The sequence below is a fragment of the Streptococcus sp. 9.1 genome (assembly GCF_016648815.1).
Lineage (GTDB): Bacteria > Bacillota > Bacilli > Lactobacillales > Streptococcaceae > Streptococcus > Streptococcus salivarius_E.
Window position 1 is genome coordinate 1 of sequence record NZ_JACLQS010000013.1, and the last position, 46,564, is coordinate 46,564.

At 39.0% G+C, this 46,564-nt stretch carries 42 protein-coding genes; 10 read left to right on the forward strand and 32 right to left on the reverse strand.

The features are described from left to right. Window positions 1-141 precede the first annotated feature (141 nt). Both H7T93_RS08030 and H7T93_RS08035 read right to left on the reverse strand, forming a co-directional pair. On the reverse strand, window positions 142-540 hold the full coding sequence (locus H7T93_RS08030) for a hypothetical protein (RefSeq protein ID WP_004182418.1): 399 nt from the start codon (window positions 538-540) through the stop codon (window positions 142-144). A gap of 218 nt (window positions 541-758) precedes the next feature. Then, the gene (locus H7T93_RS08035) at window positions 759-2,303 is read right to left on the reverse strand and encodes a zinc ABC transporter substrate-binding protein AdcA (protein WP_048790516.1); all 1,545 of its coding nucleotides are present in this window, start codon (window positions 2,301-2,303) and stop codon (window positions 759-761) included. A gap of 157 nt (window positions 2,304-2,460) precedes the next feature. On the opposite strand from H7T93_RS08035, the gene H7T93_RS08040 reads away from it, so the two are divergent. After that, window positions 2,461-3,282 carry a PrsW family intramembrane metalloprotease gene (locus H7T93_RS08040; protein ID WP_145516817.1) on the forward strand — a complete coding sequence of 274 codons (822 nt, stop codon included), beginning with the start codon at window positions 2,461-2,463 and terminating at the stop codon, window positions 3,280-3,282. Between the two features lie 55 nt (window positions 3,283-3,337). Here H7T93_RS08040 and H7T93_RS08045 read toward each other — a convergent pair whose 3' ends face one another. The 16 genes from H7T93_RS08045 to H7T93_RS08120 form a co-directional block, all read right to left on the reverse strand. Then, the gene (locus tag H7T93_RS08045) at window positions 3,338-4,735 is read right to left on the reverse strand and encodes a C69 family dipeptidase (RefSeq protein WP_175057613.1); all 1,398 of its coding nucleotides are present in this window, start codon (window positions 4,733-4,735) and stop codon (window positions 3,338-3,340) included. Between the two features lie 17 nt (window positions 4,736-4,752). Continuing rightward, window positions 4,753-5,664: a DNA-binding protein WhiA gene (gene whiA, locus H7T93_RS08050; protein WP_175057614.1), complete on the reverse strand. Its 912-nt coding sequence runs from the start codon at window positions 5,662-5,664 to the stop codon at window positions 4,753-4,755. Next, window positions 5,661-6,635, reverse strand: coding sequence for a YvcK family protein (locus H7T93_RS08055; protein ID WP_175057615.1), 975 nt, complete (start codon window positions 6,633-6,635; stop codon window positions 5,661-5,663). The genes whiA and H7T93_RS08055 overlap by 4 nt, the downstream gene beginning before the upstream one ends. Beyond that, a complete protein-coding gene (gene rapZ / locus H7T93_RS08060; protein ID WP_002891103.1) occupies window positions 6,632-7,522 on the reverse strand; it encodes an RNase adapter RapZ in 891 nt (296 codons plus the stop codon). The genes H7T93_RS08055 and rapZ overlap by 4 nt, the downstream gene beginning before the upstream one ends. Next, on the reverse strand, window positions 7,503-8,273 hold the full coding sequence (locus H7T93_RS08065; RefSeq protein WP_070476105.1) for a DUF1003 domain-containing protein: 771 nt from the start codon (window positions 8,271-8,273) through the stop codon (window positions 7,503-7,505). The genes rapZ and H7T93_RS08065 overlap by 20 nt, the downstream gene beginning before the upstream one ends. A 126-nt stretch (window positions 8,274-8,399) precedes the next feature. Next, the gene (locus tag H7T93_RS08070; RefSeq protein ID WP_201041764.1) at window positions 8,400-10,361 is read right to left on the reverse strand and encodes a CAP domain-containing protein; all 1,962 of its coding nucleotides are present in this window, start codon (window positions 10,359-10,361) and stop codon (window positions 8,400-8,402) included. Window positions 10,362-10,626: 265 nt separating this feature from the next. Beyond that, window positions 10,627-11,118 (reverse strand): preQ(1) synthase, encoded by a 492-nt coding sequence (gene queF, locus H7T93_RS08075; protein ID WP_003097375.1) that lies wholly within the window; start codon window positions 11,116-11,118, stop codon window positions 10,627-10,629. A 122-nt stretch (window positions 11,119-11,240) separates the two neighbouring features. Beyond that, window positions 11,241-11,957, reverse strand: a complete 717-nt coding sequence (queE, locus tag H7T93_RS08080) for a 7-carboxy-7-deazaguanine synthase QueE (RefSeq protein WP_049546068.1) — start codon at window positions 11,955-11,957, stop codon at window positions 11,241-11,243. Beyond that, a complete protein-coding gene (gene queD / locus H7T93_RS08085; RefSeq protein WP_048790219.1) occupies window positions 11,950-12,393 on the reverse strand; it encodes a 6-carboxytetrahydropterin synthase QueD in 444 nt (147 codons plus the stop codon). Before queD ends, queE begins: the two co-directional genes overlap by 8 nt. Beyond that, entirely contained in the window at window positions 12,393-13,046 is a 654-nt protein-coding gene (gene queC / locus H7T93_RS08090; RefSeq protein WP_037600856.1) for a 7-cyano-7-deazaguanine synthase QueC, read from the reverse strand. Before queC ends, queD begins: the two co-directional genes overlap by 1 nt. Window positions 13,047-13,219: 173 nt before the next feature. Continuing rightward, a complete protein-coding gene (locus H7T93_RS08095) occupies window positions 13,220-13,600 on the reverse strand; it encodes a RidA family protein (RefSeq protein WP_002891112.1) in 381 nt (126 codons plus the stop codon). Between the two features lie 108 nt (window positions 13,601-13,708). Then, window positions 13,709-14,116 carry a hypothetical protein gene (locus H7T93_RS08100; protein WP_049546067.1) on the reverse strand — a complete coding sequence of 136 codons (408 nt, stop codon included), beginning with the start codon at window positions 14,114-14,116 and terminating at the stop codon, window positions 13,709-13,711. A gap of 26 nt (window positions 14,117-14,142) precedes the next feature. Next, a complete protein-coding gene (asnS, locus tag H7T93_RS08105) occupies window positions 14,143-15,489 on the reverse strand; it encodes an asparagine--tRNA ligase (protein WP_049546066.1) in 1,347 nt (448 codons plus the stop codon). Between the two features lie 36 nt (window positions 15,490-15,525). Then, window positions 15,526-16,707: a pyridoxal phosphate-dependent aminotransferase gene (locus tag H7T93_RS08110; RefSeq protein ID WP_049546065.1), complete on the reverse strand. Its 1,182-nt coding sequence runs from the start codon at window positions 16,705-16,707 to the stop codon at window positions 15,526-15,528. A 4-nt stretch (window positions 16,708-16,711) separates the two neighbouring features. Beyond that, window positions 16,712-17,194: a DUF5590 domain-containing protein gene (locus tag H7T93_RS08115; RefSeq protein ID WP_004182029.1), complete on the reverse strand. Its 483-nt coding sequence runs from the start codon at window positions 17,192-17,194 to the stop codon at window positions 16,712-16,714. A gap of 157 nt (window positions 17,195-17,351) precedes the next feature. Beyond that, the gene (locus H7T93_RS08120) at window positions 17,352-19,838 is read right to left on the reverse strand and encodes a bifunctional DnaQ family exonuclease/ATP-dependent helicase (protein WP_201041766.1); all 2,487 of its coding nucleotides are present in this window, start codon (window positions 19,836-19,838) and stop codon (window positions 17,352-17,354) included. Between the two features lie 95 nt (window positions 19,839-19,933). On the opposite strand from H7T93_RS08120, the gene H7T93_RS08125 reads away from it, so the two are divergent. Then, entirely contained in the window at window positions 19,934-20,569 is a 636-nt protein-coding gene (locus H7T93_RS08125) for an MBL fold metallo-hydrolase (RefSeq protein ID WP_084869342.1), read from the forward strand. Window positions 20,570-20,675: 106 nt separating this feature from the next. Here the strand turns inward: H7T93_RS08125 and H7T93_RS08130 are convergent, their stop codons facing one another. The 8 genes from H7T93_RS08130 to H7T93_RS08165 all read right to left on the reverse strand — a co-directional run bounded on the left by H7T93_RS08130 (window position 20,676) and on the right by H7T93_RS08165 (window position 28,408). Further along, window positions 20,676-21,632: an ABC transporter permease gene (locus tag H7T93_RS08130; protein ID WP_004182146.1), complete on the reverse strand. Its 957-nt coding sequence runs from the start codon at window positions 21,630-21,632 to the stop codon at window positions 20,676-20,678. 1 nt (window position 21,633) lies between these two features. Next, the gene (locus tag H7T93_RS08135; protein WP_004182077.1) at window positions 21,634-22,701 is read right to left on the reverse strand and encodes an ABC transporter permease; all 1,068 of its coding nucleotides are present in this window, start codon (window positions 22,699-22,701) and stop codon (window positions 21,634-21,636) included. Continuing rightward, the gene (locus H7T93_RS08140; RefSeq protein WP_195918099.1) at window positions 22,694-24,232 is read right to left on the reverse strand and encodes an ABC transporter ATP-binding protein; all 1,539 of its coding nucleotides are present in this window, start codon (window positions 24,230-24,232) and stop codon (window positions 22,694-22,696) included. The genes H7T93_RS08135 and H7T93_RS08140 overlap by 8 nt, the downstream gene beginning before the upstream one ends. Before the next feature lie 98 nt (window positions 24,233-24,330). Then, window positions 24,331-25,395 (reverse strand): BMP family protein, encoded by a 1,065-nt coding sequence (locus H7T93_RS08145; RefSeq protein WP_311635455.1) that lies wholly within the window; start codon window positions 25,393-25,395, stop codon window positions 24,331-24,333. A 67-nt stretch (window positions 25,396-25,462) separates the two neighbouring features. After that, a complete protein-coding gene (locus H7T93_RS08150) occupies window positions 25,463-25,861 on the reverse strand; it encodes a cytidine deaminase (RefSeq protein ID WP_195918101.1) in 399 nt (132 codons plus the stop codon). Beyond that, complete coding sequence (gene deoC / locus H7T93_RS08155; RefSeq protein ID WP_201041769.1) at window positions 25,848-26,510, reverse strand: deoxyribose-phosphate aldolase; 663 nt, start codon at window positions 26,508-26,510, stop codon at window positions 25,848-25,850. The genes H7T93_RS08150 and deoC overlap by 14 nt, the downstream gene beginning before the upstream one ends. A gap of 33 nt (window positions 26,511-26,543) precedes the next feature. Next, complete coding sequence (locus H7T93_RS08160; protein WP_110981456.1) at window positions 26,544-27,821, reverse strand: pyrimidine-nucleoside phosphorylase; 1,278 nt, start codon at window positions 27,819-27,821, stop codon at window positions 26,544-26,546. Next, window positions 27,818-28,408: a class I SAM-dependent methyltransferase gene (locus H7T93_RS08165; protein ID WP_110981457.1), complete on the reverse strand. Its 591-nt coding sequence runs from the start codon at window positions 28,406-28,408 to the stop codon at window positions 27,818-27,820. The genes H7T93_RS08160 and H7T93_RS08165 overlap by 4 nt, the downstream gene beginning before the upstream one ends. 112 nt (window positions 28,409-28,520) lie before the next feature. Here H7T93_RS08165 and coaA point away from each other — a divergent pair, with 112 nt between their 5' ends. Together coaA and rpsT are read left to right on the forward strand one after the other, a co-directional pair. Continuing rightward, the gene (gene coaA / locus H7T93_RS08170; RefSeq protein WP_037597889.1) at window positions 28,521-29,441 is read left to right on the forward strand and encodes a type I pantothenate kinase; all 921 of its coding nucleotides are present in this window, start codon (window positions 28,521-28,523) and stop codon (window positions 29,439-29,441) included. A 69-nt stretch (window positions 29,442-29,510) separates the two neighbouring features. Beyond that, entirely contained in the window at window positions 29,511-29,747 is a 237-nt protein-coding gene (rpsT, locus tag H7T93_RS08175; protein ID WP_037597891.1) for a 30S ribosomal protein S20, read from the forward strand. Between the two features lie 84 nt (window positions 29,748-29,831). Here the strand turns inward: rpsT and H7T93_RS08180 are convergent, their stop codons facing one another. The 3 genes from H7T93_RS08180 to H7T93_RS08190 all read right to left on the reverse strand — a co-directional run bounded on the left by H7T93_RS08180 (window position 29,832) and on the right by H7T93_RS08190 (window position 33,781). Next, window positions 29,832-31,247, reverse strand: coding sequence for a sensor histidine kinase (locus H7T93_RS08180; protein ID WP_110981458.1), 1,416 nt, complete (start codon window positions 31,245-31,247; stop codon window positions 29,832-29,834). Next, window positions 31,237-31,911 carry a response regulator transcription factor gene (locus H7T93_RS08185; protein ID WP_049546057.1) on the reverse strand — a complete coding sequence of 225 codons (675 nt, stop codon included), beginning with the start codon at window positions 31,909-31,911 and terminating at the stop codon, window positions 31,237-31,239. Before H7T93_RS08185 ends, H7T93_RS08180 begins: the two co-directional genes overlap by 11 nt. 199 nt (window positions 31,912-32,110) lie before the next feature. Next, complete coding sequence (locus H7T93_RS08190) at window positions 32,111-33,781, reverse strand: formate--tetrahydrofolate ligase (protein WP_110981459.1); 1,671 nt, start codon at window positions 33,779-33,781, stop codon at window positions 32,111-32,113. Window positions 33,782-33,974: 193 nt separating this feature from the next. Here H7T93_RS08190 and H7T93_RS08195 point away from each other — a divergent pair, with 193 nt between their 5' ends. The 4 genes from H7T93_RS08195 to H7T93_RS08210 all read left to right on the forward strand — a co-directional run bounded on the left by H7T93_RS08195 (window position 33,975) and on the right by H7T93_RS08210 (window position 37,597). After that, window positions 33,975-34,658 carry a phosphopantothenate--cysteine ligase gene (locus H7T93_RS08195; protein ID WP_110981460.1) on the forward strand — a complete coding sequence of 228 codons (684 nt, stop codon included), beginning with the start codon at window positions 33,975-33,977 and terminating at the stop codon, window positions 34,656-34,658. Then, window positions 34,651-35,196, forward strand: coding sequence for a phosphopantothenoylcysteine decarboxylase (gene coaC / locus H7T93_RS08200; RefSeq protein ID WP_073686340.1), 546 nt, complete (start codon window positions 34,651-34,653; stop codon window positions 35,194-35,196). The genes H7T93_RS08195 and coaC overlap by 8 nt, the downstream gene beginning before the upstream one ends. Window positions 35,197-35,224: 28 nt before the next feature. Next, complete coding sequence (locus H7T93_RS08205) at window positions 35,225-35,797, forward strand: ECF transporter S component (RefSeq protein ID WP_070438309.1); 573 nt, start codon at window positions 35,225-35,227, stop codon at window positions 35,795-35,797. Between the two features lie 81 nt (window positions 35,798-35,878). After that, a complete protein-coding gene (locus tag H7T93_RS08210; protein WP_037600760.1) occupies window positions 35,879-37,597 on the forward strand; it encodes a phospho-sugar mutase in 1,719 nt (572 codons plus the stop codon). Window positions 37,598-37,734: 137 nt separating this feature from the next. Here the strand turns inward: H7T93_RS08210 and metF are convergent, their stop codons facing one another. From metF to H7T93_RS08225, 3 genes are all read right to left on the reverse strand, one after another. Then, the gene (gene metF / locus H7T93_RS08215) at window positions 37,735-38,610 is read right to left on the reverse strand and encodes a methylenetetrahydrofolate reductase [NAD(P)H] (protein WP_013990458.1); all 876 of its coding nucleotides are present in this window, start codon (window positions 38,608-38,610) and stop codon (window positions 37,735-37,737) included. 183 nt (window positions 38,611-38,793) lie between these two features. Next, the gene (metE, locus tag H7T93_RS08220) at window positions 38,794-41,043 is read right to left on the reverse strand and encodes a 5-methyltetrahydropteroyltriglutamate--homocysteine S-methyltransferase (protein WP_201041770.1); all 2,250 of its coding nucleotides are present in this window, start codon (window positions 41,041-41,043) and stop codon (window positions 38,794-38,796) included. Between the two features lie 252 nt (window positions 41,044-41,295). After that, window positions 41,296-41,646, reverse strand: coding sequence for a hypothetical protein (locus tag H7T93_RS08225; protein ID WP_037600767.1), 351 nt, complete (start codon window positions 41,644-41,646; stop codon window positions 41,296-41,298). A 146-nt stretch (window positions 41,647-41,792) separates the two neighbouring features. Here H7T93_RS08225 and pabB point away from each other — a divergent pair, with 146 nt between their 5' ends. Together pabB and H7T93_RS08235 are read left to right on the forward strand one after the other, a co-directional pair. Continuing rightward, the gene (gene pabB, locus H7T93_RS08230; protein ID WP_201041772.1) at window positions 41,793-43,511 is read left to right on the forward strand and encodes an aminodeoxychorismate synthase component I; all 1,719 of its coding nucleotides are present in this window, start codon (window positions 41,793-41,795) and stop codon (window positions 43,509-43,511) included. A gap of 220 nt (window positions 43,512-43,731) precedes the next feature. Next, window positions 43,732-46,368: a calcium-translocating P-type ATPase, PMCA-type gene (locus H7T93_RS08235; protein WP_201041773.1), complete on the forward strand. Its 2,637-nt coding sequence runs from the start codon at window positions 43,732-43,734 to the stop codon at window positions 46,366-46,368. Window positions 46,369-46,564 lie beyond the last annotated feature (196 nt).

Here is a 46,564-nt window from a genome sequence, read left to right on the forward strand (position 1 = left end):
TATGGTAAGATGGGAGTAGCTCATAGTGTTTCCTCGGGTTCTGTTTGTGTGGTTACTTACAGTTTACACCAATGAAAGGCTGTGAGTTTTTTTGTTGCACTATATTTTACAATTTATCATATACTAAAAGCCGTTAGTCATCTAACGGCAATTTTTTATTTCTGAAATAACGTATTCAAGACGGCTATAGAGACCAAGTAATAAGTCGTAACTTCGATTTTCATTTTCTTTCAAAACAGTGAAAACTGTTGTACTATAGGTAAATTCAAAGAAGTCATCTAATTCCTTGAGCCAGTCATCAATAACCCCTAAATTTTGATCAATGATTGCAAACAAACTTGGCTGATACCAGATTGTACCTTCGATATAAAGATTTTTGTCAGATAATTTAGATAGGGATACTTTCAAGTCAGCAAGCTCTCTTTTAGCAAGATTTGGTTCAATCTTTAAATCAAAAAGCAAGCGTGCATCATGATTTAGAATATCGAGTTCTGCTTGAAGCAGTTGAATATAATGTATCGCTACTAAATACTGGTTCATGGGTCTCTCCTGGTCATCTGAAAATCGTACTATTATTGTACCACTAAAGAATGAAAAAATGTAGTAATTATTTAATTTTTTACAGGATTTTTTTAGAAAAAATACGATGCTTTAAATTTTTGTTTAAAACTAATGACATTAGCAATTTTCTAAGAGTTTAAGAAATGAAAGATTTTTTAAAAAAAGAAAAACACTCATGAATGAGTGCATTTCTAGTATTAATGGCTAACCATTTCTTGTGCAATTTCAAAGCCACTAAGTTTTCCAGGATAGTAAGTTGGCCAATTATCCATTTCTTTTAGAATCTCATCTTGGCTACTATTTCCAAAGAAAATATGGAAATGTGCTGAAGTTGTTGGATCTATTTGATGATCTGAAAATTGGACATATTGGTAAGGGTTATCTGCTGCTTGACTGTCAGTTGCTGTAAAGAGATAACGGACACCTTTTTTACCAGAAGCATAGGTCAAAATCTTATACCCATCATAACGATAAGTGTGTGTCACACTACTTCCATCATTCTTTGTGAAAGTCATGGTCATCTTTTTACCGTCAATAGCAATTTTAGAAACATCTGTTTGATAGCCCTTAGTGTAGTATTCTTTATACTCTTGTGCTGTTTTGTCCTTATTCAATAGAGATTTGTATTCAAATACTTGATCTAAAGTACCATCTTGAAGATAAGGATAGACCGATTGCCACTCACCAGACCAATCCGAAAGTTCTCTATCTTTAACATCTTTGTCATCGAAGTAACCATTTTGAACCGTTTTCTTGTCATCACTTCCCGTTTCAGGTTGGATAGCTTTACCTTCAACGTCCGTTGTTAAACGAAGATTTTTTAGGTTCTCAGTCATAACACTGACATAGTCTTCACCTTTTTTCAACTGTTCCTTAGTTAGTGATTCAATTGGATTTAAAACTGCTGTCTTAACTCCTACTTCGTTAGCTAAGGTTTTAGCAACACTACTTGAAGCATTTTCCTCAAAATAGATATAGTTAATATCATATTCTTTGACATACTTAGAAAGGCTAGCGATACGTTTTGCAGAAGGGTCGGACTCAGCTGAAACACCTAAAATTGGTACCTGTGTCAAACCGTAATCTAAGGCAAGGTAGGCAAAAGCTGCGTGCTGAGTAACAAAACTTTTCTGTTTTGCTTGACTAAAGGCTTCAGTATACTCCTTATCCAAAGTCTTTAATTTTTTAAGGTATTTCTCGGCATTGGTTGTAAAGACTGCTTTTTTATCTGGATGTTGAGCAATCAAACCGTCCCTAATAGTTTCAACTAATTTTTGAGAACGTTTAGGTGAGAGCCAAACATGAGGATCATATTCGTGGTGATGTTCTTCTCCACCGTGATCATGATCTTCTTCCTCTGTTCCAGGTAAGAGAACCATGCCTTGACTTGCCTTAATGACTTTTGTATTTTTAGTGTTAATAGACTTTTCAACTTTCGGAACCCAGGTTTCCATATTTTCATTTAGGTAGACGAAAGTGTCTGCTTTTTCAATGTCAGCGACATTCTTAGTAGATGGTTGAAAATCGTGAGCTTCACTTCCAGCAGGAATGAGATAAGACACCTCTCCCTCATCTCCTACAACCTGCTTGGTAAATTCATAAACAGGGTAAAAGCTGGTCACAACCTTCAAGTCACCATTTCCTTTTGAACCGTGGTGACTAGTCGTATAATAAATACCTGCACCAGCAGCTAAAACAACTGCTGCTAATCCTGCTAGGCCAAAAATGCGTTTCTTTTTCATGTTATTCCTTTCAAAATACTTAACCAGTTAATAGTTTACTGGTTAAGTATATCACATTTCATTTATTTTGCAAGCCCATAAATAAAAAAATTGAAATATTTCGGCGAGAAAGAATTATTTGATATACTGGAAATATCATTTGGAAAGTAGGTTATACATGTTTCGAAAATTAATCCTATATCTTTTTTTATTGCTTTCAGCCATAGGCCTGACTTATGATACACAATCATACACTTCAGGCGCTTTGTCTGGTTCGGCATACGGTATTATTGGACTATCAACACTGATTGCCTTATGTTATATCGTACCAGCAATATTTCTGATTCAGTACTTAAGCAAGAGATGGCAGGTGAAACCACTTGTTCTCATATTTGCTCTAATTGGTGGACTCTTTATAACAGGATGGATAGCTGGTTATGCCAATACCTTTTCTCACGATTGGGTAACTGCTCATCTTTCTTCAAAGAGTTTCTTCTACCGCTTTGAGGATGCCCTTATGGCTCCCCTAGTTGAAGAACCCCTAAAACTAGCAGCTTTTCTCTTTGCTATCTATATGGTACCAACGAAAAGTTACAGGGGGATCTTGCTTGTTGCTATTACGGTAGGTCTTGGCTTCCAGATTAGTGAAGACTTCTCCTATATTCTTTCAGATTTGCCTGATGGTTTTTCTTATACGATTTCAGGTATTCTTGGTCGAACTATTGGTGCTGTATCGTCTCACTGGCTTTACACATCCTTCCTTGCTATGGGACTAGTCCTTATATGGCGTTCCCGTCAAAAACTCATTAATTCTAAATACAGTCTTATTGGTATACTTTATGCTTGCGGTGCTTTTGCTGCACACTTTGCTTGGAATTCACCTCTTCGAAATTTAGAAAGCGATTTGCCATGGGCATCAGGCCTTCTCATTTCACTCAATCTTTTCTTCTTTATTACGCTTTATCAGCTCCTCTCGAAACTGGATAAAGAAAACAAGTAATGTTTACAATACTAAAAAACCTTTCCAATTTTATGGAAAGGCTTTTTTGATGACTTTAATCACTCATAGAAAAACGATTGGTCATCAAATTACTTGCATCATCTAAGACTTTTGCCAATAGATTATCTGTTTCTGACTGAATCTTATCACTAATTTTTTGATTTTCAGCTTCAAAATCAATACTCTCATCATTTGCTAAAGCAGTATCTACATGATTAATCATAGCATGGCCAAGAGCCATAGTTGTTTCTACATAAGCATCCAAATCAGCTTCATGCTGTTGGAAATGAGGATCACAGATAGCGGCAATCAAGCGATTACTCCAGTAGAAATTACCTGTATCCACTTTATCAGTTGTTTGACGGAAATAAGCAGGTGTTGTTCCGACTTGAGTCCAGAATGGCACCATTGTACCAAATGGCATTGATCCATAGGCTAACCACTGAATTCCTGTCGTTTCTGATGGTTTGTTAGGACGCATTTGCAAGAGAGCTGTTTGACTAGTACGGTTGATACCGATTGGACGGAATTGGCGTTGACTCACCGCATCTCCTTGAGGTCCATAAGGATCGTAAGGTGTATCTTGGTAATGAAGACTCAAGACATATTTAACATCTTCAACTGTAATTTTGCGGTATGGTTTTTGACACCATGGAATAAAGAATGATTTTGGATCATAATCTTTTTCTGGATTCAAGAATTTCTGCATTGCCCAGGCACGTGGTGTATTATAATGACGATCCTTATCTCGTTGGCTACCAAAAGCATAACGTGGATTAAAGTGTTCATTAGAATAAGTCAAATCCAAGTGATGTTTATTAATAAAATCTCGAATGTCTGGTGAGGCTAAATAGTCGTCTGGATTTTCAAACTCATAGTGATCGATGCCAAGTTGGTTTGGGTTAGTGACATAGGCATCATCTGGAACACGTCTTGCAATCCAATGGTGACCACCAATGGTCTCTAGCCACCAAATTTCTTCAGTATCTGAGAAAGCAATACCATTAGATTCGTAAGTTCCGTAAGTTTCAAGAAGTTGCCCCAAACGAAGGACACCTTCACGCGCCGTCTTGATATATGGCAAGACCAAAGTCAACATATCCTCTTCTCCAAAACCATCTTTAACAAGAGGATCAGCGCCGAGAACACGCGCATTAGTCGTGATTGTTTCTGTTGCACTCATGGCAACATTAGCTGAGTTAATACCAGCTTCACCCCAAATACCGTCTTTCCCAAGCGCATCTGGGACAGAAGTATAACGTAGAGGATTATCTGGCAAATCAATTGAAAAATTGCTAAGCACAGACTGGTAATGACGTGGTTGGTCTTCTGGGGTCACGACGAGAAATTCTTTGGGCGTAAAAACGCCTGATTGAGAATCCTCAGTACGTGCAATCATGGTAGAGCCGTCATATGAGGCTTTCTTACCTACTAAAATCGTTGTACAAGCCATAAAAGCTTCCTTTCTACTTACAAATCGTCCGCAATCTTATTGATTTTTCTGAGACGATGGTTAACACCACTCTTGGTCAGAGGAGGTTCTATACTATCTGCAATCTGCTGGATAGAGTAATCTGGGTTGGCAATACGAAGTTGGGCAATTTGGCGCAGCTCCACCGGTAAAATCTCCAAGCCAACCGTATCCATAATCTTGATAATATTATTAATTGTTTTCATGCTAGCACTAATCGTTCTAGCAATATTGGCTGTTTCCGCATTATTGGCACGATTCAGATCATTTCTGGTTTCTCGCATAATTTTGACCTCTTCGAAGGTATCCTTAGAGTTCATTGCGCCGATAACAAGGAGAAAATCCATAATGTCCTCAGCTTTTTGAAGATAGGTCACAAACCCATTTTTATGACTCAAAACCTTAGCATCGAGCATAAATTTTTTCATGAGAGAAGCTAAGTCTTCTGCGTGGTCTTGGTAAACGGAAAAAATTTCTAATTGATAACGACCCTTTTCAGGATCACGTACCGTTCCGGTTGCCAAAAAAGCGCCTCGTAAATAGGATCTTCCAGCTTCGTCATCTTCCATTACTGATGTTTCAATGCCTGTTTCAAAGCCAAAGAAAGAATCCGCCAATTGTAAATCGGACAAAATATCATTGACATGGTCAGCAACAAAAACCGTGTAAACACGATTTTTCTTGAGATTGGTCTTGTTGTGATGTCTCAATTCAGGATTACTTTGATAACGACTTTCCATTAATTGGTAGATATGTCGCGCAATCTTTGCATTTTCTGTTGGGATGGAAAGAGTCAATCCTTGATTGGTCAATCCAACCGAACCGGACATCTTAATCAATGCTGACAATTCAGCCTTGTCTTTGCTTGAAGCAGCAATTATCTCTTCTTTAACCTTAATCGTGAAACTCATGACTTGTTCCTCACTAGGTGCATGAGCTCATCCACTACCAAATCACCATGGTGGAAGGCACCACCATTTTCAAGTCGCAGAAAATTAGAAGACACAACTGTTTTTGCTTCACGACGTAAGCCCTCAAAATCATGCTCAACCTGAACAAGGTATTCATCAAATTTATTACTAGCCATGTATTCCTTAGGCACTTTCTTGATGTTAACTAAGACATTGTCAATCACATCGGAGCCAAGATGACGATTAAGAACAGCCACATGGTCGGCATCTGAGAATTGCTCCGTTTCTCCGTACTGAGTCATAATATTACAAATGTAAGTCACATCAGCCTTGGTCTCGATAAGAGCCTGACGAATCTCTGGTATCACAAGGTTGGGCAAAATCGACGTATAAAGAGATCCAGGACCTAAAACAATCATATCACTATTCATAATAGCATCAACAACCTTACGACTGGCCTTAGGCTCTTCATCATTATAGGTATTGGTCACATAAACGCGTTCAATCATGCCATCGTACTGGGCAATACTACTCTCCCCTACTACTTCATGACCATCCTGAAAAACGGCATGAAGCGTCAAGGCTGTCTCACTAGCTGGATAAATCTTTCCTGTAACGTGGAAGAACTTCGTCAGAAGCTGCATGGCATTATAGGTAGATCCCTGCATTTCTGAAATTCCAGCGATGATTAGGTTTCCGAGTGGATGACCAGCCAAAGCACCATCGGTTTTATCAAAACGATATTGGAAAACTCTTTCATAAAGTTTAGGCATATCACTCATAGCTACCAAAACATTACGCAAATCCCCTGGAGGTGTCAGTTGCATGATATCACGCAAATCTCCCGAAGAACCGCCATCATCAGCTACAGTTACCACAGCAGTGATATCAACATCCTTATGACGCAAACTACGAAGAATGACTGGGATACCAGTTCCCCCACCTATTACTGTAATTCTTGGTTTTTTCATGAACGATTCACTGTCTCCTTACGTCGATCCTTATCACGATGAGTTTCATTGACTGTCCAATCATTTTTTAGGTCTTGGGCCAGACGATGTGCAAAGGCTACACTACGGTGTTGACCACCTGTACAGCCAACAGCAATGGTAAGAACAGACTTACCTTCTTTCTTGTAGCCAGGCAAGATTGGTTTGATAAGCTGTGTCAAATGATTGTAAAACTCTTCTGATTCCTTATGGTTCATGACGTAATCAAAAACCTCTTTATCCAAACCTGTGAGGTTGCGAAGTGCAGGATCATAATAAGGGTTTGGCAAGAAACGGACATCAAAAACCAGGTCTGCATCCAATGGCAATCCATATTTAAAACCAAAACTCAAAACTTCAATACGGAAAGAAGATTGGTCTTGTTCAGATGAGAACTGTTCAGAAATAGCCTTACGCAGTTGGCGTGGAGTCAATTCTGTCGTATCTACCACGTTTTGACTCAAACTCTTAAGCGGTGACAAAAGCTCACGCTCTAACTTGATGCCATCCAAAACACGGCCATCTGCCGCTAATGGGTGGCTACGACGTGTCTCTTTATAACGAGAAACCAATTCACCATCCGTGGCATCCAAGAATAGAATCTTGAAATTAAGTTCCTCATTACTTTCCAATTTATCCAGAATATCGTTGATCTCATCGAAGAACAAGCGACTACGCATATCAACGACAAGAGCAATCTTATCTGTCTCTTCACTATGTTTTACCAATTCGATAACCTTAGGTACCAAAGAGGGTGGCATATTATCAATGGTGAAGTATCCAATATCCTCAAAAGATTGAATTGCTACAGTCTTACCTGCACCACTCATCCCTGTTACAACAACTAAATTAATTTTTTTCGTTCCCATGAGACTCCCTTTCTAGTCTTTCTTCTTTCAAGGCACGAATATCGTCTGACATCTTCTCAACTTGTTGGCTAACCCCCATAATCATTTCTGTCTGCAATTTTTGAATTGTCAGAAGATCTGATTGGTCTTGTTGAACCAAGTGGTCAATTTTTTCATGCAAAAGTCGGATTTCTTCCTTAGACTGGGTATTGACGTGATAGTCGTTACGCGCTTGTAAACGGTCGTAATCCGATGCTCGATTCTGACTCATCATAATCAATGGTGCCTGAACGGCCGCTAGAGTAGACAAGGCCAGATTCAACAGAATAAATGGATATTTATCAAAGGCAATTCCAAAGGGTTGAACAACATTCAGCCCCATCCAAATAGCCATAAAAGCAACAAATGACAAGATAAAAGTCCAAGATCCACCAAACCGGGCCACTTCATCCGCTACTTTTTGGCCAAAAGTAATTCTACTATCCAATTGTTCCTGGATATCCTGATCCTCGTACAACAAACTTTTGGTGACATCGTGAACAGTTTCCCGAACGTGTTCGTTTTTCTCATTAGCATTAGAAATAACTTCATCAAGAAAAACTAACCTATAGTCTAAAAGGCTGATATTACTAATAAAATCATTTCCTCGTAAATCAGGGTAATCTTTTTTCAAAAGCACCTGCAAACGACTATTTAGACGTTCGAAATAGGAGCCATCGGTTTCATCGAACCACTCTTTTGAGATATAATCCTGAACTCTCTTAACCTGCATATTTTCGCCTTCTTTCTAGGCTCTATTATACCATATTGAAAGCTTAAACGTTCAATAGATAAAGGAAAAGAGTCCAAGACTAACCTCAGACTCCTCCATTGTTGGGACAATTAATTTAAACTCTTCTTATTGGTAATTTAAAGTCCAGTAGTAAGTACCGTCACCAGCGACAACACAAGCTACTGCTGCTTGAGTAGCATCTGGACTCATGAGAAGTTCACGAATACCACTACTCAACCATTTATTGGCTACAACTGAACCATCAGATTCACGACGATAAACAATACCATCACTGCTGTAAGTGTGTGAAATATCTTTGGCATGTGGAAGGGTTGTGCTATTGTATAGATCATCAGACCATGTAAGTGCTGGTAAACCAGCTGATGTACGTTGCGCATTGATTTCATTAAAGGCAGCCTTAGCTGAGTCCACTTCAACGTAATCAGAGTTTTCAGTTGGTTCTACATGATAAACAAATTTAACATAACCAAATTCAACATCACTATATTTTTTGTCGTCAACACCGCTCTTGAGATTAGCTGTAATAACATAGTCACGTGCCCAAGCACTGCCTTTAGAAGCGTTGAAGTTGTCAACATCTTCAATTTCCCAAGTTACATTACAATCCCAGCCAGCATTATCTAAGAATTTTGGAGCAAAATTCTTAATAACATAATCTTTGAATTCATCCACATTTTGGAATGGCAAAGCTTCACCTGCTTTACCAGTACCAACAACATTTTCAGAATACAATTTAACACTTGATGCGTTGTCATCGTACATGTATTCATCGTTTCCTGCTGGTTTATGGAAGTCTGGGTCAAGCTCAGGGTCATCATTGGCAGTACCATTGTAGAGTTTCCACTTACCATCAACCCATTTGTAGTAACCATCGATACCGCGAGCATTTTCTTCATCAGTCATAGCCACACGGTAGTAATAGGTACCGTTGTCATCTACAAATCGTGGATCTGAGTACATGCGATAATCTGTTGGTGGCAATGTTGGTTTTGGCAACTTATCATAGTCAATGTTTGTTTCAGGCGCATATGGTGGTTTTTCAAGTTCAGGAGCTTCAGAACTTGTTTCTGATGTTGAACCTGTCTCTGAAGTTGCTGCTGAAGAAGAGTCAGACGTTACAGCAGAACTTGAGTTACCAGTTGAAGCCGCTTCTGAAGTTGAATTACCTGTTGAAGCAGCATCTGAAGTTGTGGCAGAGGTTGAATCAACGGTTGATGGTGCTTCTGAAGTTGCAGACGAAGTTGAATCTACAGTTGACGCTACTTCTGAACTTGCTGATGAAGTTGAATCTACAGTTGACGCTACTTCTGAACTTGCTGATGAAGTTGAGTCAACAGTTGATGGTGCTTCTGAGGTTGCAGATGACGTTGAATCTACAGTTGACGCTGCTTCTGAACTTGCTGATGAAGTTGAATCTACAGTTGAAGTTGTCTCTGAAGTTGCTGGAGCTTCTGAATCTGCGTTTGAAGCCTTAACAAGTACCCACTTACCATTTGAATAATAGTAATAATCGCCATTATCTTTCAAATAATAGTGAGTACCATTTTCATAACGGTAGTGAGGGTCATTTCTCAAAACCTCATAACCTGTCGTTGGTGTATTGTTAGAACCACTATTGTTGTTATTATAGTCACCACCACGAACCCAACGACCGTTATAGTTAACATAGTAGCTACCATCACTCAAGATGTAGTACAAGTAACCATTGCTATAGCGGTAAGTACCTGTTTCGTTGTAGTTGTTGTAACCAGGATTATAGTTGTTATAGCCATAATTATAGCCATAGTTATAGTTTGGATAGTAATTATTGTAACCGTAGTTATAGCCATAATTGTAATTATAGCCTGGATAATAGCCATTGTAACCGTAGTTATAGCCATAATTGTAATTATAGCCTGGATAATAACCATTGTAGCCGTAGTTATAACCATAGTTTGGATAATAGTTGTTATAGTAACCTCGACCATAATAACTATCGGCCTGTGCATGATTATTACCAACTACCGTTGGCGCTAATATGGCTGCCCCTAAAACAGCACACGAAAATAGACGTAAACTTTTTCTCATTGTCTTCATCCCCTTTTTAAAAACAAGTATACCTTTCATAAGCAATCGCTTACATTTCCATTTACACCTTAATTGTAAGAAATAAAACTTCTATTGTCAAATTATTTTAATAATAGAAGTTTCTAAGAACAGACCAATGAAAAACTAACAATACCCTTACTTTCAACTATAAAAAATAAATAAACAGGTTTCCTTTACGGCTTAAAGACAGGTGTCTAACCAAGAAAAAAAGCCCACTATTTGCATAAGGACTTTTAGCTTGACATTAACGATTATCAATATTTTCTGGGTAAAGATCGTGATTAAAGAGACGTTGCTCTGCCATCTTTTCATACTTAGTTTCTGGACGACCGTAATTATAATAAGGGTCAATCGAGATACCACCACGAGGTGTAAATTTACCCCAAACTTCCAAGTAACGAGGGTTCAAAAGCTCCACCAAATCTTTACCAATGGTATTAATACAGTTTTCATGGAAGTCTCCGTGATTACGGTAACTAAATAGGTAAAGCTTTAGAGATTTCGACTCAACGCAGAGCTGGTCTGGAATATAAGAAATGTAGATGCTTGCAAAATCAGGTTGCCCAGTAATAGGACAAAGTGACGTAAATTCTGGACAGTTGAATTTGATAAAGTAATCATTATCAGTGTGACGATTATCAAAAGACTCCAAGACTTGTGGAGAGTATTCAAAAATATAAGGTGTCTCCTTATTACCAAGGAGAGTGAGGTTTTTCATTTCTTCTTGTTGTGACATTTTTCTTCCTTTGTTGTTAATTTTTCTAGACCTTTATATGGTCAATTTTTAATCTAAATTTCTAATGTTAATCATTAAAAAAGTAAAAATACTATCAATTCTAAGCTTATAGAATGTGAAGATTAGACTCCGCGCTCATTATCATAGAGTAGGGTATGAAGCTGAGGGAGAACACGCACATTTCCCCACGAGTCATCAGCAGCTATTGTCTCCCAGAGCTCTTTGAGGCGATCTAATTGATGTTGGACGATATTACCTTCAGCTTTCGGTTCTGGATTACCAGCTGAAAGAAACATGACATCTGGCTGATAACGTTCCTGAATCATTTTAGCAAAGGCTAAATCATCATCGTCAAAAACAGGAACCTTGAAGGTAACTTTGTCAGGATCAAGTTGTGAAACAATAAAGTCAAGGGTTTCCATATTGACTTCCATCTTGGATGATGGTGGTTTAGGACTTAAGGTTACTTGATCAATATCCTTGAGCCACTCCTGCCAGCGAGAACCCTGAGTTTCAACGGCCAAAGTCACTCCTCTAGCCTTGAGTTTTGAAACGAGTTCAGCCATATTTGCCGCTAAAAGAGCTGGGTTCCCTCCAGAAAGAGTAACATAGTCGTAAGTTCCTAGCGCATCCAAAGCTTCAATAACTTCATCAGCTGTCATACGCGTTGGCTTCTCTGACCCGTCCCAAGTGAAAGCAGAATCACACCAATCACAATGGTAATCACATCCTGCTGTCCTTACAAACATGGTCTTTTGACCGATAGCTCGCCCTTCCCCTTGAAAGGTCGGTCCAAAAATTTCAAGCACAGGTAGTTTGAGTACACGTTCTCTAGTCATCCAACCACTCCCGTCTAAACTCTGCAAAGGCTGTTGGTGTTTCATAAAGACGCACATATTCCAAACGAAGTCCTCTCTCCTCAGGCAGATGTTGACTCGTTATCTGGAAAATCCAGAAAACCATATTTTCCGCAGTTGTGTTCATATAAGGCAAAGTCTCATTGAGATAACGGTGATCTAACTGTGGTTCCAAATGGTCCTTATAAATGCTCTTTAGATCACCAAAATCGAAGGTCATGCCACGCTCATCCAAGTATCCACTTACTGCAATCTGAAGATGGTAGGTATGACCATGAAGTGATTTGCATTTGCCTTCATAATTAAAGAGATGGTGGGCAGCATCAAAAGTAAACTCTTTAGAAACCATTGTACGGTGAGGATTGTAAACCAAGGACTCACCTGTTTCTTTTTTGATTTCTTTCGGTGCAAAGAACATTAAGCTTCTCCTCTTTCCGCTAGATATTTTTCAAGGCCTTTTTGACGCAAGTGACAGGCAGGGCATTCCCCACAACCAGTTCCAATAATACCGTTATAGCAAGTTAGCGTTTTTTCACGAACATAGTCAAAAGCTCCTAGTTGGTCAGCCAAAGCCCAAGTCTCAGCCTTATCTAACCACATGAGAGGGGTTTGGATAACGAAATCATAGGCCATGGCTAGATTAAGTGTAACATTAAGCGATTTGACAAAAACATCACGACAGTCTGGATAACCAGAAAAGTCTGTCTCACAAACACCCGTAACAATATCAGTAATACCACGTTGCTTAGCTAGAACAGCTGCAAAAGAAAGGAAAAGATGATTACGCCCGTCCACAAAAGTATTAGGAACTTCACCTTCTTCTGCCTCAATCTCAATATCAGATGTTAAGGCATTTTCAGTGATTTGACCAAGCAAAGACATGTCCAAAACATGGTGTTTAAGCTCTTGTTCTTGCGCAATCTCTTTAGCTACTTCAATTTCCAAGCTATGACGTTGGCCATAAGCAAAAGTAACTAATTCAACTGTTTCATAATGTTTTAGAGCCCAAAATAGGCAAGTAGTAGAATCTTGACCGCCACTAAAGACGACCAAAGCTGATTGACGTTTCATAATATTCCTCTTAATTCGTGATGTCTGAGACACATAAAAAGGCCCCTTGGGGGAGCCAAAAAACGCCAGTAATGGTTTTTTTTAGCGATGGTGTCTCCCAAACATCGAAAATGATTTATCTTTAATAGTCTATCATAGTTGAGAAAAAAAGAAAAGAGCCAAGGCTCTCTTCATTAATCAATCTCAGCGATAACTTCGATTTCAATTTTAACATCTTTTGGTAAACGTGCCACTTCTACCGCAGAACGTGCTGGAAAATCAGATGTAAAGGCAGTTGCATACACTTCGTTAAATGGAACGAAATCGTTAATGTCACTTAGGAAGCAAGTTGTTTTAACAACGTGATCAAAGTCTGTTCCTGCTTCTGCCAAAATAGCACCAACATTTTTAAGAACTTGTTCTGTCTGTTCTTGAATTGTTTCACCAATGATTTCACCTGTTTCTGGTGACAATGGTACTTGACCAGAAGCAAACAAAAGGTTGCCTACGATTTTACCTTGAACATAAGGTCCGATTGCTGCTGGTGCTTTATCAGTATGAATAGTTTTTGCCATGATAGTTCTCCTTTGACTAATATGTTGCTATTATAACAAAATATTCTGAAAATTGAAACATATAATTCCAAAAAGAAAAGAATCAGCGCTAGGCTAATCCTTCTCCTACTATTTCAGATACTTTTTGACATAGCTATAGTAGTCTGGTTTTTCTTTTTTATTAAGTGCAAAGAGCATTTGACCCTTAATGGGTTCTTTCTCATCATTTGGTTGTAGAAAAAGAGCAACCTCTTTGGATTGAGTTGGGAAAAATACCGTATAAGACGTTTCTTTTCCCTGATCTTTTACTTTTAGCGAATAATAGGTAAAGTCATCCTTAGACTTGGGACCATCCACTGTATAGTTATAATCCTGCTCACCAATCTTGACCTTATCTTTCTTGAAGACAATCGTATAATCCTTCTTTAAGGCATCTTGTGCCTGCCATTCACCCTCTAGTGAGGGAGTAGTCTTGCTACAAGCTACCATCGAAACCATACAAAGTAAGGTCAAAAGACCAAGTAACCATCTTTTCATACTTTTGCACTCCTAAAGAATTTTACTTATGGTTTGATACGGTGCAACATACGTGGGAATGGAATAGCTTCACGGATGTGTTTTGTTCCAGCTACGAAAGTAACCATACGTTCAATACCGATACCAAAACCACCGTGTGGTACTGAACCATATTTACGAAGGTCAAGGTAGAATTCGTATTCTGAACGGTCCATTCCGAGTTCATCCATTTTAGCTACAAGAGCATCGTAGTCATCTTCACGCATTGAACCACCGATGATTTCACCATAACCTTCTGGAGCCAAAAGGTCTGCACAAAGAACGCGCTCAGGATTACCAGAAACTGGCTTCATGTAGAAGGCCTTAAAGCTTGCTGGATAATTAACAACGAATGTTGGAACACCAAAATAGTTAGAAATCCAAGTTTCGTGTGGAGAACCAAAGTCATCTCCATGTTCGAGGTGCTCGTAGTCTGTATCTTCATCATTTTCATGTGCTTGAAGAAGGTCGATAGCTTCATCATATGACACGCGCTTGAATGGCTCAGCAATGTATTTCTTAAGAAGATCTACATCACGTTCAAGGATTTCAAGAGCTTGTGGCGCTCGATCAATAACACCTTGAATAAGAGCCTTAACATAAGCTTCTTGCAAATCAAGTGACTCATCATGTGACAAGAATGAATACTCAGCATCCATCATCCAGAACTCAGTCAAGTGACGACGTGTTTTTGATTTTTCGGCACGGAAAACAGGACCAAAGTCAAATACACGACCAAGAGCCATGGCACCAGCTTCAAGGTAAAGCTGACCAGATTGGCTTAGGTAAGCAGGTGTACCAAAGTAATCCGTTTCAAACAATTCCGTTGAATCTTCAGCTGCATTTCCTGACAAAATTGGACTATCAAATTTGATGAAACCATTTTTATCAAAGAATTCGTAAGTTGCGTAAATAATCGCATTACGAATTTGTTGGACAGCCATTTGTTTACGTGAACGCAACCAAAGGTGACGATTATCCATCAAGAAGTCAGTTCCGTGTTCTTTTGGTGTGATTGGGTAATCATGTGATTCACCGATGACTTCTACTGCTGTCACATCCAACTCGTAACCAAATTTTGAACGTTCGTCTTCTTTAACCACACCAGTCACATAAACTGATGTTTCTTGGCTAAGGCGTTTAACAGTATCAAATTTTTCAGTACCTTCTTCTTCACCGTATTTTTCGATGAAGTTAGGTTTGAAAGCTACCGCTTGGAAGAAGGCAGTTCCATCACGCAATTGAAGAAAGGCCAATTTCCCTTTACCTGATTTGTTAGCTACCCATGCACCGATAGTGATTTCTTCGCCCACGTGTTTAGGCACATCAATAATTGAAACTAATTGTTTAGACATGTAATTACTTCTCTTTTCTTTTGATCTATATTAATTCTATTTTTCCATAAAGGCTTTGATTCGGCGGACTGCTTCTTTCAAAGTATCTAAGTCTGTTGCATAGCTAAGACGAATATTTTCAGGTGCGCCGAATCCTGCACCTGTTACCAAAGCGACTTCAGCCTCCTCAAGAATAGCGTTTGTAAAATCATTAACATTTGTGTAGCCTTTGATTTCCATCGCTTTTTTAACATTAGGGAAGAGGTAAAAGGCACCTTGAGGTTTGATGACTTCAAAGCCAGGCACTTCAGCTAGGAGTGGATAAATTGTATTCAAACGTTCCTCAAAGGCCTGACGCATTTCTTCGATAGAAGACTGATCACCAGTTAAGGCTTCAATAGCAGCATATTGAGAAACTGCTGTAAGATTTGATGTCGTTTGACTGATAATCTTAGCCATACCTGAAATAATTTCTGGATCTCCGACAGCAAAACCAACACGCCAACCTGTCATAGCATAGGTCTTAGAAACACCATTAATCACAATTGTTTGCTTACGAATGGTATCTGAAAGACTAGAAATTGGAGTAAAGGTGTTGCCATTGTAAACCAAACGGCCATAGATATCATCTGCTAAAATCAAGATATCGTGATCAACCGCCCAGTCACCGATTGCTTGCAATTCTTCCTTGCTGTAAATCATTCCTGTTGGATTTGATGGAGAATTAAGCAAGACAACTTTAGTTTTTTCAGTACGGGCCGCTTCAAGTTGTTCAACCGTTGCTTTAAAGTGATTAGCTTCAGTCGTTTGGAAAGTGACCGGAACACCTTCAACCATTTTAACTTGGTCTACGTAAGAAACCCAGCAAGGTGTTGGAATAATGACTTCATCACCAGGATTGATGACCGTAGCAAAGAAAGCATATAAGATAAACTTCGCACCAGTGCCAACAACAACCTCATTTGGATTTACAGCATAGCCATAGAAGTTTTCCATGTAAGTGCTAATCGCATCCTTAAGTTCTGGAAGTCCAGAAGCTACGGTATAGAAACTTGCCTTACCATTTTCAATAGAGGTAATAGCAGCATCTTGAATGTTCTTAGGTGTTACAAAATCTGGTTCACCAAGTGTCAAACTCAAGATATCACGTCCTTGAGCTTTAAGAGCTTTAGCACGCGCACTGGCAGCTAAAGTGACACTTTCTTCCATTTGTAATACACGATTTGATAATTTTGTCATTTCATTATAGTCCTTCCACTTTAATAACCTGACCTGAGATAAAATCAACCAGATAATACTGGGTTCCTGACTTCACTTCCCAAATAGGAGTTTTGCCATATTTTCCTAGGTGGACATAGGATATATCCTTAGCACCATAGGCCTTAGCAGCTTTCTTGGCCACTGACTTACTTATACCATCAGATTGCTTGTAGATATCAACCTCACCTGAATCATGACTCACGATAACGGCCAGTTTCTCACCTTGACCAGACTTTCCAAGAAGTCCGTAATAGGTAGCCTCACCATGGTAGATATCAAATTCAGTAACAGTCTTAATATCTGCTTTGCTCTCTGCTATGGCAATAACCTTCTTTTCAGCGTCTACATAAGGCTTAGTCGCTACAATAAGAATAGCAGTCAAAGAGGCAATTAAGGTCACAACGATTACAATTATTCCAAAAATGAACTGTTGCTTTTTGGTCCAGGGTGAACGTTGTTTACGCATAATGCCTCCTAAAAAAGTTTCTGAATTTATTATATCAGAAAATGATAAATCTTTACATAGCAATATAGCTAGTATTGAGCAATTAAGTCTATCTTTTTTATAAGTCAGTAAAATTTATAAAACCTAAGTAATCTTAGAAAAGGTTGGTTTTAAAAAGTTAACTTTCTTGTTCTAAGAAATCCTGAATATCCTCTTTGACTTCCTCGAACTTAGCGGGCTTAAGCGCAACTTCTTGTGTCACTTCTTTTAGAAATAGTTTTCCATAACTCTTAACGAGCGGGCGATTATCCATAAGAAGAATAGCCGAGCGCTGTTCTGGACGTCTTTGAGCACGCCCGATAGCTTGTTTGAAACGTAAAACCGTCATGGGAAGACTGTAACTATCAAAGGTGCTCTTTCCTTGCTTAGAAAACCAAAATTCAATCTTTTGATAGAAAGGGTCCTTAGGATTGTCAAACGGCAGACGTGCAATAACCTCGATTACCCTATCTTGTTGAGCAAAGTCAACACCTTCCCAGAATGACCCCATACCAAGAAGGAGATTGGTCTCACCTCTATCAAAACGTTTTTTGACATTAAAAGCTGTCCCATTTTTCTCTTGAGTTAGGTGACGAACTTCCCTATGATCCAATAAATCTGAAACAGCCATCATACTCTTTCGAGATGTAAATAGTACTAAAATTGGATATTCCATTTCAGATAGCTTCTGGAGACGCTTTGCAAGAGCAACTTCATACTCTTCCTCAGAAGCAATACCAATCATAGGCATGCTTTGATCAATCCAAATAGCTTGATTGGGTAGAGTATCCATTGGGAGGCTAACCTTGCGTACTTGATCTAAGCCCAACAAATCAGCCACATCTACATCAGGTCCCACATCAATAGTTGCTGAAACAATTATCACTTTTTGGGCACTTGGTAGATAAGCAGAAAGCTCTAAGAGCTCTTTGCGTGACGCCTTTAAATAAGTCACACGATGTTCCTGATAATAATCTGTTTCAAGCCAGAAATGGCTGTAAAGGGGTGTCTTCAAGGGAGACAACATCTCCATCAAATCACTTTCACCCTCCAGTTCAGAAATGGTTTGTAGCAAACAATCTAATTGCTGGCGATTATACTGCTTCTGAGGAAATTGTTGATGTTCTTGGATTAGATGGCTAACTTCAAACTGCAGATTTTCGAGCAAGCGTTGTTGAAGCAAGCTTTGACTACCACTATCAAGAATTCGATGAATATGTTGCAACAGGACAGTAAGATTGACTTGATAACGTGAAAATTGTTCTAAAGCCAGGACCATCTTTTGTCCCTCATCAATCACAAGAGTCTTTCCTCGGACAAAATCATGATCATCTTCCATACGCGTCAAAAGATAAGCATGGTTGGTCACAACTACCCTTGCTTCTTGGGCTTTTTGATAGGACTGTTGCCAAAAATCATATTCAGCAAAAAGACTGTCAGCTTTTAACTTACCATCGTGCTTAATCTCATCAAAATAAGCCATATAGCGCTGTTTTTGTCTGATTTCGTCAAGATCCCCTGTCTCTGTTTCAGTCAACCACACCAAAAGTTGCATTTTGTAACGATTAACCAAACGGTTACTATCCTGACGAAGTAAGGTTTGGTAGAAGGCATCTAACTTGATATAATTCTGAGGTCCTTTGAGACTATGGAAGTTAATATTAAAGACATCCGATAAGGCTTTGGCTTCCTGATTCATAATCTGATTTTGAAGGAGCTTGGTCGGAACAGCCACCACCACTTTATCTACATCAGACTGTGCCAACAAGGGAAGCAAATAGCCATAGGTTTTCCCGATTCCAGTCTGAGCCTGAATCATGGAAATATCAGTATTATCAAGCTCCCTTCTTACTGCCTCAGCAAACTCTCTTTGTTTAGATCTTGATTCCAAATCTAAGAGAGCAATATTGGTATCAAAATCTTGAGACAGTTTTCGTTCTGCCTTATAAGTCAAAGGTCTACGAAGAACAATTCCAGATTCTTCAAGCATGACATATTCTTTTGAAAGGCCTAAATTTTGACCTCTTATAGCATCACGAATAACCAACTCAGTTTCAAAAAGAAGATTATCTGAAAAGGTCAAAAGCATCTCAATTGTCTGTCTAGGTAAGCTAGCAATCTTATCCATCAAATGAAACAAAAGCTGTCCGGTCGCTCTCGCATCTTCAATTGCCGTATGGGCCTGAGCTAGGTCAAGATTAAGAACCTTGGATAAATTAGATAGCTTATATTGTTCTAACGTCGGATAAAAGACTTGAGCCAATTCGACAGTATCCACACGAGGAGTCCTTAGTTCGAAGCCCTCCATGAAAAGAGCCTCTGCAAGCAAATTGGCATCAAATTTAACATTATGGGCAACAAAAATACAGTCCTCAATCAGTTCAAAAATGGTTCTAGCAATTTCTGAGAAATCTGGGGCTTGAGCCAACTGCTGATCGGTAATCCCTGTTAAATGAATAATGTGATCATCGAGTTCTTGGTGTGGGTTGACATCGCTCGCAAATTCGTCAATCACCTGACCATTTTGCATGATGACAATTCCCACCTGTATAATACTAGCCGTTGACGAAGCGGAGGTTGCTTCCAAGTCAACAATGGCATATTTATTCGTGTTTTTTTCACTCATAGTGACCCTATTATAGCATATCCAAAGCCCCAAAAAAAGACAAAGCCATCATTCTGATATTGGAAAAAGCCTGAAATTCGTGCTACACTAGAGCTATGAAAATAAGACGAATTTTAAATCCTGTTGCTCAGGAAAACACCTATATTTTAGAAAACGATACAGCCTGTCTAGTCATTGATCCAGGAAGTGATACTTCTAGCATCTTAGCTGAACTTAAAGCAATCGACAAACCAGTTGCTGCTATCCTTTTGACACATACACACTACGACCACATTATGAGTGTTGAGGCAGTCCGTCAGGCATTCAATCATCCTCCTGTTTACGTTGCCGAAGCTGAAAAAGACTGGTTGCTGAATCCTATTGATAATTTATCTGGACTTCCACGTCATGACGATATGGAAGACGTTATTGTCAATCCGGCAGAATATTACTTCGATTTCACTCAGAACTATAACATCGAGGATTTCCAGTTTAAAGTTGTTCCAACCCCAGGACACTCTATTGGAGGTGTTTCTTTTATCTTTGATAAAGAAGAAACTGTATTTTCTGGTGATGCCCTCTTTAAAGAAACAATTGGACGCTGGGACCTTCCAACAGGGAACCACGAACAATTACTCACTAGTATTAAAGAGCAACTCTTTACACTTCCTAACCACTACAGAGTTTTCCCAGGTCATGGATGGGACACCACTATTGGTCATGAGAAGGTCTTTAACCCACATTTTTCATAAAAAAACAAAAGCTTGTCGACACCAACTTTAGTAAGTATTGACAAGCTTTTTTCTCGAATAAAAAAGAAGGCCGATAGACCTTCTTATCTGAAACACTGTAGTGTATTTATTTAGATTTGATGTAGTTAACACCATCTGCTTTAGGTGCAACGGCTTTACCGAAGAAAGCAGCCAAGACAATAATTGTCAAGATATATGGTGCGATTTGCAAATACACATTTGGTACATGTGAAATAAGTGGAAGCTGTTTTCCAATGATTGCCAATGATTGTGACAATCCAAAGAACAAACTTGAGAGCATAGCTCCAACTGGATTCCAACGACCAAAAATCATAGCAGCCAAGGCGATGAAACCAGGACCTGCAATTGTTGTAACAGCAAAGTTGTTTGAGATGGATTGTGCATAAACCGCACCACCAACACCACCAAGGAAACCTGAAATCATAACGCCATAGTAGCGCATACGATAAACGTTAATACCAAGTGTATCTGCTGCCTGTGGGTGTTCACCAACTGAGCGAAGACGCAAACCAAAGCGAGTCTTGAAGATAACCCACCAAGACACAACTGAAACCAAAATCGCTACATATGCAATCAAGGAAACGTTCGTAAAGAAGACTTTACCCAAGACTGGAATGTGGCTCAAAATTGGAAATGATACAGTTTTAAAGTTATGGCTAATAGCTGGTGTTTGGCCGGCACCAAAGATAACACGTGTCAGAAAGACTGCTAAAGATGGAGCAATCAAGTTCAATACCGTACCAGAGACAACATGATCCGCACGGAAATTAATGGTCGCAACCGCGTGGAGCAATGAGTAAACAAGACCAATAAGACCTGCTACAATTGCGGCAATCCAAGGAGTTGCATCACCAAAACTATCTGCAAAATTCAAGTTAAAGAGAACACCTGCGAAGGCTCCAATAACCATGATTCCCTCAAGACCGACATTTACGATACCGCCTCGTTCAGAGAAAGTACCACCGATACTTGTGAAAATCAATGGTGCTGAGTATTTCAGCATAGAGGCAACAATCAAGGCTAAAATTGTAATGAAGTCCATATTAGTTTTGTCCTCCTTTAGCTTTCACTGACTTTTGACGAGGGCGAACCCAATATCTAATAATATAGTTAGCACCGACAAAGAAGATAATCAAAGCAGATACAACGTCGATAACTTCAGGAGGCACACCAATCATACCACTCTTACCTACAGACAAGACACCATAAAGAAGGGCAGCAAACGGAATACCAATAGGTGAATTAGTAGCCAAAAGAGCAACCGCCATACCGTTCCAACCAATTGCCAATGAAGAGTTTTGAACAAAGGCATTTTGGAAGGTACCAAGTCCTTCTACTGTTCCTCCAAGTCCACAAAGGGCACCTGAAATAATCATAGACATGATAATAACACGTTTTGATGACATCCCTGCATATTCAGATGCATGAGGGTTAAGACCTACAGATGTAATTTCAAAACCAGTTGTTGTTTTCTTGAGCATGAACCAAACAAGGAAAACTGCTGCAAGAGCAAGGAAGAAACCAATATTAAAACGTGAGCCACCGGTTAGAGAGGATAAGAATTCTGTTTGATAGCTTGCAGAGGCTGCGACCTTATTAGATGCTTCTGATGAACGTAACATGTCGGCTGTAAAACCAAATCGAACAATATTGTTTGCTACATACAAAATGATGTAGTTCATCATGATGGTAACAATGACCTCACTAGTTCCCAAGTAAGCACGAAGAATACCCGGAATTGCACCAGCGATACCACCAGCTACTAGACCGATGATTACTGTACAGAAAACTGAAACTACTTTTGGTAATTCTGGAAACGATAATGCAAACCATACAGCCGAAGTCCAACCTGCTAAAGCCTGACCAGGCAAACCAACGTTAAAGAAACCAGCTTTAGATGCTACAGAAAATCCGAGTGCGATAAGAATCAAGGGACTCATGGCACGAAGAATTTCACCAATATTTTTCAAAGAACCGAAGGCTGTACTGAAGAGATCATAGTAAGCCCAGAATGGATCGTAACCAAAGATTAACATCAATACGGCCCCGATCAACATTCCCAAGAGGACAGCAATCAAAGGAACTGCCCAATTTTGTGTTTTCTTAGACATTTGCTTCCTCCTTATTCAATTGTCCACCAGCCATTAGGATACCAAGATCTTGCTTATTCGTTTCAGCAGGATCTAAGATACCTTGAATTGCACCATCATAGATAACTGCAATTCTGTCTGACATATCAAGAATTTCATCCAATTCAAAGCTGACAACAATAACAGCCTTACCTTTATCACGTTCAGCGATAATACGTTTACGGATGTATTCAATGGCACCTACGTCAAGACCACGAGTTGGTTGACTGACAATAAGAAGCTCTGGGTCACGGTCAATTTCACGGGCGATAACAGCTTTTTGTTGGTTACCACCAGACAGGTCACCACCAGCAATCAACTCTCCAGCACCACGAACGTCAAATTCTTCCATCAATTCTCGAGCTTTAGCATTGATAACATTATAGTTCAAGATACCATTTTTTGAATTTGGCTCTTTGTAGTAGGTTTGAAGGGCAATATTTTCAGCTACTGTCATTTCAAGAACCATTCCATCACGGTGACGGTCTTCAGGAATATGGCCAACACTCATCTCTGTAATCTGACGAGTTGTCTTATGAATAATAGATTCACCCTTGATAGTAATGTCACCAGACTTAACTTTGCGTAGTCCAGTAATCGCTTGAACAAGTTCTGTTTGACCGTTTCCATCAATACCAGCAATACCGATGATTTCACCCGCACGAACATCTAAAGATAAGTTCTTAACGGCAAGAACACCACGGTTCTCATTAACCACCAAATCTTTAATAGAAAGAACAACTTCTTTTGGATTTGAAGGAATTTTTTCTGTTTTAAAGGAGACATGACGACCAACCATCATTTCAGCCAAGTCAGCATTTGTTGATCCTTCAATTGTCACTGTATCAATTGATTTACCACGACGGATAACTGTGACACGGTCAGAAACCGCACGAATCTCATCCAATTTATGGGTGATAAGGATAATCGACTTGCCTTCTTTGACCAAGGTTTTCATGATGTTTAGAAGTTCAGTAATTTCAGACGGAGTCAATACCGCAGTCGGTTCATCGAAAATCAAAATATCAGCACCACGATACAGAGTCTTAAGGATTTCAACACGCTGTTGAGCACCAACAGAGATATCTGCTACCTTAGCTGTTGGATCTACCGCAAGACCATATCTTTCAGAGAGCTCAGTAATTTCCTTAATAGCCTTCTTCATATCAAGGACACCACCGGCTTTGGTTACCTCACTACCCAGGATGATATTCTCAGCAACTGTAAAAGCTTCAACCAACATAAAGTGTTGGTGAACCATCCCAATCCCCAATTTCGTTGCTTTCGAAGGTGAATCAATCGTCACCTCTTGTCCATTAACCTTAATAATCCCGCTTGTTGGCTGTAAAAGACCTGCAAGCATGTTCATTAAGGTTGACTTACCAGCACCATTTTCACCGAGGAGGGCATGGATTTCTCCTGGTCTCACATCAAGATTGATATGATCATTTGCCACAAATTCACCAAATTTTTTGGTAATATCGTGCATCTCAATGACATTCGGCTTCGTCATACAATCTCCTTTCAAGAATTATTTTTATATCAGCAAAGGGAAATATAAACTGCTTCCCTTTGCTGAGACAAAAATTGTCCCAGTTTAGATATTATGGATTATTTGCTAAGACCATCAGTTGGTTTCAATTCACCATTCTTGATTTGTTCTTTAGCTTTTTCTACTGCATCCTTGATATCAGAAGGAAGCTTAGATGTTACGATGTCAACACCACCATCTTTGATACCATAAGTCTTAGTAGAACCACCTTCAAATTTATCGCCTTTAAGTTGTCCGTTAGCGATATCTTTAACAACTGTACCAACTTTTTTGATTGTTGAAGTCAAAACAAAGTTAGATTTTTTCTTGTCTGAAGATGTGTAATTACCTTCTGCTGTTTGGTCACGGTCAACACCGATTACCCATACTTTCTTATCGCTGTCAGCATCAAGTTTTTCGTTAACTTCTTTAGCAGCTGTGAAGACACCAGTACCAGTACCACCAGCAGCTTGATAGATTACGTCAACGCCTGAAGCGTACATAGTTGAAGCAATTGTTGTACCTTTAGCAGCGTCTGAGAATGATTCAGCATATTGAACTTGTACATCGATGTCTGGTTTTACAGATTTAGCACCTGCTGTGAAACCAGCTTCAAAACGTGTAATTGTATCTGATGTTTGACCACCAATGAAACCAACTTTATTTGTTTTTGATTGCATTGCTGCTGCGATACCTGCAAGGTAAGCACCTTCGTTATCAGCAAACAAAACGCTCTCAACATTCTTTTGGTCTTTGATGACATCATCAATGATTACGTAGTTAACATCTTCATGTTCCTTAGCAGCATCTGAAACAGCATCATGAAGGGCAAAACCAACACCAAAGATGAGGTTGTAACCTTGGCTTTGAGCAGCTGACATATTGTTTGCAAAGTCAGACTCTGAGTTTGATTGGAAGTAAGTAAAGCCAGAATCTTTTTTAAGTTTGTTAGCTTTACCCCACTCTTGGAGTCCTTCCCATGCTGATTGGTTAAATGATTTATCATCTACCCCACCAGTATCTGTAACGATAGCAGCTTTAACTTTTGAATCAGCTGATGATCCGCTGCGTCCGCCACGTGCACATGCTGCAAGACCAAGTGCTGCAACAGCAACAAGGCCAAGCCCGATAATTTTCTTGTTCAATTTCATCTTGAACACTCCTCCTATAACTTGCAAGAAAACTTGCTTAATAAAGAATAAAACAACTAGACTATTGTAAGTCCGTAAAAGAGTATGGTAACAACTCTCCGACTGTCATCTCGACTGTCGATTTATCTTCAGCGATAAGAATCACTTTAGAATCTGATTTTAAAAATTCGACCATCACTTGGCGACAAGCACCACACGGTGAGATGGGCTCTTTGGTGTCTCCGTATACTGCGAGACATTCAAAGTCTCTATGACCTTCGGATACTGCCTTAAAAATGGCTGTTCTTTCTGCACAATTGGTCAATCCGAATGAGGCATTCTCAATGTTACATCCTTGAAAGATGTGCCCATCCTTTGTAAGCAATGCTGCTCCAACTCTAAAACTAGAATAGGGAACATAGGCATTTTCAACTGCTTCTTGTGCTGCTTTTATTACTTGCTCTTTTTTAGTAGCTATCATGACTTTCTTGCCCTTTCATAATGGCCACTCCTGACGAAGTACCAATACGGGTTGCACCAGCTCTGATAAAGGCTTGAGCTGCCTCAAGTGTACGTGCTCCACCAGATGCCTTGACTCCCATAGTAGGACCAACAGCTTCTCGCATGAGTTCAATATCTTCAATGGTAGCGCCACCAGTAGAAAACCCTGTAGATGTCTTCACAAAATCTGCACCTGCCAGTTTTGCTAATTGGCAAGCTTCGACCTTTTCTTCATCAGTCAATAGACAAGTTTCAATGATAACCTTTACAAGTTTACTTCCACTAGCTTCAACAACAGCTTTAATATCGTCTTCAACTAATTTAAGATTTCTAGATTTAAGAGCACCGATATTGATTACCATATCAATTTCATCCGCTCCATTGGCAATAGCATCCTTAGCTTCAAAAGCCTTAACTGCGGAGGTCGATGCTCCCAAAGGAAAACCAATAACCGTACAAACTTTAACAGAACTATCTTTTAGCAATTCAGCTGCCGTTTTGACCCAAGTTGGATTAACACAGACGCTGGCAAACTCATACTTCTTAGCCTCATCAATTAAGGAAAGAATCTGTTCTTTATTAGCATCAGCTTTTAGTAAGGTATGGTCAATATAGCTATTAACAGACATAAACAAACTCCTTAATTAGATTTGGATTAAGGCCTAAGAAATAATTTTTAATATTTCATTTGGCTTTTTACACACTCTACCAATAATAACATTTTTTTCGAATTCAGTCAGCATTTTTTCAGATAAAATTTCTTGGCTATAGACCTTGGCAATAAGGTCTCCTTGAGTCACAGAATCGCCAACTTTCTTTTCAAATACAATTCCTGTTTCATAATTAAGACTATCTGACTTCGTAGCTCGACCTGCTCCTAATTGCATGGCAAATTTCCCAAATGCCATAGCAGGTAACTCTTTAATGTAACCTGTTTCATGAGCATGAATATCTGTCACGACAGGAGCACTGGTATGACGATAAAGATCGGTCAAATCACCACCTTGAGCTTGAATGAGTTCTTCAAACTTAGCAAGGGCTTTTCCACCCACTAAGTGCTGACGAATCTCTTCCTGACTAGCTTCAACCTGAGCTAAATCTAATAGAATCTCAGCCAACTCACAGATAAAGTCAGTGATATCTTCACGTCCCCTACCTTGCATAATTTCAATAGCCTCTGTGATTTCTAAACGGTTACCAATAGCCTTACCTAGTGGCTGGCTCATATCTGTAATAACTGCAATCGTTTCACGATTGACCTCATGACCTAGTGCAACCATGGTTTCAGACAACTTCTCAGCGTCAGACATATTTTTCATAAAAGCGCCTTGACCAACAGTAACATCCAGTAAAATCTTATCAGCGCCTGCTGCAATCTTTTTGGACATAACAGAGCTTGCGATTAGAGGAATGGAATCTACTGTTGCAGTGACATCACGCAAGGCATAAAGAAGTTTATCAGCCTTAACTAAATGCTCAGACTGACCAATGAGGGAAATTCCAATGTCTTTAACTTGCTGAATGAACTCTTCCTTGCTACGCTCAACCTGATAGCCTTTGATAGACTCTAATTTGTCAATCGTTCCACCTGTATGTCCAAGACCACGACCACTCATCTTAGCTACTGGAACACCAAAGCTAGCTACAAGTGGCATAAGGATGATGGTTACCTTATCGCCAACACCACCGGTCGAATGTTTATCTACCTTAACACCTGGAATTTCCGACAAATCATATTGTTCACCTGAAGCAACCATATCAGTGGTCAAATCATGGATTTCACGAATAGACATTCCTTGATAATAAATTGCCATCGCCAGTGCAGCTATCTGATAGTCTGGAATTTTCCCAGACACATAGCCATTAATGAGATATGAAATTTCCTCTGTGCTTAACTCGCCTCCATCTCTTTTCTTTTCAATTAAATCAACGGTTCTCATATTTTCTCACTTCTAAGGATATAATATCCTTTATCCTTTTTAACGACTTCAGCATTACCAAACACATCCTCCATCTTAGCTTTAGCTGACGGAGCTCCTTGTTTTTTCTGAATAACAATAGTTAGGTTACCACCTTGATTGAGATAATCATATGCCTCCTCAATAACTTGATGAACCACCTTCTTGCCAGCACGGATAGGTGGATTAGAAATAATATAGTCAAAACTTCCAGTAACATTTTCATAGACATTCGATTGGAAAATAGTAGCTTCAACCTTATTTCGTTCAGCATTTTGTTTCGCTAAATCAATTGCCCTACTATTGATGTCAATCATTGTGACTTTGACTCCTTGTACCTTGGCCAAACTAATACCAAGAGGACCGTAGCCACAGCCCACATCTAATAGTGTGTTTCCAGCTTCCAAATCTAATGCACTCAAAAGCACTTGACTTCCATAATCAATCATTTTTTTAGAGAAAACCCCAGCATCCGTATAAAACTGAAAACTTTCTCCTAACAAATTTACCTTTAAATCATGAATATCGTGAGCCGCATCTGGCGTCTCAGCATAATACATTTTTGACATTATTTTTTCCTTCTAGATAGTCTTTTCCCTTTATCGTATCATAAATACCAAAGTAAGGCTAGTGATATGATAAGGCTTACATTCCGGCTTTTTTTCTGCTATAATGTTAGCTATGTTAAATGAATTTATCAATTTCGAAACGATATCACGTAAGGAGTGGCAACGCCTTCATAAAGAAGGTAATGCCCCATTGACTGCGGAAGAACTTGATTCCATTCGTAGCCTTAATGACAAGATCGATGTGCAAGAAGTTAGTGATATTTATCTTCCCCTTATCAATCTCATTCGTATCTATCAGAAAACGGCCAATGATTTAACCTTTTCTAAGAGTATCTTTTTACAAAAATCACAGACTAATCGTCCATTTATTATTGGGGTATCTGGTTCAGTTGCTGTTGGCAAATCCACTACCAGTCGTTTGCTTCAACTCTTGTTACAACGTACCTTCCCCCAATCTAAGGTTGAACTTGTAACAACCGATGGCTTTCTCTATCCTAACCAAGTCTTGAAAGAAAAAGACATCCTTAACCGTAAGGGTTTCCCTGAATCCTACGATATGCCGCTTCTTCTCAATTTTTTAGATACTATAAAAAATGGTGGTGATGTCAATATTCCTGTTTACTCCCATGAAATTTATGATATTGTACCAGGTCTTACACAAGAAATCAGACAGCCCAATTTTTTGATTGTCGAAGGGATTAATGTTTTCCAGAATCCTATTAACCAAAGACTCTACATGAGTGACTATTTCGATTTTTCTCTTTACATTGATGCTGAAGTTAATAATATCGAATCATGGTATCTCGAACGTTTTCAAACCCTTCTTGAGCTCGCCAAGAAAGATGAAAATAACTATTACCATCGTTTCACTAAATTCAGTAAAGATGAAGCCTTATCTTTAGCACAAAAAACTTGGCGTGATATCAATTTGGTTAACCTGGAAAATTATATCGAACCTACACGAAGCCGAGCCGAACTGATTCTTCATAAGGGAGACAATCATAAAATCGACTTCATCCACTTAAAAAAATAGAAAAAGCTTGCCAAGGGGTCTAAAATAACGTATAATGACATAGTTAGATAAATTTTGGAGGTGAAAACATTGGCAAATATTAAATCAGCTATCAAACGCGCTGAACTTAACGTTAAACAAAACGAACAAAACTCAGCTCAAAAATCAGCTTTGCGTACTGCTATCAAAGCATTCAACGCTAACCCAACTGAAGAAGCTTATCGTGCTGCATCTGCTAGCATCGATAAAGCCGCTTCTAAAGGTTTGATTCATAAAAACAAAGCAAGCCGCGATAAATCACGTCTTGCAGCTAAATTGGCTAACTAATTGAAAGCTCCATTTAGGAGTTTTTTTATTACCTTATAACATAAAAACCTGCTAGACCATAGGCTAGCAGGTTTTCTTTATTAATTAAACTCCAGTGATTTTAACTTCAAAAATAGTCCCCTTCGGATGATTGTCCTTGACAACAATTGTTCCTTTAAGAGCTAAAACAATTTGTTGCGCTAGTGATAAGCCCAGTCCAAACCCACCTTTTTGTCTAGTTCTAGCCTTATCTACTCGATAAAAGCGATCAAAGATTTTTTTCTTATCACTATCTGATATACCAGGACCATTATCAGCTACCGAAATATAAAGATGTCGGTCATTAGTGCGAACTGTAAAGATAACATGTCCATCATCTTCTGTATATTTAATAGCATTATCAAATAATATGGTCATTAGCTGCTTCAATAGCGTTTTATCAGTATGGATTGGACGACTAACTTGGTTTTGACCCGTGAAACCTTTCTCATTTTCTTCAGCAATCATAGCATAATTGGTAAATACTGTATCAAAGAAAGCAGGTTCTAAGGTTTCGATTTCCGGCTTAATACCATCGTCACGACGAGCCAAGTTCAAGAGATTTGTCGTCAACAGACGCATATTACGTACTTCATCAAGACTTGAAGCAATATTCTCTGAATTATCTAAAATGGTGCTCTCAGGCTTGCGGAAAAGAACTTCTAATCGGTTTTGAATCACAGCAAGCGGTGTCCGTAACTCGTGACTGGCATTTTCAACAAAAGCCTTCTGCTTCTCCAGACTTTCCTGGATAGGACGTCTTGACCACTTGGCCAAATACATACTAGCCGCAACAGATAGGAGCCAGAAGAAACTCATCATGATGACAATGAGCTTGACATAACGTTCAGTGGCTTCTTCCAATTGAGTTGTATTAATCGCAATAACAAGGTACTTAGCATCAGGATAGAGACTATTATCTACTTTTTCAGTAATCAGGCGATACTTTTCGGTTTGATCGAAATAATTCTGAGCGCTTCCCTTGCTAATAACATCAATGTTATTTTTATCTATTGGTAAATTGGATAAGCTAGAAAATTTGTCAACGACATTGAGGACTTTTCCATTCTTATCAAGCACTAAGACACTGGTATTCGCCGCAACAGATAAATCGTGAGGGGCATCTTCCATCTTTGATCTCTTCTTAGATTCTTTTTTAGAGCCACTCGAGTCAGGTGTTTCATCTGTCGACCCTTTAGTATCATAGGCTTGGTAGATGGTTGTCGTATTATTTTGATCTACCTCAGAAGTCAGAAAAAGTTCCCGTTTTAGCATTTCCATTTCTAAATAAGAATTGGTCTTAGTTGCTGCCATTTTCAGACTAGAGTCCACATTGGAATAAACACCGTAACTCAGAATCTGCAAAATCATGACAGTCATGACAAGGAAAATACCAGAAAAAGTAGCAAAGAAATGAATAAAAGACTTAAATCCTTCTGACTTCATTCTCCTAAAGAGATAATTGAAAAATTTAGTCAGCATTCTTCAAAATGTACCCCACACTTCTCAAGGTTTGGAGGTTGGCAGCAAAGTCTGTTCCTTTAAGTTTCTTACGAATTTTAGAAACATATACTTCAACAACCGATACCGTGGTATCACTATCAAATCCCCAAAGACGGTCAAAAATTTGTGACTTAGGCAAGATCACATTCTGATTTTGTAAGAAATAAACTAATAAATCAAACTCTTTACCAAGAAGTTCTACTTCTTTATCACCCACAAAGGTTGAATTTGTAGCAAGATTGACACGAACATCACCGAAAGAAAGTGTGTTTTGGTCAAATTTACCAGAGCGTTTCAAAAGTGCTTGAATACGCATCTTCAACTCTTCTAAGTAGAAAGGTTTGGTTAGATAGTCATCCGCACCAAGTTCAAAACCATGTCCCTTATCGTCTAGACTTTCCTTGGCAGTCATGATAAGTACAGGAGTTGTTACACCTTTATCACGTAATTCTCTAAGAACAGTGAAACCATCTTTTTCAGGTAACATTAAGTCTAAAAGAATCAAATCATAGACGCCACTTTCAGCTTCGTAGAGGCCTTCATCACCATCAAAGACCTGCATAACATCAGCAAAGTCATCTAAAAAATCAAAAACTGAGTTGGACAAACTCAAATCATCTTCAACTAGTAATATTTTAATCATAGTTATCCCCCTTGCTAGGTGCCAAAGATCTAAAGAACACTTTGACTAAGTCTTATCATTATATCTAAAATACACATAATCATCTAGTGCTTTGATCTTCTTTTATTTAGATTCAGTCTACTATACTTTCCTTAAGTTTTTCATAACTGGAACGAAAAAACAGCACCAATAGGTACTGCCCTCTTATCGTTATTTTTTCTTAGAACAAACCAACAGCTGTTCCGTCTTCAGAAACGTCCATTTTAAGGGCTGCTGGAGCTTTTGGAAGGCCTGGCATGGTCATAACATCACCTGTAAGAGCCACGATAAATCCAGCACCTGTTTTAGGAACAAACTCACGAATAGTGATATCAAAACCTTCTGGTGCTCCAAGCAAGAATTGGTTATCTGAGAAACTATATTGTGTTTTAGCCATACATACTGGTAATTTATCCCAACCAAATTCGGCAAATTGCTTGAGTTGGTTTTTAGCTTTTTTCTCGAAGACAACTGATTTACCACCATAGATTTCAGTAACAATCTTAGTGATTTTTGCTTCCAAGCTATCATCATCAGAATAAAGACGTTTATAGTCGGCATTACCATTTTCAACAGCATCAACTACCGCGTTGGCAAGGTCAATACCACCATCAGCACCATTAGCCCAAACGCTAGCCAATTCAACAGGAACATCGATTTCTGCACAAAGTTCTTTAAGGGCTGCAATTTCAGCTTCTGTATCAGCAACAAACTCGTTAATAGCAACGACTGCAGGAAGACCGAATTTACGAACGTTTTCCACATGACGTTTCAAGTTAGCGAAGCCATCACGAACAGCTTGAACATTTTCTTCAGAGAGGTCAGTTTTGGCTACCCCACCGTGCATTTTGAGAGCACGAAGTGTCGCAACAATAACAACGGCATCAGGAGTTGTTGGGAGGTTTGGAGTCTTGATATCAAGGAATTTTTCAGCACCAAGGTCAGCACCGAAACCTGCTTCAGTAATCGTATAATCAGCCAAACGAAGAGCTGTAGCTGTAGCTAGAACTGAGTTACATCCGTGAGCGATGTTGGCAAATGGACCACCGTGTACCAAGGCTGGTGTCCCATAAATTGTCTGTACCAAGTTTGGTTTGATGGCATCTTTAAGAATAAGGGTAAGCGCACCTTCAATTTCAAGATCACGTACATAAACTGGTGTACGATCATAACGGTAAGCAACTACAATATTTGCCAAACGTTCTTTAAGGTCATTAATATCAGTAGCCAAGCAAAGAATCGCCATGATTTCAGACGCAACAGTAATATCAAAACCATCTTCACGTGGAATACCATTAAGTGGTCCGCCAAGACCAACGTTTACATGACGAAGCGCACGGTCATTAAGGTCAACCACACGTTTCCAAATGATACGACGTTGGTCAATGCCGAGAGCATTTCCTTGGTGAATATGATTGTCAAGAAGGGCTGACAAAGCATTATTCGCTGTAGTAATAGCGTGCATATCCCCTGTGAAGTGGAGGTTGATATCTTCCATCGGAAGCACTTGAGCGTAACCACCACCTGCAGCACCACCTTTGATTCCCATAACCGGACCAAGAGATGGTTCACGAAGGGCAATCATTGTTTTCTTACCAATTTTGTTAAGAGCGTCTGCAAGACCAATTGACATGGTTGATTTCCCTTCACCAGCTGGTGTTGGGTTGATAGCTGTCACCAAAATCAATTTTCCTGGCTTATTGTCTTTGACTGCATTGATCTTATCAAATGACAATTTTGCCTTATATTTTCCGTAGAGTTCCAAATCGTCAAAGCCGATTCCAACTTTTTCAACTACTTCTGTGATTGGTTTTAATTCTACACTTTGAGCAATTTCGATATCTGTTTTCATGAGACACTCCTCTATATTTTTCTAGAATATATTATATCAGAGTTTGATAAAAAACGCATTATTTTTGGTTAATTACTTTTCAATGTTCGGTTTTTGTTTTGTTATAAATCGTTATAACTTTAATTTATAGGGGTACACCCCAAAAATACCTACTATTATTTACAAAAGACTCAATTTTTAGTACAATACTACTATGAAAATTTTGATTACATCGGGTGGTACCACTGAAAAGATTGATGCTGTACGTGGAATCACAAACCATTCAACAGGTTATCTAGGTAAGGAAATTGCTGAACTTTTCTTGGCTAAGGGGCACCAAGTAACCTTAGTAACGACCAAGACAGCGGTTAAACCAGAACCGAAAGAAAATCTAAAGATTACAGAAATTACGAACGTAGATAGTCTTCTCAAAAAAATGGAGCCACTCGTCAAAGAGCACGATGTTCTCATCCATAGTATGGCAGTCTCTGATTATACGCCTGTTTATATGACGGATTTCGCTGAATTAGAGGCTACTGAAGATCTCGCTCAATTCTTGCATAAGTCTAACACTGAGAACAAGATATCTTCAGCTTCAGAGTATCAAGTTCTCTTTCTTAAAAAAACACCGAAGGTCATTAGCCTTGTTAAACAATGGAACCCTACTATTCAGTTAATTGGCTTCAAACTTTTGGTTAATGTAAGTAAAGATGAGCTTTTTGAGGTTGCTCGTGCAAGTCTAAGACGCAACAAAGCAGATATCATTGTCGCAAACGACTTGAGTGATATTTCTCCAGATCAACATATCGCCTATCTAGTTGACGAAAAAAGCGAGGAGAAGGTTAGGACCAAAGCTGCAATTGCTCGAGCTTTATTTGAAAGGATATGCCATGACTAAACGTATCATCCTTGCTGTTTCAGGATCAATTTCTGCCTATAAAGCAGCCGATCTAACAAGCAGGTTAAAGAAAAAAGGTTATGATGTTCACGTCATTATGACTGAAGCTGCTCAAGCCTTTATCACCCCTCTGACACTTCAAGTTCTCTCGAAGAACCCCGTTCACACTGATGTCATGGAAGAAAAATTAGCTGAAGGTATTAATCATATTGACTTAGGAAAAGAAGCTGACCTCTTTATTGTAGTTCCAGCTTCAGCAAATACCATTGCCAAATTAGCACATGGTATGGCCGATAATATGCTTACTGCTACTGCTTTAGCTTTACCTAGCACTACCCCAAAACTAATTGCCCCTGCAATGAATACGAAAATGTATGAAAATCCACTGACTAGGAAAAATTTAGATACTTTGCATGACCTTGGCTACCAAGAAATTCTTCCAAAATCAGGTTTACTGGCTTGTGGAGATACGGGACGCGGTGCCTTAGCTGATATCGATGACATTATTGAATCCATTAACAATGCTTTAACAAAATAACCTTGTAGAGAATAAAAAGGAGTTTATGATGAATAAGAAAAATAAAGCAAACCAAACAGCGCAGTTAGCGCTCTTGATAGCGACTATGGTTGTTATCGAAGTACTTAGTCAAACCATCTTTGCCGCTTTTGTACTTCCAATTAAACCAACCCTAACGCACATCCCAGTTATTATTGCTAGTATCGTCTATGGTCCTAAAATTGGAGCCTATTTGGGTGGTTTCATGGGAATTATGAGTATTGTTCGTAATACAATCATTTATACGGTTAGTAGCTATCTCTTTAGTCCCTTTGTTGAAGGGGGAACTTGGGCATCTGCAGTCATTGCCATCGTCCCTCGCATCCTAATCGGTATTTTCCCTTACTTTGTCTACAAGTTACTTCAAAACCGTCTAGGTTTGACTCTATCTGGGGTTTTAGGTGCTTTCACAAATACATTTTTCGTACTTATTGGCATCTACTTCTTAATCCCTAACTTCTACACAGCGGGTGGAAAAACACTAATGGCAACCATTTTCACAACAAATTCGATTGCTGAAATGATTATCGCTGGCCTGCTAACCCTAAGTATCACACCTGTGTTATTAAGATTGAAAAAATAAAGAAAAAACATGGTGATTACCATGTTTTTTTCTTTTAATTATGGTATAATGTAAGCGTTTAAAAATATAAAGGAGATTGCTATGTCTTACACTGAAAATTATCAAAAATGGCTCGACTTCGCTGAATTGCCTGCTTACCTTCGTGATGAGTTGGTCGCAATGGATGAAAAAACGAAAGAAGATGCCTTCTATACCAACCTTGAATTCGGTACAGCTGGTATGCGTGGATTGATTGGTGCTGGTACTAACCGCATTAACATTTACGTTGTTCGCCAAGCAACTGAAGGTTTGGCCCAATTGATTGACTCAAAAGGGGAAGAAGCTAAAAAACGTGGTGTTGCTATCGCTTACGATAGCCGTCACTTCTCTCCAGAATTTGCTTTTGAATCTGCTCAAGTTTTGGCTGCTCACGGTATCAAATCTTATGTATTTGAAAGCCTACGTCCAACACCTGAATTGTCATTTGCTGTTCGTCATCTCCACACATTTGCTGGTATCATGGTAACAGCTAGCCACAACCCTGCTCCATTTAATGGATACAAGGTTTATGGTGAAGACGGTGGACAAATGCCACCTGCAGATGCTGATGCTTTGACAGATTACATCCGTGCTATCGAAAATCCTTTCACTGTGCAATTGGCTGACCTTGAAGAAAGCAAAGCTAGCGGCTTGATTGAAGTTATCGGTGAAAACGTCGACGCTGAATACTTGAAAGAAGTGAAAGGCGTTAACATTAACCAAGACTTGATCAATGAATACGGTCGTGACATGAAGATTGTCTACACTCCACTTCATGGTACTGGTGAAATGTTGGCTCGTCGTGCTCTTGCACAAGCTGGATTTGAAGCTGTTCAAGTTGTTGAAGCTCAAGCTGTTCCAGATGCTGACTTCTCAACTGTTAAATCTCCAAACCCTGAAAACCAAGCTGCCTTTGCTCTTGCTGAAGAACTTGGTCGCAAAGTAGACGCTGATGTATTGGTTGCAACTGACCCAGATGCTGACCGCCTTGGTGTTGAAATCCGCCAACCAGATGGATCTTACCTCAACCTTTCTGGTAACCAAATCGGAGCTATCATTGCTAAATATATTCTTGAAGCTCACAAAACAGCTGGTACACTTCCTGCAAATGCTGCCCTCTGTAAATCAATCGTATCAACTGAGTTGGTGACTAAGATTGCAGAAAGCTACGGCGCAACTATGTTTAACGTCTTGACTGGTTTCAAATTTATCGGTGAGAAAATCCATGAATTTGAAACACAACACAACCACACTTACATGCTTGGTTTCGAAGAAAGCTTCGGTTACCTCATCAAACCATTCGTACGTGACAAAGACGCTATCCAAGCTGTTCTTATCGTTGCTGAAATCGCAGCTTACTACCGCTCACGTGGCATGACTTTGGCAGATGGTATCGAAGAAATCTACAAACAATACGGCTACTTCGCAGAAAAAACAATCTCTGTTACCCTCTCAGGTGTTGACGGAGCTGCTGAAATCAAGAAAATCATGGATAAATTCCGTGGTAATGCTCCTAAACAATTCAACAACACAGACATTGCTAAGACAGAAGACTTCTTGGAACAAACAGCTACTACTGCTGACGGCGTTGAAAAATTGACAACTCCTCCAAGTAACGTGCTTAAATACATCTTGGCTGATGATTCATGGTTTGCCGTTCGTCCTTCAGGTACAGAACCAAAAATCAAATTCTACATCGCTACAGTTGGTGAATCTGAAGCAGATGCTAAAGAAAAAATTGCTAATATCGAAGCAGAAATCAATGCTTTCGTAGGCGAATAATATTTAAGACTTAGAGCTAAGCTCTAAGTCTTTTTTATACACGACAATACTAGGATTGTAAGCAAGTCACCCATTTTACTACTCGAAACAAGCAACCACCTATAGACTAATCTATAGGTGGTAGTTTTATGATTTAATTATAGAGCGCTAACTTGTGAATGATGCTTAAACAAGGAATGAGTAGCTCCATGAATATGACGAGCGGTCTCTGCATTATTCATGGTGTAGAGGTGAACGCCTGCAACATCTTGCGTAACAAGATCGACAATCTGGTCAATAGCATAGGCAAGACCTGCCGCTCTAAGTGACTCAGGATCATGCTCATACTTATCCAAAATGGCACGGAACTTACGTGGTAAATGGATATTCTCACAAGTCTTAAGCAAACGTAGGGCTTGGTTACGATTCAAAATAGGCATAATACCCGCATGAATTGGTACATCAATTCCAGCCAAGGTACATTTATCTTGAAAATCATAGAAACGTTCATTGTCAAAGAAGAGTTGAGTTACAAGGCTAGAACAACCTGCATCAACCTTTTTCTTAAGGTTTTGGATATCAGAGATTTGATTTGGCGAATCTGGATGCCCTTCAGGATAGCAGGCACCGATGATATCAAATTGAGGAGCTTCTTCCTTAATAAACTCAATCAAATCAGTGGCATATCTAAAGTCTTTAAGAGGTTCCACACCAGGAATGATATCACCACGTAGGGCTAAGATACGGTGTACACCAACAGCATCCAAGTCACGTAAGGTATCAGCAACCTTTTCTTTACTCAAATAGATAGCCGGAAGGTGGGCAATCGTTGGGATGGCTAGGTCATTTTGAATATGATCTGCCAAAGGAACCGTCGTCTCTTTGATATTATATTTGTTATTACTAGCTGTCACACTGATAAAGTGTGGAGCCAATCCTTGCATATCCTCAAGGGCACGTAGAATTTTTTCATTACCCACTGCTGGGTTGGGTGGAAATACTTCAAAAGAGAGTGATGGTGTTTGGCTTGTCATATTTTATACCTTCTTCTTTTTAGATTTTTGTTAAGACAAAAGCAGTTTTAAGTGTCTACTGACTTCATAAGTAGCGTACACTTGTTAATCATAGCCTGCTTGCAAAAATCTTTAGAATATTATTAGCTATTGAAAACCTTCTACACTTAAGGAAGAAGGTCTTCAACGTATGATAACTTCTGCTTACAAGTTTTCGCGAGCTGCTTTTGCAGCTTCTACAAGCTTGATCAAGCTTTCTTTAGTTTCTTTGATTCCGCGAGTCTTCAAACCACAGTCAGGGTTAATCCAGACTTTACCACTTGGTACTTTAGCCAAGATTGCTTCGATAGTGTGGTCAATTTCACCGTCTTGTGGGACACGTGGTGAGTGGATATCGTAAACCCCAGGTCCAACTTCTGTTTGGAAGTTTTGTGCTTTAAGTTCATCCAAGATTTCAAGATTTGAACGACTAGCTTCAAATGAGATAACGTCAGCATCCAAGTTGTCGATGGCTGGGATGATATCTGTAAATTCTGAGTAACACATGTGAGTATGGATTTGTGTGTCTGGTGCTACAGTTGAGTGTACCAAACGGAAAGCTGGAATTGCCCAGTCGAGGTAATCCTCATACCAGTCACTACGACGGAGTGGCAATTTTTCACGAAGAGCGGCTTCATCAATTTGGATAATTTTCACGCCTGCAGCTTCAAGGTCAAGCACTTCGTCTTTGATTGCAAGAGCAATTTGAAGAGTTGAATCCTTAATAGAGATGTCCTCACGTGGGAATGACCAGTTAAGGATAGTTACAGGTCCAGTCAACATACCTTTAACAGGTTTATCTGTACGGCTTTGTGCGTAGCTAGACCATTTAACAGTGATTGGGTTAAGACGAGTGACATCACCCCAAATGATTGGTGGTTTAACCCCACGCATACCGTATGATTGAACCCAACCATTTTTAGAGAAGAGGTAACCTGACAAGTTCTGACCGAAGTACTCAACCATGTCATTACGTTCAAACTCACCATGAACAAGAACGTCAAATCCAACTTCTTCTTGCCATTTAATCCATTCATCAGTGATTTCAGCAAGGAAAGCATCGTATTCTTCTTGTGATAATTCATTCTTACGGAAAGCCAAACGTTTAGCACGAACATCCTTAGTTTGAGGGAATGAACCGATAGTTGTTGTTGGAAGCAATGGAAGTTTGAAAGCATCCTTTTGAATCTCTTCACGTTCTGCAAACGCTGGCAAACGAGTGTAATCAGCTTCAGTCAAACCTGCAATACGAGCACGAAGCTCAGCATTTTCACCAACACGCTCAGTCGCAAAGAGTTCTTTGTTAGCAGCAAGTTCTTCTGCACCTTGACCATTGCGGATGGCATCCAAGTCACGCAATTCACCCAATTTTTCAACCGCAAAGGCGAAGTGGTCCAAAATAGCTGGTTCAAATTCTTCATTAGCAGTTGTAAATGGTACGTGGAGAAGTGAGCAAGAGGTTGTCAAAACAACATTTTCAGCTGGAACTTGTTCAAGAATTGCGAGGCTCTTCTCGTAGTTGTTACGCCAGATGTTTTTACCATTGACGATACCGGCATAGAGAATCTTATCAGCTGGGAAACCACCTTTAACCAATTCAAGTGTTTTCTTACCTTCAACAAAGTCAAGACCAATCGCATCTACTGGCAATTTCACAAGGTCAGCATAGACGTCACGAACGTCACCAAAGTAAGTTTGAATCAAAACTTCAAGGCCTTTCTTATCAGCCAAGAGCTTGTTGTAGAGGTTCAAGAAGAGAGCTTTTTCTTCAGATGTCAAATCTTTAACAAGAGCTGGCTCATCGAGTTGAATACGAGTAGCACCAAGCTCTGCCAATTTTTCAAAAACATCTTGGTATGCAGAAACAAAGCTATCTACGAAGTCTTCAGCTTTTACACCATCTTCAAAGTCAGACAATTGAAGGAAAGTGAATGGTCCAACCACAACTGGACGTGTATTAAGACCCAATTCTTTTGCTTCTTGGTACTCATCAAAAATCTTGTGACCAGCAAGTTTAACTTCTGTTGTTTTTTCAAATTTAGGAACGATGTAATGGTAGTTAGTATTAAACCATTTTTTCATAGGAAGGGCACGAACATCCCCTTTTTCACCTTGGTAACCACGCGCCAAGGCAAAGTAACGTTCAAGATCTGTCAAATCCAAGTTTTGAACAGATTCAGGTACGACGTTGAAAAGGAAAGCTGCATCAAGGAAGTTATCGTAATGTGAAAAATCATTTGAAGGAATTTCAGTGATACCCTTCTCTTTAACAATATTCCAGTGTTTTGCACGCAAGTCTTTGGCTGCTGCTAAAAGTTCATCTGCAGTAATTTCATTTCTAAAGTATTTTTCTGTTGTAAATTTTAATTCGCGGAATTCACCCAAACGTGGGAAACCAATGATAGTAGTTGACATCTTGTGTCCTCCTCTTTGTTGTTGAACCTATCTTACCAAAGAAATGGGTAGCTGTATAATTGCTATTAGTTTTCTCTATATATAGTTTTAGACTATACCCTATAAAATAAAGGGTTACCGACTTCTGTTATCTCCTTTTGCTTAGATATTGTTATAGCTAATAACTATATATTAACTTACTAAATCCCTTTTTATATCAAAAAATCCCTAAACTTTTGTCTAGAGACTCTATTATTTACTAGGATTAGAACACTAAGCTCTATAAGTGCTCAGTACCCTCTCTTGAAGCCAAGATGATGTATAAGACATATTCTCACTATTGTAACTATTCCAAATAAAATAACCAAAAATAGCCAATACTAATAAGAAACAAATTCCCAAAACGGCTAACCATATGATTTGTTTCTTTAAGCTATCATACTCACTCATATAGCCATTATGAAGTTTAATGAGTTCATTTCTTTTTTTGTTACTTGACTCTTTAGCAATAGCTATTTCTAGCTCGTACATCTGGTGCTTCCATGAATTCTTAGAAGTGCCTTTTTTCATTTTATTGTTTGAAAGGCTGCTGTTGCCCTTCTCAAAGTTATTTTTTTCAGTCATATTTCCCTCTAAAATCTTCTTTTAGTCCCTATCATTATAACATATGTAAAACTGTCTGAAAAGTTCATTTTTGGTTAAAATTTTGAGAAAGATAATTAAAACATGAAAAAGAACCAGAGGGAAACTTCTTATGTTATACTCTAAGTATGCATAAGAAAACTGTTATTGATTTTAAAGAACTTGGTGTCAGACAAATCTTTACAGACGCCATTAAAGAACTAAAAACAAAGGACATTAAGGAAGTCAAACCCCTTTTAGATGAACTCGAAGCCTATCAAAATGAAGGTTATTATGCAGTAGGTTATGTTTCCTATGAAGCAGCCCCTGCCTTCGAGACAAAATTTCAGGTTATTGATGGTCCATTAATGTCTGAGTATCTCCTCTACTTCACTGTTCATGAAACTGTTCAAACAGAGCCTATTCCACTTACTTATGACCCTATTACCTTACCAAAGTCTTGGCAAGAGCTAACTTCTGCTGAGGAATACAAGGCTGCTATTGAGCATATACACCACCATATTCGACAAGGTGATACTTATCAGGTCAATTATACTGTTCAACTTCAACAGAACCTGACAGCTGATCCCTTTGCCATCTACAATCGATTGGTTGTTGAGCAAAATGCCCATTACAATGCCTTTATTCAGCACGATGATGTTTCTATCATTTCTATAAGTCCAGAACTCTTCTTTAAAAAAGATGGAGATAAGTTGACTACTCGTCCTATGAAAGGTACTACCAATCGAGGTTTAACAACTGAAACTGACCTTGCACAAGCAAGATGGCTAGCTCAGGACCAAAAAAATCGCTCTGAAAATATGATGATTGTTGATCTTCTTAGAAATGACATGAATCGTATTTCTAAAATAGGAAGTGAAGATGTTAAGAGCCTTTGCCAAGTTGAACAATACACTACAGTTTGGCAAATGACTTCGACAATTGAAACGCAACTCCTGACAAATAGAAGTTTATGCGATGTCTTCCAAGCCCTTTTTCCATGTGGATCGATTACAGGTGCCCCAAAAATAGCAACCATGGAGATTATTAAGAAGGTTGAAAAACAGCCTCGAGGTGTTTATTGTGGAGCTATTGGAATCTTGGTGCCACAGGGACCTAGTATTTTCAACGTAGCCATTCGGACACTACAAATGGAAGAAACCAAGGCTATCTATGGTGTCGGAGGGGGGATTACCTGGGACAGTAACTGGGAATCCGAATACGAAGAAACCAAGCAAAAAGCTGCTGTTCTATACCGTCAGAACCCAAAATTTGATCTCATTTCTACCGGTCGTATTCATCAAGGAAAACTTCTCTTTCTGGAGGAGCATATAAAACGTTTACAAGAGAGTAGCCGATACTTTGACTATCCTTTCAATGCAGAAAAAGCGCACTATCAAGTCGAAGCTCTGTGCCAATCACTAGACCTTAACACAGACTACCGTCTTAAATTGTCCCTTAAAAAAGATGGTGAACTGAAGTTTGAACATAGCCAATTAACAAACTTATCTGATGACTTTTGCCAAGCAAGATTAGTTGAGCAAAGACATCCGTTGGATAGCCCCTATACCTTCTTTAAAACAAGTTACCGTCCTCACCTTAGTATCGAACCTCACGAACAAATCTATTATAATCACGAGGGACAACTCCTAGAAACCTCTATCGGTAACATCGTTCTTAAAATCGAAGACCAACTCTACACACCACCAGTTCACCTCGGCCTCTTAAATGGCATCTACAGACAAAGTCTTATAGCTGAAAATAAGCTAAAAGAAAAGGTCCTGACTGTAAAAGATCTGAAACAGGCTCAGGCCATCTACGGATGTAATGCGGTGAGAGGGTTGTATGAATTGAAGGTGGAGAAATAATTATATCTAAACAAAAAAAGCGAGTTCTTTGTTCTCTCCTACTCTTACTAAAGAAACTTCAATATTCTATTGGTAAAAAAATCAACCATTTAGTAGTAAAATAAAGTATAATACTTACTGATAGTTATTCCAGTTATCTTGACTGAAATGACGAACTATTTGGCTTTAAATTTATTAGCCTTAAAACCGAGTAACAATATAGAAAGGATACAAACCCTAAATGAAAAAATTTAAAGGCTTGACTTCTGCTGAAGTTCAAGCAAGTAAAAACGCTCATGGCGATAATAGGCTCTCTAGTAAAGAGGCTAACTCGCTCCTCTCAATCTTTATCGAAGCCTTCCAAGATCAATGGATTCTTATCCTCTTGGCTGCCTTAGGATTAAAAATCATTTTCAACTTTGTTGGAATGATTTTCCCTGCTATTGGTGAAGCTAATTGGTATGAGGCTATCTCACTAATTTTCGCCATTTTGATGTCTACAGGATTCTCAGCAGTTTCACAATACCGCAATGAGCAAAAGTTCAACACTCTTCAAGAAGAGGCTTCGAAAACTAATGCTAAAGTTTATCGTGATGGTAAACTTAAAGAGGTTCTCGTTGATGATATTGTAAAAGGTGATCAGATTCTCCTTCAATCAGGGGACAAGATTCCAGTTGATGGTATCATCTTGGAAGGTGAGTTAAAAGTCAACCAAGCTGTCCTTAATGGTGAAAGTGAAGATGCTAAAAAACTTCCTCTTGGTGATCAAAAAGAGCCAGACTCTTCGGATCTCTTTACAGAGCTCAAAGTCTTCCGTGGTACAGTTGTTACTTCGGGTGAAGGTGTTATGGAAGCTACACAAATTGGTGATAACACCGTTCTTGGAAGCATCAATACTTCTCTTCAAGAAGATAGTAAAGATTCACCATCTAAAGAGAAACTTAACAAGCTTGCTGGTAATATCGGTGTCCTCGGTTATAGTGCAGGTGCTGCATACTCAGTAATCAACCTTGTCTTAGGCTTTATTGCCCTTAATAAGGCTAATAACCTCAATGGTGGTTCAATCTTCCTTCTTATCATTGAAACGATTCTCTTTGCAGTTACAATCATCATCATGGCTGTTCCAGAAGGTCTCCCAATGATGTTGGCACTCGTTTCTTCAATGAACTCAGGTCGACTTTTAGCACAAAATATCTTGGTTCGCCATCCTGATACCATTGAAACAGCGGGATACATGAATATCCTCTTCAGTGATAAGACTGGTACTATCACAGAAGGTAAACTATCTGTAGTTGACTTTTTCCTTGCTGATGGTACACTTTATGCGGCTACTGGTGAAACTGATGCGCCTGATTTTAACACAATGTCAGATAGCCTTAAAGCTGAAATGATTAATGGTATCGGTCTTAACAACGATGCCATGGTAGCTGATGGCAGTGCTGTTGGTAGTAACGCCACTGACCGTGCACTTCTTGATTTCCTTATTGGTCGTTCTCAACTTGATTTCGATACGAATACAATTACTGAGAAGCAACAATTTAACTCAGCAACAAAATTCGCAAGTGTAACGACTAAGGACGGAAAAACTTACATCAAAGGTGCTCCAGAATTCATCCTAAATGACTGCTACTACTATCTTGATAAAGATGGTAATAAACAAAACTTTACAGATGATATTAAAGCTCGTTTCCAAGAATTGTCATTGGAACAAGCTAACCGTTCAATGCGTTTGCTTGCTATCCTAAATACAGATGGTAATGATAAAGTCTTGATTGGTATCGTATGTATCCGTGATAACGTTCGTTCTTCAATTAAACAAACTGTTGAAACAATGAACCGTGCGGGTGTTCAAGTAGTTATGGTAACTGGTGACCGTAAAGAAACCGCTGTTGCTATCGCTAAAGAAGCCGGTATCGTCACTGGAGAAAATGACCTTGTCCTTACTCACGATGAACTCTCTGCCCTCTCAGATCAAGAACTTAAACAACAATTGCCTCACTTAAAAGTGGTCAGTCGTGCCCTTCCAATGGATAAAAAACGTCTTATTGAGGCAGCTCAAGACCTCGATATGGTCGCTGGTATGACAGGTGATGGGGTCAATGACTCACCTGCCCTTAAATCGGCTGATGTCGGATTCTCAATGGGTGATGGTACTGAAGTCGCACGTGAAGCCTCAGATATCGTTATCTTGAATAACTCATTGACTTCGATTGAGAAAGCCGTCCTCTATGGACGTACTATGAGTAAGTCAGTAAGTAAATTCATTATCTTCCAGTTAACCGTAAACGTGACTACAATTGCTATGTCACTTCTCTCACCACTCTTGGGCCTCAAAGAACCATTTACAATTATCCAAATTCTCTGGATTAACCTTATCATGGACACACTTGCTGCCCTTGCCTTTGGTGAAGAACCTACGCTAGATCGTTACATGAATGAAAAACCAGTTGCTAAGAAGGCAAATATTCTTACTGGCTATATGAAATCTGCTATCGGTGTAGCTAGCATCTTCATTACTGTCGTATGTTTAGCAATTCTTAAAAATGTTGGTGGTATCCAAGACTTTATCACAAATGGAACTGGCAACTTTGAAATGGTAACAACATTCACCTTTACAGTATTTATCTATGCTGTCATTTTCAACTCACTTAATACACGTAGTAATGGATTCAATGTTTTTGAACATATCGGCGAAAACAAGAAATTCTCAATTGTAATGATTTCTATTGCTGTCGTTCAAACCTTGATCATTCAATTCGGTGGTAAAGTATTTAGTACCGTTCCTATGGACGTTCAACACTATATCGTTGCACTTCTTATCGCGGTTTTGATCATCCCTGCAGATTTAATTCGAAAAGCTCTAACTAAAAACAAATAACTATCTGTTTAACGTATTATAAAACTTAAAAGGATAAAAAGGATTGGGATAACTCCCAATCCTTTTTAATAATTTCCGAAGGTAATACCGTGGAAAGATCATAACATAAAAAGGCTTTAACTGAACTGCACCCCAAAAGTTAGACAGAAAAAATCTAACTTTTGGGGTGTTTTTATTATGAAATTGACTTATGAAG

Coding starts and splice junctions, on each gene's coding strand:
- H7T93_RS08030 (WP_004182418.1), bottom strand. CDS start 540: ATGAACCAGTATTTAGTAGCGATACATTATATTCAACTGCTTCAAGCA.
- H7T93_RS08035 (WP_048790516.1), bottom strand. CDS start 2,303: ATGAAAAAGAAACGCATTTTTGGCCTAGCAGGATTAGCAGCAGTTGTT.
- H7T93_RS08040 (WP_145516817.1), top strand. CDS start 2,461: ATGTTTCGAAAATTAATCCTATATCTTTTTTTATTGCTTTCAGCCATA.
- H7T93_RS08045 (WP_175057613.1), bottom strand. CDS start 4,735: ATGGCTTGTACAACGATTTTAGTAGGTAAGAAAGCCTCATATGACGGC.
- whiA (WP_175057614.1), bottom strand. CDS start 5,664: ATGAGTTTCACGATTAAGGTTAAAGAAGAGATAATTGCTGCTTCAAGC.
- H7T93_RS08055 (WP_175057615.1), bottom strand. CDS start 6,635: ATGAAAAAACCAAGAATTACAGTAATAGGTGGGGGAACTGGTATCCCA.
- rapZ (WP_002891103.1), bottom strand. CDS start 7,522: ATGGGAACGAAAAAAATTAATTTAGTTGTTGTAACAGGGATGAGTGGT.
- H7T93_RS08065 (WP_070476105.1), bottom strand. CDS start 8,273: ATGCAGGTTAAGAGAGTTCAGGATTATATCTCAAAAGAGTGGTTCGAT.
- H7T93_RS08070 (WP_201041764.1), bottom strand. CDS start 10,361: ATGAGAAAAAGTTTACGTCTATTTTCGTGTGCTGTTTTAGGGGCAGCC.
- queF (WP_003097375.1), bottom strand. CDS start 11,118: ATGTCACAACAAGAAGAAATGAAAAACCTCACTCTCCTTGGTAATAAG.
- queE (WP_049546068.1), bottom strand. CDS start 11,957: ATGACTAGAGAACGTGTACTCAAACTACCTGTGCTTGAAATTTTTGGA.
- queD (WP_048790219.1), bottom strand. CDS start 12,393: ATGTTCTTTGCACCGAAAGAAATCAAAAAAGAAACAGGTGAGTCCTTG.
- queC (WP_037600856.1), bottom strand. CDS start 13,046: ATGAAACGTCAATCAGCTTTGGTCGTCTTTAGTGGCGGTCAAGATTCT.
- H7T93_RS08095 (WP_002891112.1), bottom strand. CDS start 13,600: ATGGCAAAAACTATTCATACTGATAAAGCACCAGCAGCAATCGGACCT.
- H7T93_RS08100 (WP_049546067.1), bottom strand. CDS start 14,116: ATGAAAAGATGGTTACTTGGTCTTTTGACCTTACTTTGTATGGTTTCG.
- asnS (WP_049546066.1), bottom strand. CDS start 15,489: ATGTCTAAACAATTAGTTTCAATTATTGATGTGCCTAAACACGTGGGC.
- H7T93_RS08110 (WP_049546065.1), bottom strand. CDS start 16,707: ATGACAAAATTATCAAATCGTGTATTACAAATGGAAGAAAGTGTCACT.
- H7T93_RS08115 (WP_004182029.1), bottom strand. CDS start 17,194: ATGCGTAAACAACGTTCACCCTGGACCAAAAAGCAACAGTTCATTTTT.
- H7T93_RS08120 (WP_201041766.1), bottom strand. CDS start 19,838: ATGAGTGAAAAAAACACGAATAAATATGCCATTGTTGACTTGGAAGCA.
- H7T93_RS08125 (WP_084869342.1), top strand. CDS start 19,934: ATGAAAATAAGACGAATTTTAAATCCTGTTGCTCAGGAAAACACCTAT.
- H7T93_RS08130 (WP_004182146.1), bottom strand. CDS start 21,632: ATGGACTTCATTACAATTTTAGCCTTGATTGTTGCCTCTATGCTGAAA.
- H7T93_RS08135 (WP_004182077.1), bottom strand. CDS start 22,701: ATGTCTAAGAAAACACAAAATTGGGCAGTTCCTTTGATTGCTGTCCTC.
- H7T93_RS08140 (WP_195918099.1), bottom strand. CDS start 24,232: ATGACGAAGCCGAATGTCATTGAGATGCACGATATTACCAAAAAATTT.
- H7T93_RS08150 (WP_195918101.1), bottom strand. CDS start 25,861: ATGATAGCTACTAAAAAAGAGCAAGTAATAAAAGCAGCACAAGAAGCA.
- deoC (WP_201041769.1), bottom strand. CDS start 26,510: ATGTCTGTTAATAGCTATATTGACCATACCTTACTAAAAGCTGATGCT.
- H7T93_RS08160 (WP_110981456.1), bottom strand. CDS start 27,821: ATGAGAACCGTTGATTTAATTGAAAAGAAAAGAGATGGAGGCGAGTTA.
- H7T93_RS08165 (WP_110981457.1), bottom strand. CDS start 28,408: ATGTCAAAAATGTATTATGCTGAGACGCCAGATGCGGCTCACGATATT.
- coaA (WP_037597889.1), top strand. CDS start 28,521: ATGTTAAATGAATTTATCAATTTCGAAACGATATCACGTAAGGAGTGG.
- H7T93_RS08180 (WP_110981458.1), bottom strand. CDS start 31,247: ATGCTGACTAAATTTTTCAATTATCTCTTTAGGAGAATGAAGTCAGAA.
- H7T93_RS08185 (WP_049546057.1), bottom strand. CDS start 31,911: ATGATTAAAATATTACTAGTTGAAGATGATTTGAGTTTGTCCAACTCA.
- H7T93_RS08190 (WP_110981459.1), bottom strand. CDS start 33,781: ATGAAAACAGATATCGAAATTGCTCAAAGTGTAGAATTAAAACCAATC.
- H7T93_RS08195 (WP_110981460.1), top strand. CDS start 33,975: ATGAAAATTTTGATTACATCGGGTGGTACCACTGAAAAGATTGATGCT.
- coaC (WP_073686340.1), top strand. CDS start 34,651: ATGACTAAACGTATCATCCTTGCTGTTTCAGGATCAATTTCTGCCTAT.
- H7T93_RS08205 (WP_070438309.1), top strand. CDS start 35,225: ATGAATAAGAAAAATAAAGCAAACCAAACAGCGCAGTTAGCGCTCTTG.
- H7T93_RS08210 (WP_037600760.1), top strand. CDS start 35,879: ATGTCTTACACTGAAAATTATCAAAAATGGCTCGACTTCGCTGAATTG.
- metF (WP_013990458.1), bottom strand. CDS start 38,610: ATGACAAGCCAAACACCATCACTCTCTTTTGAAGTATTTCCACCCAAC.
- metE (WP_201041770.1), bottom strand. CDS start 41,043: ATGTCAACTACTATCATTGGTTTCCCACGTTTGGGTGAATTCCGCGAA.
- H7T93_RS08225 (WP_037600767.1), bottom strand. CDS start 41,646: ATGACTGAAAAAAATAACTTTGAGAAGGGCAACAGCAGCCTTTCAAAC.
- pabB (WP_201041772.1), top strand. CDS start 41,793: ATGCATAAGAAAACTGTTATTGATTTTAAAGAACTTGGTGTCAGACAA.
- H7T93_RS08235 (WP_201041773.1), top strand. CDS start 43,732: ATGAAAAAATTTAAAGGCTTGACTTCTGCTGAAGTTCAAGCAAGTAAA.